General features: G+C 72.6%; 50 protein-coding genes (1 of these 50 only partly in view). 17 read left to right on the plus strand and 33 right to left on the minus strand.

Going from position 1 to position 56,052, the window contains the following annotated elements:
- Nucleotides 1-90: 90 nt before the first annotated feature.
- The 4 genes from ACWD1U_RS32050 to ACWD1U_RS32065 all read right to left on the minus strand — a co-directional run bounded on the left by ACWD1U_RS32050 (nucleotide 91) and on the right by ACWD1U_RS32065 (nucleotide 3,460).
- Nucleotides 91-324, minus strand: a complete 234-nt coding sequence (locus ACWD1U_RS32050) for a phosphopantetheine-binding protein (RefSeq protein ID WP_451112868.1) — start codon at nucleotides 322-324, stop codon at nucleotides 91-93.
- A gap of 46 nt (nucleotides 325-370) precedes the next feature.
- Complete coding sequence (locus ACWD1U_RS32055) at nucleotides 371-1,957, minus strand: amino acid adenylation domain-containing protein (RefSeq protein ID WP_451112869.1); 1,587 nt, start codon at nucleotides 1,955-1,957, stop codon at nucleotides 371-373.
- 262 nt (nucleotides 1,958-2,219) lie between these two features.
- Complete coding sequence (locus tag ACWD1U_RS32060; protein ID WP_451112870.1) at nucleotides 2,220-2,915, minus strand: LmbU family transcriptional regulator; 696 nt, start codon at nucleotides 2,913-2,915, stop codon at nucleotides 2,220-2,222.
- A 329-nt stretch (nucleotides 2,916-3,244) separates the two neighbouring features.
- Nucleotides 3,245-3,460, minus strand: a complete 216-nt coding sequence (locus tag ACWD1U_RS32065) for an MbtH family protein (RefSeq protein ID WP_381672870.1) — start codon at nucleotides 3,458-3,460, stop codon at nucleotides 3,245-3,247.
- 477 nt (nucleotides 3,461-3,937) lie between these two features.
- Here ACWD1U_RS32065 and ACWD1U_RS32070 point away from each other — a divergent pair, with 477 nt between their 5' ends.
- The 7 genes from ACWD1U_RS32070 to ACWD1U_RS32100 all read left to right on the plus strand — a co-directional run bounded on the left by ACWD1U_RS32070 (nucleotide 3,938) and on the right by ACWD1U_RS32100 (nucleotide 11,129).
- Nucleotides 3,938-4,684, plus strand: a complete 747-nt coding sequence (locus ACWD1U_RS32070) for a thioesterase II family protein (protein ID WP_451112871.1) — start codon at nucleotides 3,938-3,940, stop codon at nucleotides 4,682-4,684.
- A gap of 85 nt (nucleotides 4,685-4,769) precedes the next feature.
- A complete protein-coding gene (locus ACWD1U_RS32075) occupies nucleotides 4,770-5,957 on the plus strand; it encodes a serine hydrolase domain-containing protein (protein ID WP_451112872.1) in 1,188 nt (395 codons plus the stop codon).
- Between the two features lie 51 nt (nucleotides 5,958-6,008).
- Complete coding sequence (gene argC, locus ACWD1U_RS32080) at nucleotides 6,009-7,037, plus strand: N-acetyl-gamma-glutamyl-phosphate reductase (RefSeq protein ID WP_451112873.1); 1,029 nt, start codon at nucleotides 6,009-6,011, stop codon at nucleotides 7,035-7,037.
- On the plus strand, nucleotides 7,034-8,185 hold the full coding sequence (argJ, locus tag ACWD1U_RS32085) for a bifunctional glutamate N-acetyltransferase/amino-acid acetyltransferase ArgJ (RefSeq protein WP_451112874.1): 1,152 nt from the start codon (nucleotides 7,034-7,036) through the stop codon (nucleotides 8,183-8,185). The genes argC and argJ overlap by 4 nt, the downstream gene beginning before the upstream one ends.
- Nucleotides 8,182-9,159, plus strand: a complete 978-nt coding sequence (gene argB, locus ACWD1U_RS32090; protein WP_451112875.1) for an acetylglutamate kinase — start codon at nucleotides 8,182-8,184, stop codon at nucleotides 9,157-9,159. Before argJ ends, argB begins: the two co-directional genes overlap by 4 nt.
- Nucleotides 9,156-10,415: an acetylornithine transaminase gene (locus ACWD1U_RS32095; RefSeq protein WP_451112876.1), complete on the plus strand. Its 1,260-nt coding sequence runs from the start codon at nucleotides 9,156-9,158 to the stop codon at nucleotides 10,413-10,415. Before argB ends, ACWD1U_RS32095 begins: the two co-directional genes overlap by 4 nt.
- A 51-nt stretch (nucleotides 10,416-10,466) precedes the next feature.
- The gene (locus ACWD1U_RS32100; protein ID WP_451112877.1) at nucleotides 10,467-11,129 is read left to right on the plus strand and encodes an LmbU family transcriptional regulator; all 663 of its coding nucleotides are present in this window, start codon (nucleotides 10,467-10,469) and stop codon (nucleotides 11,127-11,129) included.
- A gap of 57 nt (nucleotides 11,130-11,186) precedes the next feature.
- Here the strand turns inward: ACWD1U_RS32100 and ACWD1U_RS32105 are convergent, their stop codons facing one another.
- The gene (locus ACWD1U_RS32105; RefSeq protein WP_451112878.1) at nucleotides 11,187-11,831 is read right to left on the minus strand and encodes an FMN-binding negative transcriptional regulator; all 645 of its coding nucleotides are present in this window, start codon (nucleotides 11,829-11,831) and stop codon (nucleotides 11,187-11,189) included.
- A 301-nt stretch (nucleotides 11,832-12,132) separates the two neighbouring features.
- Here ACWD1U_RS32105 and ACWD1U_RS32110 point away from each other — a divergent pair, with 301 nt between their 5' ends.
- Nucleotides 12,133-13,488, plus strand: a complete 1,356-nt coding sequence (locus ACWD1U_RS32110) for a lysine N(6)-hydroxylase/L-ornithine N(5)-oxygenase family protein (RefSeq protein WP_451112879.1) — start codon at nucleotides 12,133-12,135, stop codon at nucleotides 13,486-13,488.
- Nucleotides 13,489-13,575: 87 nt separating this feature from the next.
- Here ACWD1U_RS32110 and ACWD1U_RS32115 read toward each other — a convergent pair whose 3' ends face one another.
- Nucleotides 13,576-13,971: a hypothetical protein gene (locus ACWD1U_RS32115; RefSeq protein WP_451112880.1), complete on the minus strand. Its 396-nt coding sequence runs from the start codon at nucleotides 13,969-13,971 to the stop codon at nucleotides 13,576-13,578.
- Nucleotides 13,972-14,019: 48 nt separating this feature from the next.
- Complete coding sequence (locus ACWD1U_RS32120) at nucleotides 14,020-14,481, minus strand: nuclear transport factor 2 family protein (protein WP_451112881.1); 462 nt, start codon at nucleotides 14,479-14,481, stop codon at nucleotides 14,020-14,022.
- 343 nt (nucleotides 14,482-14,824) lie between these two features.
- Between ACWD1U_RS32120 and ACWD1U_RS32125 the strand changes: the two genes are divergently transcribed.
- Nucleotides 14,825-17,617 (plus strand): AMP-binding protein, encoded by a 2,793-nt coding sequence (locus ACWD1U_RS32125; RefSeq protein WP_451112882.1) that lies wholly within the window; start codon nucleotides 14,825-14,827, stop codon nucleotides 17,615-17,617.
- 522 nt (nucleotides 17,618-18,139) lie between these two features.
- Here ACWD1U_RS32125 and ACWD1U_RS32130 read toward each other — a convergent pair.
- Together ACWD1U_RS32130 and ACWD1U_RS32135 are read right to left on the minus strand one after the other, a co-directional pair.
- Nucleotides 18,140-19,375, minus strand: coding sequence for a helix-turn-helix domain-containing protein (locus ACWD1U_RS32130; RefSeq protein WP_451112883.1), 1,236 nt, complete (start codon nucleotides 19,373-19,375; stop codon nucleotides 18,140-18,142).
- 221 nt (nucleotides 19,376-19,596) lie between these two features.
- Complete coding sequence (locus ACWD1U_RS32135; protein WP_451112957.1) at nucleotides 19,597-20,901, minus strand: aminotransferase class V-fold PLP-dependent enzyme; 1,305 nt, start codon at nucleotides 20,899-20,901, stop codon at nucleotides 19,597-19,599.
- Between the two features lie 402 nt (nucleotides 20,902-21,303).
- On the opposite strand from ACWD1U_RS32135, the gene ACWD1U_RS32140 reads away from it, so the two are divergent.
- Together ACWD1U_RS32140 and ACWD1U_RS32145 are read left to right on the plus strand one after the other, a co-directional pair.
- On the plus strand, nucleotides 21,304-21,654 hold the full coding sequence (locus tag ACWD1U_RS32140; protein WP_451112884.1) for a hypothetical protein: 351 nt from the start codon (nucleotides 21,304-21,306) through the stop codon (nucleotides 21,652-21,654).
- A 334-nt stretch (nucleotides 21,655-21,988) separates the two neighbouring features.
- The gene (locus tag ACWD1U_RS32145) at nucleotides 21,989-22,210 is read left to right on the plus strand and encodes a hypothetical protein (protein WP_451112885.1); all 222 of its coding nucleotides are present in this window, start codon (nucleotides 21,989-21,991) and stop codon (nucleotides 22,208-22,210) included.
- Nucleotides 22,211-22,450: 240 nt separating this feature from the next.
- Here ACWD1U_RS32145 and ACWD1U_RS32150 read toward each other — a convergent pair whose 3' ends face one another.
- From ACWD1U_RS32150 to ACWD1U_RS32210, 13 genes are all read right to left on the minus strand, one after another.
- Nucleotides 22,451-23,182 (minus strand): acyltransferase domain-containing protein, encoded by a 732-nt coding sequence (locus ACWD1U_RS32150; RefSeq protein WP_451112886.1) that lies wholly within the window; start codon nucleotides 23,180-23,182, stop codon nucleotides 22,451-22,453.
- Between the two features lie 67 nt (nucleotides 23,183-23,249).
- The gene (locus ACWD1U_RS32155) at nucleotides 23,250-24,071 is read right to left on the minus strand and encodes an AfsR/SARP family transcriptional regulator (RefSeq protein ID WP_451112887.1); all 822 of its coding nucleotides are present in this window, start codon (nucleotides 24,069-24,071) and stop codon (nucleotides 23,250-23,252) included.
- Between the two features lie 244 nt (nucleotides 24,072-24,315).
- Entirely contained in the window at nucleotides 24,316-25,155 is an 840-nt protein-coding gene (locus ACWD1U_RS32160) for a 4'-phosphopantetheinyl transferase family protein (RefSeq protein WP_451112888.1), read from the minus strand.
- Nucleotides 25,152-27,077, minus strand: a complete 1,926-nt coding sequence (locus tag ACWD1U_RS32165) for a beta-ketoacyl synthase N-terminal-like domain-containing protein (protein ID WP_451112958.1) — start codon at nucleotides 27,075-27,077, stop codon at nucleotides 25,152-25,154. Before ACWD1U_RS32165 ends, ACWD1U_RS32160 begins: the two co-directional genes overlap by 4 nt.
- Nucleotides 27,078-27,099: 22 nt before the next feature.
- Nucleotides 27,100-27,858 (minus strand): acyl carrier protein, encoded by a 759-nt coding sequence (locus ACWD1U_RS32170; protein ID WP_451112889.1) that lies wholly within the window; start codon nucleotides 27,856-27,858, stop codon nucleotides 27,100-27,102.
- A 54-nt stretch (nucleotides 27,859-27,912) separates the two neighbouring features.
- Nucleotides 27,913-28,770: an AfsR/SARP family transcriptional regulator gene (locus ACWD1U_RS32175; RefSeq protein WP_451112890.1), complete on the minus strand. Its 858-nt coding sequence runs from the start codon at nucleotides 28,768-28,770 to the stop codon at nucleotides 27,913-27,915.
- Nucleotides 28,771-29,056: 286 nt separating this feature from the next.
- Nucleotides 29,057-29,278, minus strand: coding sequence for an acyl-CoA carboxylase epsilon subunit (locus ACWD1U_RS32180; protein ID WP_451112891.1), 222 nt, complete (start codon nucleotides 29,276-29,278; stop codon nucleotides 29,057-29,059).
- Nucleotides 29,279-29,382: 104 nt separating this feature from the next.
- Nucleotides 29,383-31,443, minus strand: coding sequence for a condensation domain-containing protein (locus ACWD1U_RS32185; RefSeq protein WP_451112892.1), 2,061 nt, complete (start codon nucleotides 31,441-31,443; stop codon nucleotides 29,383-29,385).
- Between the two features lie 165 nt (nucleotides 31,444-31,608).
- Entirely contained in the window at nucleotides 31,609-32,466 is an 858-nt protein-coding gene (locus ACWD1U_RS32190; protein ID WP_451112893.1) for a 4'-phosphopantetheinyl transferase family protein, read from the minus strand.
- Complete coding sequence (locus ACWD1U_RS32195; RefSeq protein WP_451112894.1) at nucleotides 32,463-33,926, minus strand: hypothetical protein; 1,464 nt, start codon at nucleotides 33,924-33,926, stop codon at nucleotides 32,463-32,465. Before ACWD1U_RS32195 ends, ACWD1U_RS32190 begins: the two co-directional genes overlap by 4 nt.
- Nucleotides 33,927-33,946: 20 nt before the next feature.
- Nucleotides 33,947-34,912, minus strand: coding sequence for an SRPBCC family protein (locus ACWD1U_RS32200; protein ID WP_451112895.1), 966 nt, complete (start codon nucleotides 34,910-34,912; stop codon nucleotides 33,947-33,949).
- An 87-nt stretch (nucleotides 34,913-34,999) separates the two neighbouring features.
- Nucleotides 35,000-35,836, minus strand: a complete 837-nt coding sequence (locus ACWD1U_RS32205) for an AfsR/SARP family transcriptional regulator (RefSeq protein ID WP_451112896.1) — start codon at nucleotides 35,834-35,836, stop codon at nucleotides 35,000-35,002.
- 223 nt (nucleotides 35,837-36,059) lie between these two features.
- Nucleotides 36,060-36,689 (minus strand): ScbR family autoregulator-binding transcription factor, encoded by a 630-nt coding sequence (locus ACWD1U_RS32210; protein WP_451112959.1) that lies wholly within the window; start codon nucleotides 36,687-36,689, stop codon nucleotides 36,060-36,062.
- Between the two features lie 661 nt (nucleotides 36,690-37,350).
- On the opposite strand from ACWD1U_RS32210, the gene ACWD1U_RS32215 reads away from it, so the two are divergent.
- Together ACWD1U_RS32215 and ACWD1U_RS32220 are read left to right on the plus strand one after the other, a co-directional pair.
- Complete coding sequence (locus ACWD1U_RS32215) at nucleotides 37,351-38,268, plus strand: ScbA/BarX family gamma-butyrolactone biosynthesis protein (protein ID WP_451112897.1); 918 nt, start codon at nucleotides 37,351-37,353, stop codon at nucleotides 38,266-38,268.
- A gap of 254 nt (nucleotides 38,269-38,522) precedes the next feature.
- Nucleotides 38,523-39,164 (plus strand): ScbR family autoregulator-binding transcription factor, encoded by a 642-nt coding sequence (locus ACWD1U_RS32220; RefSeq protein WP_451112898.1) that lies wholly within the window; start codon nucleotides 38,523-38,525, stop codon nucleotides 39,162-39,164.
- A 239-nt stretch (nucleotides 39,165-39,403) separates the two neighbouring features.
- Here the strand turns inward: ACWD1U_RS32220 and ACWD1U_RS32225 are convergent, their stop codons facing one another.
- From ACWD1U_RS32225 to ACWD1U_RS32250, 6 genes are all read right to left on the minus strand, one after another.
- A complete protein-coding gene (locus ACWD1U_RS32225) occupies nucleotides 39,404-39,805 on the minus strand; it encodes a DUF6009 family protein (protein WP_451112899.1) in 402 nt (133 codons plus the stop codon).
- Complete coding sequence (locus ACWD1U_RS32230; protein WP_451112900.1) at nucleotides 39,802-41,328, minus strand: DNA primase family protein; 1,527 nt, start codon at nucleotides 41,326-41,328, stop codon at nucleotides 39,802-39,804. The genes ACWD1U_RS32225 and ACWD1U_RS32230 overlap by 4 nt, the downstream gene beginning before the upstream one ends.
- Nucleotides 41,325-42,437, minus strand: coding sequence for a bifunctional DNA primase/polymerase (locus tag ACWD1U_RS32235; protein ID WP_451112901.1), 1,113 nt, complete (start codon nucleotides 42,435-42,437; stop codon nucleotides 41,325-41,327). Before ACWD1U_RS32235 ends, ACWD1U_RS32230 begins: the two co-directional genes overlap by 4 nt.
- 812 nt (nucleotides 42,438-43,249) lie before the next feature.
- Entirely contained in the window at nucleotides 43,250-43,633 is a 384-nt protein-coding gene (locus ACWD1U_RS32240; RefSeq protein ID WP_451112902.1) for a DUF6009 family protein, read from the minus strand.
- A 187-nt stretch (nucleotides 43,634-43,820) separates the two neighbouring features.
- Nucleotides 43,821-45,350 (minus strand): DNA primase family protein, encoded by a 1,530-nt coding sequence (locus ACWD1U_RS32245; RefSeq protein ID WP_451112903.1) that lies wholly within the window; start codon nucleotides 45,348-45,350, stop codon nucleotides 43,821-43,823.
- A complete protein-coding gene (locus ACWD1U_RS32250) occupies nucleotides 45,347-46,498 on the minus strand; it encodes a bifunctional DNA primase/polymerase (protein ID WP_451112904.1) in 1,152 nt (383 codons plus the stop codon). The genes ACWD1U_RS32245 and ACWD1U_RS32250 overlap by 4 nt, the downstream gene beginning before the upstream one ends.
- A gap of 782 nt (nucleotides 46,499-47,280) precedes the next feature.
- Between ACWD1U_RS32250 and ACWD1U_RS32255 the strand changes: the two genes are divergently transcribed.
- Both ACWD1U_RS32255 and ACWD1U_RS32260 read left to right on the plus strand, forming a co-directional pair.
- Entirely contained in the window at nucleotides 47,281-47,538 is a 258-nt protein-coding gene (locus ACWD1U_RS32255) for a hypothetical protein (protein WP_451112905.1), read from the plus strand.
- On the plus strand, nucleotides 47,535-47,900 hold the full coding sequence (locus tag ACWD1U_RS32260; protein WP_451112906.1) for a fic family toxin-antitoxin system, toxin component: 366 nt from the start codon (nucleotides 47,535-47,537) through the stop codon (nucleotides 47,898-47,900). Before ACWD1U_RS32255 ends, ACWD1U_RS32260 begins: the two co-directional genes overlap by 4 nt.
- Before the next feature lie 462 nt (nucleotides 47,901-48,362).
- Here ACWD1U_RS32260 and ACWD1U_RS32265 read toward each other — a convergent pair whose 3' ends face one another.
- The 3 genes from ACWD1U_RS32265 to ACWD1U_RS32275 all read right to left on the minus strand — a co-directional run bounded on the left by ACWD1U_RS32265 (nucleotide 48,363) and on the right by ACWD1U_RS32275 (nucleotide 50,750).
- A complete protein-coding gene (locus ACWD1U_RS32265; RefSeq protein ID WP_451112907.1) occupies nucleotides 48,363-48,833 on the minus strand; it encodes a hypothetical protein in 471 nt (156 codons plus the stop codon).
- A 492-nt stretch (nucleotides 48,834-49,325) separates the two neighbouring features.
- Nucleotides 49,326-50,087 carry a hypothetical protein gene (locus ACWD1U_RS32270; RefSeq protein WP_451112908.1) on the minus strand — a complete coding sequence of 254 codons (762 nt, stop codon included), beginning with the start codon at nucleotides 50,085-50,087 and terminating at the stop codon, nucleotides 49,326-49,328.
- A 348-nt stretch (nucleotides 50,088-50,435) separates the two neighbouring features.
- Nucleotides 50,436-50,750: a hypothetical protein gene (locus tag ACWD1U_RS32275; RefSeq protein WP_451112961.1), complete on the minus strand. Its 315-nt coding sequence runs from the start codon at nucleotides 50,748-50,750 to the stop codon at nucleotides 50,436-50,438.
- 137 nt (nucleotides 50,751-50,887) lie between these two features.
- On the opposite strand from ACWD1U_RS32275, the gene ACWD1U_RS32280 reads away from it, so the two are divergent.
- Both ACWD1U_RS32280 and ACWD1U_RS32285 read left to right on the plus strand, forming a co-directional pair.
- The gene (locus ACWD1U_RS32280) at nucleotides 50,888-51,115 is read left to right on the plus strand and encodes a hypothetical protein (RefSeq protein WP_451112909.1); all 228 of its coding nucleotides are present in this window, start codon (nucleotides 50,888-50,890) and stop codon (nucleotides 51,113-51,115) included.
- A gap of 40 nt (nucleotides 51,116-51,155) precedes the next feature.
- Entirely contained in the window at nucleotides 51,156-51,851 is a 696-nt protein-coding gene (locus ACWD1U_RS32285; RefSeq protein WP_451112910.1) for an ester cyclase, read from the plus strand.
- A 163-nt stretch (nucleotides 51,852-52,014) separates the two neighbouring features.
- Here ACWD1U_RS32285 and ACWD1U_RS32290 read toward each other — a convergent pair whose 3' ends face one another.
- Both ACWD1U_RS32290 and ACWD1U_RS32295 read right to left on the minus strand, forming a co-directional pair.
- Entirely contained in the window at nucleotides 52,015-53,412 is a 1,398-nt protein-coding gene (locus ACWD1U_RS32290; protein WP_451112911.1) for an FAD-binding oxidoreductase, read from the minus strand.
- Between the two features lie 9 nt (nucleotides 53,413-53,421).
- Nucleotides 53,422-56,052 carry the 3' portion of an ATP-binding protein gene (locus ACWD1U_RS32295; RefSeq protein ID WP_451112912.1) on the minus strand. 474 nt of this gene lie beyond the right edge of the window, so only the last 2,631 of its 3,105 coding nucleotides appear in the window; its start codon lies beyond the right edge, outside the window — the gene reads right to left on this strand; the stop codon is at nucleotides 53,422-53,424.

The following is a 56,052-nucleotide window of genomic DNA, read 5'->3' on the forward strand; positions in this document are numbered from 1 at the left end:
GCGTCCGCCAGCTGCCAGCTGCCGAGGCCCAGGGCGGCGATCAGGAGTGCGGACACGGCCCACTTGAGGGCCTTGCCCGTGCGCCCGACGCTACGGGGCCACCGGGTCCAACGACTCGATGTACGCGGAGATCGACGCCACCGTCGGGTTGAGGAACATCTGGTCCATCGGGACCTCGACGCCCAACTCCTCGATGAACGCGCCCTGAATTCTGAACATGATCACGGACTGGCCGCCCAGGGTGAAGAAATCGTCGTCGGCCGATATGTCGTCGACTTTCAGCTCCCGGCACCAAATGGCGCGCACGCTGTCGGCAATCATCATTGTCCTCTCTGGTTCGCCGACAGATTCTTGTCGGCTGTCGCGTCGGCTATCGCGTCGTGCCGCTCAGCGCGTACTGCCTTTTGAGCGAGTCGACCAGCGCCGCGCGGTCGACCTTCCCGTGCGGGCTCAGCGGAAGCCGCAGGACGTTCACGATCCTGGCCGGGACCATGTTGCGCGGCAGGGCTTGCAGGAGACGGATGCGCACGTCGTCCTCGGTGAGCTCGTCCCGGGTCGGAACGATGAACGCGGTCAGCTCGGCCTCGCCGGCGTCGTTGGGCGCGACGACCACGGCCGCCTCCCGGATGCCGGCCAGCCGGCCGAGCGCGCGCTCGATGTCGGCGGGGTCGATGCGCATGCCCCGCACCTTCACCTGCGCGTCCATCCGGCCGGCGACGACGAGGTTGCCGGCCTCGTCGACCCGGCCGCGGTCGCCCGTGCGGTACACCCTCAGCGGCGCGCCGTCGACCTCGATCGTCGCGAACTTCGCGTTCTCGGGGCCCGCTCCGCCCAGGTAGCCCGCGCCGACGCTCGCCCCGGAGATGCAGACCTCGCCGTACTCGCCCGCGCCGACGCCGCGCAGCTCCTCGTCGAGGAGGTGGATGTCGGTGTTGTAGGCCGGCCTGCCGACCGGGGCGATGTCGTGTCCGCCGCGCCAGTACCCGGCGAGGTCGTAGGAGGTCGCGACGTCCGTGCACTCGGCGACGCCGTACTGGTGCAGGAGGGTGCAGGTGTTGCCCTCGCGCCGCGCCCAGTTCGCGAGCCGCTGCGTCTTCAGCGGCTCGCCGCCGAAGAGCACGTAGTCGAGCCGGGTGAGCGCGTCGCCGCCCCGCGCGGTCTCCCAGTCCACCAGCAGGTACAGGGTGCTGGAGGCGCAGTGCACGACGCGTATCTCGTGCTGGGTGAGGATGCGGTAGGCCATCATGGCGTCGAAGTTCCGGGACGCCATGAAGTACTGGGTGGCGCCGCAGAACAGCGGGGTCATCAGGGCACGCTGGGACAGGTCGAATCCGAAGGCACTGACGACCAGGTTGTGCGAGCCGCTGTGCAGGCCGTACTCGAGCTTCAGCCAGTTCATCAGGTTGAACCAGCCCTCGTGCCGCACCGCGGTCAGCTTCGGCGTTCCGGTCGAACCGGACGTGAAGACCGCGTAGCACACGTCGTCGCCGGTGACGTGGACGTCGGGGGCAGTCGCCGGGAGCTGCGCGAGGTGGTCGGTGAGCTGCTCCAGGTCGACGACGTCGACGCCCGCCGAGTCGACCATCCCCCGCGTCTCGGGGGAGGCCACGATCAGGGCGAGGGAGGGCACCTGGCCCAGCAGCAGCTGGAGCCGGGCCGCCGGATAGGCCGGGTCGAACGGCACGTACGCCGCACCGGCCTTCAGCGTGCCGAGGATGGCGACGAGCATGTCCGCCGAGTAGTCGAGACAGACGCCGACCTTCGCTCCCCGGCCGTGTCCGCGCGCGGCGAGGAAGTGCGCGAACCGGTTCGCCCGCGCGTCCAGCTCGGCGTACGTCATCTGCCGGCCGGCCCGGACGACGGCCACGGCGTCGGGGGTGGCCGCCGCGTTGGCCTCGAACTGCCTGTGGACGACGGGCGCCGGGGGCAGGGCGACCCGCTTTCCCTGAAGGATCATCAACTGGCTCCGATGTGAGAGAGGTCCGGTCGGACGAGTCGCCGGGGCGCCACGGGATCAGGGGCCGGCCGGCACGAACGACGCGACGGGCCCGTTAAGGAGTTTTTGCACTATGAGCGTCCGATCAGGTCGCGTGGTCCGGTGCCGTGCATCGCAAGGCGCCTAAGTGCCCTGGCAGCGGAGCTGCCTGGGCGTTTCGGCAACACGGCGAGGCGCGGTGCCAGGCCGCCGCGCGACCCGGGCGGGCACAGTGCAAGGGCCCCTAAGCGGTGCCGCTGTCGGCGGTGTGGCGGTCGGCGGTCGCGAGCACGTGGGTCACCCATTCGCCGACGGGCAGACCGTGCGCGGCGGCCGCATTCGAGTAGTGCTCCAGTTGGTCGGCGGAGAGCTCGATGGTGAGCGTGGTGAGCTTCTGCCGGCCCTTGTCGGCGGCCTCCGGCTCGGCCGGACGGGACACCGCCCGCTCCTCGCCGTCGCCGCCCGCGGGGATCTCGGCGGTGTCGCCGCTCTGCGCGGCCAGGCTGGCGCGGAGCTCCCTGCGCAGCTCGTTGCGCGACCACTTCAGCTGTTCGGCCTTGCGCAGCCAGTAGTCCTGCTCCGGCGGCGACAGCCGGGCCACCTCCGCGTGGTGGGCGAAGCTGAGGCCGTCCCGCCTGCGGTCGTGCTCGAACCGCCGGGCCACCCACGCGTAGTTGCGCAGGGTCTGGTAGTCGAGGCCGGTGCGCTCGATGGCCTCCTTGTACCGCCGCCAGCCGTAGGTGGCCTCACCGAAGAGCAACCAGTCGGCGAGCCACCACGCCGAGGAGTTCACGAGGTCGCGCAGGTTGGCCCCGATCTGCTCCCAGGACCGCTCGGGCAGGTTCTGCGGGAAGACCATCCCCGACTTCTGCACCTTGGCCTGCGTGCCCACGAAGGACAGGACCACGTCGCGCTGCGCCGGCTCACCGCTGGTGTCCACCGGCCTCGCCTTGTACCTGCTCGCCGTTCTCACAGCCCCCGTCACAACCTTCATCTCCCAACTCAGAGCGTCTTCCTGGGTTCCGGCCGGTCACTCGGCCGGACACCCGGGCGGCATGTACTGCGTGAGCGCCGGCGGGACATGGGTGTGCGGGCCCGCGAAGCCGGTCGCGGGCGTCGCGGGCCGCGGCGCCTTCCACCAGGTTCTCTCGGTTCGTACGCCCGTACCGCGCCGTCCCGGTCGGGTCCGCTCGCCCGGCGGGCAGCCGCGGGACCGGGACGGCGCGGGCGGGATCCGCCGCATCGACTCGACGTGAGTCCGTGCGTCGTTCAGCCCGCCGCCATGGCCTCTCGCAGGCTCTTGGGGCGCAGGTCCGTCCAGTTCCGCTCGACGTACTCCAGGCACTCGGCCCTGGCCGCCTCGCCGAAGACCACCCGCCAGCCCGCGGGCACCTCGGCGAACGCCGGCCACAGGGAGTGCTGCTCCTCGTCGTTGACCACGACGTGGAAGCGGCCGTCCTCGTCATCGAAGGGGTTCGTGCTCAACTGGCACCGTCCTTAACCGTCACGGGGTGTCTCGGGATGGGAGAACGCCGGGCCCGCCGGCCCGGCCTCGGGCCGGGGCCGCCGGCTCTCGACGTACACACGGGAGATCGGCCGCCCGCGTTCCTGGGACCGGGCGCGGTCGTCGTACGGGCTTGGCTGCCCCACGTTGCCGGTGGCCGACTCGCCGACCACTGTAGCCACGGCCCCGCTCAGATCCGGTCGAGTTCCGCTCGAGACGCCGGGCGGTGATCGGCGGGCCTCCGGCCGGGGGCCCGCCCGCCGCTCCGGGGGCGTCCGGCGGCCTCCGAACGCGTAGTCGTACGGGTACGGGGAGTACCGTTCCCACGTCGTCGGCGCGCCGCCCGAGGATCGCTAGAGGGTTCCCACACCGGCGCCTGAGTCCCCCTGGTGCCCGCTCCGTTTCGGCCACGGCCGTTCTATGGTGCGAACGTGCGCAGCCCGATCCGAGGGGGAGCGATGGACAGCACACCACCTGCCTTGCGCCTGTTCGTCCTGCACCACGCGGGGGGCTCGCACGTGCTGTACCGCCGGTGGCCGGCCGGGCTGCCGGACACGTGGGACGTGCGACTGCTCGACGCCCCGGGTCACGGCTTCCTCCTCGACCAGCCGCGGATCGCGGACGCCGGCCGCCTGGCCGACTTCCTGCTGCGCCACATCGAGCCCGAACTCACTTGCCCCTATGCCCTGTTCGGGCACAGCATGGGCGCCCTCCTGGCGTACGAGATCACCCGGCGGGCCGTCGACCGGGGCCTGCCCCGGCCGGTGTGGGTCGGTGTCTCGGCCCGCACCGCACCGCAGCTCGCGGTGCCGGGGAGGCGGTACCACTCGCTGCCCGAGGCCGAGCTGCGGGAACGTCTGAAGGCGCTCGGCGGCACGCCCGACAGCGTCTTCGACGACCCCGGGCTGTGGACCCTGTTCGAGCCGGTCATCCGCAACGACCTGCGTCTGGTGGAGACCTGGCGTCCCGCCCCCCGTACCGGTCCGCTGCCCGTGGCGCTGTCCGCCTACGCGGGCGCCGATGACCGCCACGCCTCACCGCCGCGGATGGCGGGCTGGGAAGAGCACAGCGAGCGCTTCCTGGGCCTGCGGGTCTTCGACGGCGGTCACTTCTACTTCCAGGACGATCCCCGGCCGCTGCTGCGGCGGATCGAACGGGACGCGACCACGGCACTCGACGCGGTGACCGCGACGCGCTCCTCCTGAACCCTCCGTGCCTCCCGGCACACGAGTACGGCACGAGTACGGCATCCGCCACCTACGGACGAGTCTTCTGGAACGGGGAACGACGATGCGGACAACGACACGGAAGAGACCCAGCGCGGGCTTGGTCGCGCTGGCGGTGGCCGCCCTCACGGCCACCGTCCTCACGCATCCCGCTCGGGCGGCGCAGGACACCCCCGCCGCGGCGGCCGGCCACCGAACGACGCAGCGTGCGATGGACGCGGCCGTCGCCGCAGGTGTCCCCGGCGTCACCGCCGAAGCGCGGGACGCGGACGGGGTCTGGAGGTCGGCGTCGGGTGTGGGCGACCTGACGACGGGCGCCCCGCGCGGCGAGAACGACCGGTTCCGTGTCGGCAGCATCACCAACACGTTCGTGGCGGTCGTCCTGCTCCAGATGGAGGCGGAGAAGAAGCTCAGCCTGGACGACACCGTGGAGCGTCATCTGCCCGGTCTGGTGACCGGCAACGGCAACGACGGCAGCCGGATCACCGTACGCCAGCTCCTCAACCACACCAGCGGTCTGACCAACTACTTCGACGACTCGCAGTACCTCGATACGTACGTGCTGGGCGACGGTTTCCTCCAGCACCGCTACGACACGCTGCCGCCCGGGGCCCGGCTGCGGGTGGCGTTCTCCCACGCGCCGCAGTTCGAGCCGGGCGCCAGGCACTCGTTCTCCCACACCAACGACATCCTGGCCGCGCTGATCGTCGAGAAGGCGGGCGGCAGGTCGTACGAGGAAGAGGTGCGCGAGCGCATCGTCGTGCCCCTGAAGCTGGAGGCGACGTCCCACCCCGGCACGGACTTCGGCCTGCCCCGGCCGAGCGGCCGCGAGCACGCCAGGCTCTTCCTCGCACAGCCGGACCGGATCGACGACGTCACCGAGGTCAACGGGTCACAGTTCTGGGGCGACAGCGACATCATCTCCAGTACGAGGGACCTGAACCGGTTCTACGCGGCGCTGCTGAAGGGCAAGCTGCTGCCGCCGCAGCAGTTGGCGAAGATGAAGTCGACCGTGGCCAACCCCGACGCCCCCGGCTCGTCCTACGGGCTCGGCATCGAACGGCTCACGATGGGCTGCGGCACCACCCTCTGGTACCACGACGGGGGAACGATGGGGTCGATCTCCCTGGTCGCCATGACCGAGGACGGTCGCCACCAGCTCGCGTTCAACTACAACGGGACCTGGGCAGCGGAGACCATCCTGCCCATTCTGGACGCCGAGTTCTGCGAGGCACCCGCCCGCTCACGCTGAGGCAGCGGGCCGCGAGGACCGACCAACGCGTCCGTCGACGGGGAGAAACTCATGACAGTGCGAGCGGCCGTGGCAGGAGCGAGCGGCTACGCGGGGGGCGAACTCCTGCGTCTGCTCCTGGCCCACCCCGAAGTAGAGATCGGTGCCCTGACCGGGCACTCCAGCGCGGGACAGCGGCTGGGCGCCCTGCAACCGCACCTGGCCCCGCTGGCCGGGCGGGAGGTGCTGCCCACCACCGCCGACGCCCTCGCGGGGCACGACGTCGTCTTCCTCGCCCTGCCGCACGGGCAGTCCGCCGCGGTGGCGGAGCAACTGGGCGAGGAGACGCTCGTCGTCGACTGCGGCGCGGACTTCCGCCTCGCGGACGCGGCCGACTGGGAGGCGTTCTACGGCTCGCCGCACGCGGGCACCTGGCCCTACGGCCTGCCCGAACTGCCCAGCGCCCGCGCCGCCTTGGCGGGCTCCCGGCGCATCGCGGTGCCGGGCTGCTACCCGACCGCGGCCCTGCTGGCCCTCTTCCCCGCGTACGCGGCCGGGCTGGCGGAACCCGAGGCGGTCGTCGTCGCGGCGTCCGGCACGTCCGGCGCCGGCAAAGCGGCCCGGGCGGACCTGCTCGGCAGCGAGGTCATGGGCTCCATGCGGCCCTACGGCGTGGGCGGCGGCCACCGGCACACGCCCGAGATGAAGCAGCACCTCGGCGCCGCGGCGGGCCACCCGGTGGCCGTCTCCTTCACCCCCACCCTGGCCCCCATGCCCCGCGGCATCCTCGCCACCTGCTCGGCCGCCGCGCGGCCCGGGGCCGGCGCGGACGACGTACGGGCCGCGTACGAGAAGGCGTACGGCGACGAGCCGTTCGTGCGGCTGCTGCCCGTGGGGCAGTGGCCCGCCACCGGGGCCGTGTACGGGTCGAACGCCGCGCAGGTCCAGGTGGTCCTCGACCCGGCGGCCGGCCGGATCGTCGCGATCAGCGCCATCGACAACCTCACCAAGGGCACCGCGGGCGGCGCCGTCCAGAGCATGAACGTCGCTCTCGGCCTGCCCGAGTCACTGGGGCTTTCCACGATCGGAGTCGCACCGTGAGCGTCACCGCAGCACGAGGCTTCAAAGCGGCGGGCATCGCCGCGGGAATCAAGCAGAACGGCAGCCGGGACCTGGCGCTCGTCGTGAACGACGGGCCGAGCAGTGCCGCGGCGGGCGTCTTCACCGCCAACCGGGTGCAGGCCGCCCCCGTCCAGTGGTCCCGGCGGATCCTCGCGTACGGCTCGGTCCGCGCGGTCGTGCTCAACTCCGGCGGCGCCAACGCCTGCACCGGACCGCAGGGCCTCGCGGACACCCGCGCCACCGCCGAGCGGGCCGCCGGCCGGCTCGGCCTGGACGCCGGGCAGGTGGCGGTCTGCTCCACCGGGCTCATCGGGGTGCCGCTGCCCATGGACCGGCTGCTGGCCGGCGTCGAGGACGCCGTCGGCCGGCTGTCCGTGGACGGCGGGGAGGACGCGGCGCGCGCCGTCATGACCACGGACACGGTGCACAAGACGGCCTCCGTGACGAAGGACGGCTGGACGGTCGGCGGTATGGCCAAGGGCGCCGGGATGCTCGCCCCGGGCCTGGCCACCATGCTCGTCGTCCTCACCACCGACGCCGACGCCGACGCCCTGGCGCTGGACCGCGCCCTGCGCGCCGCCACCCGGGTCACCTTCGACCGGGTCGACTCCGACGGTTGCATGTCCACCAACGACACCGTGCTGCTGCTCGCCTCCGGCGCGTCGGGCGTGTCCCCGGAGTACGGGGAGTTCGCCGAGGCCGTCCGCGCGGTCTGCGCCGACCTGGCCCGGCAGCTCGTCGGGGACGCCGAGGGTGCCTCCAAGGTGATCCGCGTCGAGGTCGTGGGCGCCGCGAGCGAGGACGACGCCGTCGAGGTGGGCCGCTCCGTCGCCCGCAACAACCTCCTCAAGTGCGCCGTCCACGGCGAGGACCCCAACTGGGGCCGTGTGCTGTCCGCCGTCGGCACCACCTCAGCCGCGTTCGCACCCGACCGGCTGAGCGTCGCCATCAACGACGTGTGGGTGTGCAAGGACGGCTCGGTGGGCGAGGACCGCGCGCTGGTGGACATGACCGGGCGCGAGGTCCGGATCACCGTGGACCTCGCCGAGGGCGCGGACCACGCCGTCGTCTGGACCAACGACCTGACCGCCGACTACGTCCACGAGAACAGCGAGTACTCCTCATGAGCACTTCACCGTCTCCTCGGCCACTCCCCCGTCCCTCCGGCCGCGACCGCTCCGGCGAGCACGCGGACCTGCCCAAGGCCCGTGCCCTCATCGAGGCGCTGCCGTGGGTGGCGCGCCACCACGGCAAGACGGTCGTCATCAAGTTCGGCGGCAACGCCATGGTCGACGACGACCTCAAGGCGGCCTTCGCCATGGACATCCTCTATCTGCGGCACGCGGGTCTGAACCCCGTCGTGGTGCACGGCGGCGGCCCGCAGATCAGCGCGCAGCTCGGGCGCCTGGGCCTGGAGTCCCGGTTCGAGAGCGGCCTCAGGGTCACCACGGACGAGACCATGGAGGTCGTCCGCATGGTCCTGGCCGGGCAGGTGCAGCGCGAGCTGGTCGGGCTGCTCAACGCGCACGGCCCGCACGCGGTGGGCCTCACGGGTGAGGACGCCCGCCTGATGACCGCCGTCAGGCGCTACGCGGACAAGGACGGCACGCCCGTCGACATCGGCCGCGTCGGCGAGATCGCCCACGTCGACGCCGGGATCGTGCAGGGCCTGCTCGACAACGGGCGCATCCCCGTCGTCTCCCCCATCGCCCGGCCCGAGGACGACAAGGACGCCGCCGAGGGCGGTGTGTTCAACGTCAACGCCGACACCGCGGCCGCTGCCCTCGCCGTCGCGCTCGGCGCCGAGACGCTGCTGATCCTGACCGACGTCGAGGGCCTGTACCGGAACTGGCCGCACAGCGACGAGGTGATCCCCCGCCTGACCGCCGGCGAACTGGCCGCACTGCTGCCCCGGTTGGCCTCCGGGATGATCCCCAAGATGGAGAGCTGCCTGCACGCCGTGAACAACGGCGTGCGCTCCGCCCGTGTCATCGACGGCCGGGTCAGGCACTCCATCCTGCTGCAGATGTTCACCGACGACGGGGCGGGCACGGTGGTCGTGCCGGACGACGACGCCGGCGTCCGGGGGGCGACGGCATGAGCGGCGGCGGGGACATCTCCGGCGCGGGCGGGAGCGTCGCGGACCTCGCCGGTGCCGGTGCGGGCAACGCGGCGCTGGCCCGGCGCTGGCAGGGCGTCATGATGGACAACTTCGGCACCCCCCGGCTTCCCCTGGTCCGGGGCCGGGGCGCCCGGGTCTGGGACGCGGAGGGCACCGAGTACCTCGACTTCGTCGGCGGCATCGCGGTCAACTCGCTCGGCCACGGGCACCCCGCGGTCGTCCGGGCCGTCTCCGAGCAGGTCGCCTCGCTCGGCCACGTCTCGAACCTGTTCATGGCCGAACCGACCGTGCGGCTCGCCGAACGCCTGCTGGGGCTCGCCGGGCGCCCGGACGGCCGGGTCTACTTCTCCAACTCCGGGGCCGAGGCCAACGAGGCGGCGTTCAAGATCGGCCGCCTCACCGGCCGTACGCACATGGTGTCGGCGTCCGGCGGCTTCCACGGCCGCACCATGGGCGCCCTGACCCTCACCGGCCAACCCGCCAAGCAGCGCCCCTTCCAGCCGCTGCCGGGCGACGTCACCCATGTGCCGTACGGGGACGCCGAGGCCCTGCGTGAGGCCGTCACCCCGGACACCGCGCTGCTGGTGCTGGAGCCCGTGCAGGGGGAGAACGGCGTGGTCGTCCCCCCGCCCGGCTATCTGCGGGCCGCTCGCGAGATCACCGCGGCGACCGGTACCCTCCTCGTCCTGGACGAGATCCAGACCGGCATCGGGCGCACGGGCCGCTGGTTCGCGGCCGAGGCCGAGGGTGTCGAGGCGGACGTCGTCACCCTCGCCAAGGGCCTGGGCGGGGGCCTGCCCATCGGTGCGACGCTCGCCTTCGGACCCGCCGCACAGCTCCTCACGCCCGGCGCGCACGGCTCCACCTTCGGCGGGAACCCCGTGGTGTGCGCGGCGGCCCTCGCCGTACTGGACACCATCGAGCGGGCGGGCCTTCTGGACCACGTGGCCCGGACGGGGCAGCGGCTGCGGCACGGCCTGGAGAACCCGCGCCACCCGCTGGTGCGCGAAGTGCGCGGCACCGGGCTGCTGCTGGGCGTCGTGCTCGACGGGGACGCGGCGGCGCGCGTGCAGCGGGCGGCCGAGGACCGGGGGCTCCTGGTGAACGCGGTGATGCCGGACGTCGTCCGGCTCGCCCCGCCGCTGATCGTGTCGGACCGTGAGGTGGACGCGTTCCTCGGCCGCTTCCGCAAGGCCCTGGACGAGGCCCTCGGCGAGGTGCCGGCGGCGGCCTGAGCCGAGAGCGGGCGAGAGGGCCCACCGATGAAGCGCACTTCCCCTGGAGGCATGATGACGCGTCAGGCCGGACGGACCGCCGGGTCGCCCGGCGGCCCGGCGAACACTCACACCCAGCCCCATGGGGGCCAGGTGCTGACGACGAGAGTGGGCCTGCGGATGCCGGCCCGGATGGCGTACGACGAGTGGGAGCGGGCCGGACAGCAGCTCGCCGGCGTCCTCGACTCGTCCTCCTGGTGGCTGGGCGACTGGCTCGTCTACGGCAAGGACCACTACACCGACCGCTACCAGCGCGGGATCCGCGCCGCCGGCCTCTCGTACCAGACCCTGCGCAACTACGCGTGGGTCGCGCGGCGCTTCGGTCTCGCCCGGCGCCGCCCCGCCCTGAGCTTCCAGCACCACGCCGAGCTGGCCTCCATGCCGGCCGGGGAACAGGACCTCTGGCTCGACCGCGCCGAGGAGGGGCGGTGGAGCACCAAGCAGTTGCGCGTCGCCCTGCGCGCCGCCCGCCAGGACGAGCGCCGGCCGCGCACCCTCACCGAGCCGAGCGGCCGCCTGGAGGTCCCCGGCCACCGTCTGCGACGGTGGCACGAGGCGGCGGAGCAGCTGGGCGTCGACTTCGAGCAGTGGGTGACGACCACGCTGGACAGCGCGGCGGCGAGCGCCCTGGAGGACGCACGGGACCCCGTCCGGCCGGTGGCCGTCAGCGCGTGAACCGTCGGTGCCGGGGGCCTCGGTGCCGAGACTCCCGGCACCGGGGCCCCGGGCAGGTCACGGCAGCCGGCTCATCAGCCCGGCGGTCTCGCGCTTGTGCCGGCACGCGCTCTGCCCGAACGACTCCCGTACCCTCTCGCGTACCTCGGCCGGCTGCTCCTGGCTGAGCTTGAACATGCCCTCGGCCCCGGTCACCGTGAACCGGAAGGCGCCCACTGCGGGCAGGATCTTGCGGAAGTAGTCGACCGACTCGGTCATGTCCCAGCCGTCGCCGAAGTCCCCCTCGTAGGCACGCACGGTGGCCTGCACCACGTCGAGCGTCTCCTCCGTGGAGTCGATCTTCTCCACCACGCCCCGGGCGTGCACCGCGGTGAAGTTCCAGGTGGGGGCGGCCGGAGTCGTCTCGTACGCCGTGGGGGACACGTAGGAGTGCGGCCCGGTGAACGTCAGCAGCAGGAGGCCGCCCGTCTCCAGGGCCGACCAGTGCGGGTTGGCCCGGTTCATGTGCCCGAGCAGCGTGGCCCCCGGCAGCTCGCCGGGCCGGTCGCCGGACCTCTCGGGGTCGAATATGACCGGCAGATGCGTGGCGAAAGGACCGTCCTCGGGGCTTCCATTGGACACGGCGAGCGCCAATGGATTACCACGGACCAGATCCACCATCCACGAATTGTCCGGTTCGCGATAGAAGCTGGGCACGAACATCCGGGTTCACCCTCTCGGCAATTGACTCAAGGCATGGCTCAGGCTCAGAGTGTGACTGATCGCATTACTCCGGACACTTACGCCGTCGGCCCCGTCAAGCGGAGTTGTCGAGAATCTTCGCCGACCATACCGGTGTCCTGTCGGCAGGACAACGTTTTCGAATATCGCGCACCTCGAGAAGTTCTCGAATGGTCTTCATGTCGTCTTCAAGTTGCCTTTGAGATGCTCCTCGGAGCTACAGCACAGAACGGTCTCTCGGGCCACCGGTCGAGTTTTCCAGACGTAAGCGGGAGAATTTTCCATGGGCATAACGGGTAGGCGCCACCAAGAGATCTACGACGTGATCGGTATCGGGTTCGGCCCGTCCAACATGTCGCTCGCGATCGCCTTGGAGGAGCACGAGGCGAGCGCTCCGCAGCATCCGCTCAGGTATCACTTCTTCGAGCGGCAGCCCACCTTCGGCTGGCACCGGAACATGCTGCTGCCGTCGACGACCATGCAGATCTCATTCCTGAAGGACCTGGCGACCTTCAGGAACCCGATGTCCCGGTTCAGCTTCATCTCCTTCCTGCACTCCTCGAACCGGCTGGTGCAGTTCGTGAACAACCAGGACTTCTTCCCGACCCGGCAGGAGTTCCACCAGTACCTGGAGTGGGCGGCCGCCGGCCTGAGCGACCGGGTCACCTACGGCACCGAGGTCACCTCGATCCGGCCCGGCACCGGGGGCGGGGCCCTCACGCCCGATCTCCTGGAGATCGAGGTGCGCGGCGCCGACGGCACCACCAGCGTGGTCACCGCCCGCAACGTGGTCATCTCCACGGGACTGGTGCCGCGCCTGCCGGAGGGCGTGACGGCCGACGAACGGGTGTGGCACAGCTCGCAGTTCCTGAGCAAGTTCAACGCGCGTGACCCGCAGGAACTGAAAAGCGTGGCGGTGGTCGGCGCCGGCCAGAGCGCGGCCGAGATCACCCGGTTCTTCTACGACTCGCTGCCGCACGCCCAGGTCTCCGCGGTCATCCCGTCGTACGGCTACTCCGTCGCCGACGACACCCCCTTCGCCAACCAGGTGTTCGACCCCGGCGCGGTCGACGAGTACTACTACGGCACCGACCGGGCCCGGGACGCGTTCTGGCGCTACCACCGCAACACCAACTACTCGGTGGTCGACACCGACGTCATCCGGGCGCTGTACCAGCGGTCGTACGACGAGCAGGTGCGCGGCACCCAGCGGCTGCACTTCCGCAACCTCACCCGGGTCGTGGAGGTCGAGAGCACCGGCGAGGGCACGCGGATGGTGCTGCGTTCGCTGCTCGACGACCGCACGGAGGGCCTGGCCGTGGACGCGCTGGTGTTCGCCACCGGCTACGACGGGGTGGACCCGGCCCGGCTGCTCGGCGACGACTTCGACGCGCACTTCGAGCGCGACGCGGCGGGCCGGCACCGGGTGGAGCGCGACTACCGCCTCGTCTCCTCGTCGGGGCTGACGTGCGGCGTCTACCTCCAGGGCGGCACCGAGCACACGCACGGCCTGACGTCGGCCCTGCTGTCGAACATGGCGGTACGCAGCGGCGAGATCGCCGACTCGATCGTGCTGGGGCGCACCGAGCGGGAGCTGGGCCGTACCCACTCCGTGGAGGAGGCGTCCTCGGCCGCCTGAGGCGCACGTCGTGAGCGGGCCCCGGTGCTGCGGTCGCAGCACCGGGGCCCGCTCCGCGTGGGTGGCGCGTCGTCCCGGGCGCCCGTGTCAGGCCGCCTCTCCGAGACCGCGGTCGTCCCGCCGCGCCCGCTTCTCCCGGTCCCGCCGCACCAACGGCTCCTGCTGCCGCCGCTCCCGCTGTTCCCTCAGCTTGCGCTCGTGCTGCTCCTGCTGGACGGCGTACACGGCGACGAAGGCGGCGAGTCCTCGCGCGGTGCCGTCCGGCCCGAGGGCTGTGACCGGCACGCTCCGTCCGAACTCCCGCGACAGCGTGCGGTGCGCCGACAGCGCGGCGGCCACCAGCTCGCCCTGGAAGCGGTGGGGACGGTGGGCGCCGTCCGTGTCCCCGTGGGTCGTCGCGAGCGCCTCGGCCCAGGCCCGGGAGGCGGTCGTCTCGTCGTCGCCGCGCGCGTGCGGTACCGGGATCGGACGTGGCTCCGGCATGGCTGCCTCCTGTGCGTCTGGTGCGTCCGGCTGCTCTCGGTCGAGGGTTCAGGCCAGGTCGTCGCGGGTCACCCGGCGGTGCGCGGTGCGCCACTCGCCTCCGGCGCGGACCAGGACGTCCTCCATGACGCACACGCGCAGCCCTTTGGGGCTTCCTCCGCCCGGCGTGACGTACACCAGGGCCGAGCAGCGGGTGTGCAGCGATCCGTCCGGCTGGGGCTGGACGTCGAGCATGCCGACCCAGTGGTCGAGGCGGCCGCCGGCCCGCCGCTGCCGTTCCGCGCCGGCCCGTACGTAGCGGGCGAGCCCGTCGAGGGCGCGCACCGGCTCGGGGAGGGTGGGAAGTTCGAGGACGGCGTCCTCGGTGAAGGTGAGCGCCCAGCGCTCGGCGTCGTGCGCGTCCAGGATCCGCATCTGGTGCTCGTAGAACTCCTGCACCTCCGCGTACAGGGCGGCGAACGTCCGGCTCTGGAGCGTGCGTTCGACGGTGCCCACCAGCTCGACGGTCATGATCTCAGCCTCCGCTTCCGTCCGTGTCCCTGGAGGGGCGCCGGGGGTGTCCCGGCGTCCCTCCAAGGAAGCCGAACTCGGTGCGGGCAGTTTCTGAGGTTCGGATCGAGCATCCTTCAAATACTCCTCAAGGCTCCCTCCGAGGCCGGACGCCGCGCGGGCCCCGGCAAACGGAGGCGCCCCCTCCCTGCACCGGTCCCGCCCGCCCAACCTGCGGTTCCACTGCCCTTCGACCGCTGCGAGACCTCTCCTCGAGACGTCGTTGCCAACCTTCAGGCAACGTTTTGCCAAGCCGGGCCAGCCGGGTCCAGCCGGAAGGCGCTGTCCTAAGGAGCGGGTGCTGATGTTCAACTCCGGCCTCAACGAGCAGCAGGACGCCCCCGCCACCGCGCCGGGCGACAGCCCGGCCGGCCGGCCCAGCAGTTACGACGCCCTGCCGATCCCGCCGGCGCACCTGCGGGAGTGGCGGGACGCCACCCTCGGCCGGATCCGAGAGCTGCCGCGCCGCCGGGTCCTGGAGATCGGTGCCGGCACCGGGACGCTGCTGCCCCGCCTCGCCCGCGACGAGGAGGTCCGGGAGTACTGGGCCACCGCCTTCTCCCCCGCCGCCGTCGCCGCGCTCACCGCGCGGGTGGAGGCCGACCCGGTCCTGCGGGAGAAGGTCCGGCTCGACTGCCGCGGTGCCGAGGACACCCACGGGCTGCCCGCCGGGCACTTCGACACGATCGTCGTCGACTCGGTGATCCAGTACTTCCCGGACCTCGACCACCTGCGCACCGTCGTCGAGCGCCTGCTGCCGCTGCTGGCGCCGGGCGGCTCGCTGTTCCTCGGCGACCTGCGCAACCTGGACCTCGCCCACTGCTTCCGGACCGGGACCGCGCTGGCCCGGCCGGGTGCTGCCCGGGGCGACCGGGAGGCGCTGCGCCGCCGCATCGACCGCGAGGTCGCCCTGGAGACCGAGTTGCTGCTCTCGCCCGCCCTGTTCGACGCCCTCGCCCGGGATCTGTCCGCGGTGCGCGCGGTCGACGTACGCGTCAAACGCGGCGTCCAGCACAACGAACTGACCCGCTACCGCTACGACGCGGTCCTCTCCACCGCCGAACCCGCCGCCGACCTCACCACCGCGCCCCGCGCCCGCTGGGGCGAGGAGATCACCACCGCCGCCGGGCTCGTCGGCCACCTGCGCGCCCGGCGACCCGCCGTGCTGCGCCTGACCGCCGTGCCCAACCGCCGGGTGCACGACGAGTACGCGGCCATGCAGTCCCTCTTCGACCCCTTGGAGAGCATCGACCTGGCTCCGCAGGACGCGCCCGCCCCCGCACCGGAGGCACTGTGCGGGGCTGCCGAGCGCCTCGGGTACCGCGCCGTTCCCACCTGGGGCGAGCGCCCCGACCTCCTGGACATCGTCCTGCTCGACCCCGAGCGGATTCCCGCGGGCCCGCTCACCGGCGTGTACGCGGCACCCGTCGTCGAGGCGGCGGGCTGCGCCAACACCCCGGCGGCAGCGGGCCGCACCGCCGGCCCGGACGCCGGCCCCCACACCCGTCTGCCGGCACCGCTGCCGGAGGGTGCGGTCCCGTCCGCGCGGACGGGACCGGACGCCCTCCCGCCGAGCACGGCCGGCCCGGGCACCCGCGCGACCCGGCCCGCGCCGCCCACGCCCACCGTCACCGCCGAGCGCCCGGCTACGGGAAGCCTGCCGGGCACGGAAATCCGGGCAGGCACCGGGACCCGGGCGGACGCAAAAATCCAGGCAGGCGCCGGGACCCGGGCGGACGCAAAAATCCAGGCAGGCGCCGGGACCCGGGCGGACGCAGGAATCCAGGCGGACGCAGGAATCTGGGCGGACGCCGGAATCTGGGCGGACGCGGACGCGCCGCCCGTCGAGGGGGACGTGGCCTCGCTGTTCGCCGCGCAGGTGGCGCGGGCGCCCGAGGCGCTCGCCCTGCCCGGCCTCGACTACGCCGAACTCGACGCCCGCTCCGACCTGCTGGCCCACGCGCTCCTGGCGCACCGGGCCGGTCCCGGCACCTGTGTGCTCACCGCCCTGTCCTCGCCGGCCGGGTTCGCGGTGGCCGCGCTGGCCGTGGTGAAGACGGGAGCCGCGCTGCTGCCCGTCGATCCGACACTGGTCCTCGCCGAGGCGCCGCACCCGGCGGTGCTGCTGCTCGACGAGACCGCGGACCTGCTGCTGCCCGCCGTGCCCGGGGCAGCCCGGCTGGTCCGCGAGGAAGCCGCCGGCCCGCTGCCGCCGGCCGGACACTGGCCGGTGACGGACGCCGACCGGCTCCGGCCGCCGTGCCCCGGCGATCCGCTGCTGCTGGTGCCCGGCGAGGACGGCACGGTCGTGGTGGGCGGCGAGGCCGTCGCCGCGGCGGCCGGGGCCGCACCGGCGGACACGGCCTGGCTGGTGCGCGGCTACCCGGACGGGGACGCGGCGATCGGGCTGCTGAGCGCCCTGGTGTGCGGTGCGCGCGTCCATGTCCCGGACGGCTCGCTCACCCGGGACGTGCCGCACGAGGTGCTGGGCTGGCTGCGCCGCCGCGGAGCCCGGATGGTGCTGGGCGGCGAAGACGACGTGCTGTGCGCGCTGCTGGCGCTCGCCCGGGCCGAGGGAGCCGGGCTGAGCGTGAGCGGCGGCTGGGCCGAGGGCAGGCTGGTCGTCGAGCAGGTGCCCGGCTCCCCGCCCCGGCCCGCCCCCGGCTACCGGGCCTACCTCCTCGACCCCCTGCTGCGTCCGGTGGGCCCGGGAGAGACCGGGTCCCTGTACATCGCGGGAGCGGGCGTGGCCCAGGGGTACACCGGGGAGCCCGGGGCCGACGGCGAACGGTTCCTGCCCGACCCGTTCGGCGGCACGGGCGGCGTCACCGCCCGTATGTGGCGCACCGGCCGGGCCGCCCGCCTCGACGCGGACGGCAGTCTGCGGGTGCTGGACGGTCCGGCCCGCGACGACCCGTTCGCCGACGAGCACGCCACCTTCGTCGTCCTCGCCGACGCGACCGGTCACCGCGCCCTGTGGCCGGCGACGGCCGCCGTCCCCGAGGGCTGGTACGAGACCCACGGCGAGGACGCCTACGACCCGTGCCTCGACCATCTCCACGCCCCGCTGGACGACCACTTCGACGACCTGTTCTAGCCGCACGCCGAGGTCGAACCCGCCTCCCCGTCCATCGCCCCCCGCCCGCACAGACCGACGACGCGTCACCTCCCGGAGGGACCCCATGAACATCACCGGCAACCGCCCCCGGTCCTCGGCCCCTTCCTCGGCCGCGGCCCGGACGACCCCGCCACGGCCCGCGCGCCGCCCGTGGCCCGCCCGGCCCCGTACCGGCCGGAGGGCGACCCGCGGCACCTGGACGGGACGCCGGCCCCCGCGCACGAACCGCCGCCGGCCATGCGCCACCACCGCGCTCCCGCACGACGTGAGGAGGGCACCCGCATCACACCGGCCCCCGGCGACCCCGTCGACCGGACGGCGCCCGGCACGCGACACCCGCGCATCGACGATCGGCGCGCCCCGACCCGCGTCAGGCCCACGACTGTCCGCCGGGCCCGCGCAACCACCGGTCCGGGCCGCCGAGGGCGGGTTCGATGCCGGCCCCGGTGACTCCTCCGGCGACGGACCGCACCCCGAGCAGGACCCGCCGGCAACCGGGCGTCAGGCCCCGGACGCGGCCGTGCCCCGCTCCCCGCCGGCCTCGACGAGGGACTCGGCGAGGATGCGCCAGATGTCCGCGGCGAGGTCGATGTTGGCGTCGGCCTGGGCCTGTTCGGCCAGGGCGCGCAGGCCCTGGACGCCGCCGGCGTCGCCGGAGCGGATGCGCAGCTGGTGGCGCAGGATGTCCAGCCGCATCCGGTCCCGGTAGGTCATCATGGGCTGCGCCTGGGCGAGTTCACCGAGCAGGACGCGGGCGTCGTCGTAGCGGGCGGTGAGGAAGGCGAGGTCGGCCTTGAGCGCGGTCAGCTCCTGGCGCAGGCCGGGCGTCCCGACGAAGACGAGCGCCGACTCGGCCGCCGTGGCGCACCGCTCGGCGGCCTCGGGGTCCGGGGGCCGCTTCTGCAGGTGCAGCCGGCCCGTCGCGATCCTGAGCCTGAGCCACAGCACGAGGTCCTCACCGCTGTCGAACTTCTCCAGCGCCTCCTCCAAACGGGCCTGCGCGGCGGCATGGTCGCCCTGCCGGACCAGTACCGCCGCCGCGGTCCACATCGCCTCGGCCCACAGCGCGTCCGACCGGCCCGCGACCAGCTCGACCAGCTCGTCCGCGTGGGCCCGGGCGTCGGGCATCCGGCCCGCCTCCGCCTCCACGGAGACCAGGGCGAGCAGCACCGCGGCACGGTCGTCCGCCTCCAGGTCGTCCTCCTGGGCGAGACGGTGGGCGGTCGTCGCGGCGTCGCGGGCGTCGGTGATCTCGCCGAGCGAGCGCAGGCAACGGGCGTACCGGGTCAGCCCACGCACCCGCAGTGCGGTCAGGCCGACCTGGTCGCCGAGCCGTACCAGCTCCTCCAGGTACCCGCGTTCGCCGGTGTGGTCGCCCTGGACCCGACGCTGCCGGGCCAGGTGCCACAGGGCCTGCCAGCGCAGCACCGGCGTCTCGTGCCCCTCTGCGGCGAGGGCCTCGCGGAGGGTTTCCATCGCCGCGTCGGAGCCGGTGGAGGCGGCCAGGGTGAGCGCGTGGGCGAGTGAACCGCCCGCGGGTTCCTCGAAGTCCGCCGCGGCCAGGCCGAGCCGTCCGGCGAGGTAGGCGACGGCCCGTTCGGTGGGCTGGCGAGCCCCTGACTCCAGCCGGGAGAGGTATCCGGTGGACATGCCGTCACCCGCCAGCGCGGTCTGGGACAGCCCGCGGGCCTGGCGCAGTTTCCGGAGTCGACGGCCGAAAGCCGGCTGCTGCAGCATGTGACCAATCCCTGAGGGCAGGCGGGTGGGGGGTGGCCACGAGGCAGAAGGGGAGCCGTCCGAAGCCGCAACGAGCGTAGGGCGCCGGGCAACAGCCGGGCAATGTTTTGCCAGGCGCCCTGACATGGTCTCGTGCGGACCTCACGTGTTTCTCGTGCGTTCCTCGAGCGGGCGGTCCGGCGCACGGCCGGCCGTCGGCCCGGCCTCTCACCCGCGAGGCTTCAGGCCGTGCCGTCCGGCGCGGGGCCGGACACCAGCGCCAGGTGACGTCGCCCGGTAGTACCCCGCCGCGGACGCGGGACGCGCACCGCCGGAGCCGCGCCCTCCTCGGCGGCGGACACGGCGCGCGGGGCCGCCGCCACCGGGGCCGGCACCGCCCCGGCGCCCGCCGCCACCGCCACCGGGGCGGGCACCGCCGCCCGGACGGCCGACGGCACGGTGTGGTGCCTCCGCCCGGCCAGGACCTCCCGCAGCGCCTCAGCGAACCGGGCGACGTCCTCCGTGGAGTTGTCGTGGTGGACGGAGACGCGCACGGCGGCGGTGACTCCGCGCCCGGGCAGGTACAGCGGGGTCTCCTGCGCGACCGTCTTGCCCACGGTGACTCCGCGGGCGGCGAGCTCCCGGCGCAACGGCCCGGCGGGCACGTCGGCGTGCCGGAAGGTGACGATGCCGGACTGGACCCGCCCGGGGGTGATCAGCTCGGCGCCGGGCGTCTCCTCCACGGCGGCACGCAGTACGGCGGCGAGGTCCCCGGTGGGAACGGCCGCCCCCCGCCCGGCCAGGGCGGCGTTCAGCGCGACGACGCGCGCGCCCTCCGGCGGAGCCAGGGGTGCCGTGCCGTACGGGGCCAGTGCCTGCCGCAACTCGGGTGCCGCGTAGGCGAACCCGACCGACTCCGGGCCGCGCAGGAACCGCCAGCCGTCCCCGGTGAGCAGCTGGCAGCCGATGCGTCCCGCGTCCACGGGGAGCTGGCCGACGGCGTACGAGGCGTCGACGGCGTAGAGGCACCGGTACGGGGCGAGGACGCGGCCGATGTCCTCCACCGGGGTGACGATGCCGCAGCTCGCCGGGACGTGTGCCACCGACACCAGGGCGACGTCGTCGTCGATGTGCGCCGCCATCCACTCCAGGTCCACGTCGCCGTCCGGGCGCAGCGGTACGACCTCCAGCCGGCAACGGGCGCGGTCGCGCAGGGCGGTCAGGACGGTCAGGTTGGCGACGCCCTCGTAGGGGGTCGTCCAGATCCGGTCGCCGGGACCGAGCGGGAGGCGCGACACCAGGGTGGCGAACGCGTCCGCCGCGCCGGTGGACACGACGGTGTCGCCGGCCGGCGCACCCAGCAAGGCCGACAGGCGCGCGTCGAGTTCGCGGCGCACGACGTGATGGACGTGCTCGTCCACCTCGTGCGGGCCGTGACGGTCCTCCTGCCTTGTCCACTCGGTGAGTTCCGCGCGGGCGGCGACCGGCATCCGGCCCAGGCCGGCGGTGTCCAGGTGGACCCTTCGGTCCCGGTCACCGTGAGGCATCGCGTTCACTTCCGACCTCCCCCGATCAGTAGGCAACTTTTTGTCTCTTGCTTGGCAATAAGTTGCCAGCATTCAGGACAGGTTGGCAATGCCGACTCCAGCGGCGCTCTAGTTCCGGGGACCGCCCGCCGGGTTCGGCAAAGGCGTTCCTCGGTGCGACCCCCAGAGATTTCCTAGCGTTGCCAAGTCATTCCTCATCCTGCCAAGACTTCGCGTTCTCACTGGTCAGGGGCCATCCCTGTTGGCAAAAAGGAGGTCTTTCCCTGCACCGAGAAGTACCTATGACACCCCGCTCGAGCGTGCATCAACCGATTTCCGAGCGATTCCCGAGACTTCCTTGCCAATCTTCTTGGCAAGAGGTTGCCAAGCACCGAACAAGAAATTGACACCGAGGAGCCAGCCATGAAGCGCATCGCCGCCGCCGCCACCGTCGCCGCCGCCATCGCCGCCACCGTGCTCTCCACGGCCGGCATCGCCACCGCGAGCGACATCGGCTGGCCCGTCGCCCCGAAGACCACCGCCACCGCCACCGCCACCACCGACGAGGGCGACATCGGCTGGCCCGTCGCCCCCCGGACGACCACCGCCACGGACGACATCGGCTGGCCCGTCCCCCCGAAGACCACCGCCACCGCCACCGCCACCACCGACGAGGGCGACATCGGCTGGCCCGTCGCCCCCCGAACCGCCGCCGCCACGGACGACATCGGCTGGCCCGTCGCCCCCGGGACCACCTCCGACGACATCGCCTGAGTCTTCGCCGGCCCACCGGGCAACCGGACCCCGCCACCGATACGCCCCCGTCGGCCGCCGGCCGTCACGGGGGCTTCGGCCGTTCCGGGAGCGGCCGCATCCGCGTCGGCACGGCTCTCACGTGTTCCTCGAGCGGCTCTTTAGCGGATCCGGTCAGGATTTCCAGCGCCATACGTCGGAAGCGCCTGCGCGCTGTCCTGTCCCCGCCCGGGAGTCGTCCATGAAGCGTCCGGTTCCTGCACGGCGTGCTGCCCCCAGGAGCGGATGCGTACCTCGGGGGCCGAACCGGGACGTGCCGTCCGACGACGACATCGGATGGCCCAAGAGGTGACGCATGACCACGACATTCAAGTCCCGCCCCCATGAGGACCTGCTCGGGATCGCCGGGGAGGACGGGCTGCGCCGTCGCGCGGCCTCTCCGGTGGCCTGGGCGGGAAGCACCGCCGCTCCCTCGCTCGCCGAGTCGTCACTGGCCGTCTGGTCGGCCCTGGTGACCCTCTCTCGCGTGCGTCTGCGCAGATGCGCGACCGCGGTACGCCGGCGACTCGACGGCTGACCGCCGTCCGCCCCACCCGCCCTGCTCGCCCCGCCGCGTCAGCCCGAGTCGGCCCGAGCCAACCGGACCCAGCCGAGCCAGCCGGACTCAGCCCGAGCCAGCCGGACGCAGCCGAGTCAGTCCAGTGAGCCCAGTCAGTCCAGGTCAGGCAAACCGGCCGAGTCAGCCGCAGGAAGGCCGTGCAGCCGCGCAGCCGCAATGCCGTAAGAAGGCCGCGTCCCCGTGCGCCGTCCCCCGCCCTCAGGCCGCTTCCAGCACCCGCCGGAGCACGGCGTGCACGTCGGCGCGGTGGCGGGCCCACCACAGCGCCTCCCAGTCGATGCGCGGACCGGAGAGCTGCAGATGCGCCATGGCAACCAGCAGCGCCGGCACCTCGCCGGCCGCGACGGCCGTCTCCGCGTCCTCCCTCAGGCCCGGCCCGCACGCCAGCACCCGCCGGAAGCCGGCCGCGCGCAGCGCCGACAGGCCCTCCGCGTCGCCGCGTCCAGGGGTGGGGACATGAGGCGGATGACGGTCAAAACGACCATGACGGTCCGTCAGGATGTGCCGGACCGCCTTCTCCAGGCGCAGGTCCCCCACGACGTGCGCCGCGGCCACCGCGCCGGAGCCGGCCCCCGCCACCGCGCCGATGCGCATCCCCCAGTCCTGCCACGTCCGGTACAGCGCCACCTGGTAGGCGAACAGCGCGGCCCGGCCGAAGTCCGTGCGGTCGAGCAGCCCGGCGTCGGCGCCGCGCTCGGGCGCGAAGACCGCCGCCGCCAAGGGCAGGGGCAGGCGCACGTCGAGCATCCGGCACCCGGTGTCGAACTGCGCGCGGAAGACGGGGAACGCCCCGTACAGGGCCCGCACCATGGCGGGCCGCACCGGCCGTCCGGCGACGAACAGCACCGCCGTCTCGCCCTCCCCCGCCACCAGCACCGGCGTACGTGCTGCTGCGACGGCCGGCCCGGGCCGGCTGCGGCCTCGGGTCATCGGTCCGCCTCCTCCCGTGCGCCGGCCGCCGGGCGCCCCGGCTTGCGCACCTGGCCCACGGGTGCGCTCAGGCGGCGAACAGGTCGAAGGTGGAGGTGTTGCGCGGTCCCGCCAGGACGTCGAGCTGGGGGTCGACGGACAGCATGGCCTGGTGCATGCGCTGCAACTGGGGAGAGGGCTCGACACCGAGTTCGTCGATGAGCCGCATCCGCAGCCGGCGGTAGACCTCCAGCGCGGACGCCTGCCTGCCCGACCGGTACAGGGCCACCATGGCCTGCGAGTGCAGCCCCTCGTGCTGGGGGTGACGTGCCGTCAGGTCGGCCAGCTCGGCGATGAGTTCGGTGTGCCGGCCCAGCCGGAGATCGGCGTCTATGCGCCGCTCGACGGTGACCAGGCGGCTTTCCTGCAACCGCACGACCTCGATGTCGAGCACCGGCCCGGCCTTCACGTCCACCAGGGGGGCGCCGCTCCACAGGTCCAGGGCCGCACGGAAGCGGGCGGCGGAGACCTCGTTGTCACCGGCCCCGAAGGCGGTCCGTCCCTCGCGCACCAGTTTCTCGTACTGGTGGACGTCGACGCAGTCGCCGTCGATCTGCAGCAGGTAACCGCCGTGCCGGGTGACGAGCACGTCCTTGGCGCCCGCCGGTGAGCCGGGTCCCATCGCCGTGCCGAGTTTTCTGCGCAGTTGCAGGATGTACGTCTGCAGGGTCGTCAGCGCGCTCGCCGGGGGCGTGGTGCCCCACAGCTCCTCCATGAGGGTGGGCACGGGCATGACCCGTCCCGGGTACAGCGCCAGAAGCGCCAGCACCTGCCGCGGCTTCCCGGCCGTCGGAACGATCGAACCCCCGTTGACCTCGGCACTCAACGGACCCAGGATTTGAATCTTCACGGTGTCCTCCGCTCGTCGAGCTCGTCGAGTCCTCTGTCCAGTTCCTTTCGATGGCCAGAAAACTGCGTCACGAGCACGCTAGCCGCGTCCGTGCCCCCCGGCGCTTTTCTGCAGTCGCCCTCAAGCGGAGCTCCACGTTCGGTGTGGCGCCGGGTCCTGGAACAGCCCGTCCGGGGGCACCTGTCTCCGTTCACCGGGCACCTGTCCCGTCTCCCGGGCGCCTGTCCGTCCGGGTCCGCGCGTGTCACACGGCCGGGCCGACCGGTTCGGGCAGCGGGATGTCCTGCGGGGCCGCGCGGGCCCACGGGAAGCCGTGGTGGAACTGGAGCACGGCCGACTGCCCGTCCCCGGCCGGTACGGCGACCGCGACCAGGACACCGGGCACCGGCTCCAGCTCCACGAAGCGCCACCGCGCGAACCGGTCCTGCTCCGGCGGCCGGAAAGCGGTCACGCCCCGGTCGTCGTCCAGGGTGAAGGCGAACTCGTCGAAGGGCAGGCCGAGTCCGAGGCCGAGCGCCTTGGAGTACGCCTCCTTCAGCGTCCACAGCCGCAGCACCCGCCGGTCGCGGGCGTGGCCCGGCGGCACCCGCGCCACCCATTCCTGCTCCTCGGGCGCGAAGGTGCCCGTGATGGTGTCGATGCCCCGCGCGTCCCGGTCGAGGCCCTCGACGTCCACGCCGATGCGGTGCTTGCGGACGATGCCGAGGAGGTTGTAGCCGCCGGCGTGCGAGAGGTTGAAGTCCAGGTGGGTTCCGCCGCGCGGCAGTCCGCCCGCCACCGGCCGCAGGAAGGGGCGTCCGCGCCGCGAGCGCCACATGACCAGCTCGCCCTCGGCCAGTCCGGCCTCCAGCGCCAGCGCCCGCCGGACGAGGATGTGCGCGACGAGGTACTGCCGCCGGTCACGTTCGAACAGGAACTTGCCCGCCGTCTGCCGTTCCTGCTCGTCCAGCCAGTGCGCGGCGAGCAGGTCCCTGAGGGCCGGCGTCAGGTCGTCGTTGGCACACAGCCACAACTTGACGGGCGCGGCCTGCTCCGAGGGCGGGAGGTCCTCGGGAATGCGCGTCTCGGGTTCTATGAGGGTCATGACGGCGTCGGCTCGTCCGTCCTCGGGCGCCCGGCCTCCCGCAGCGGCCGACGCAGCATCGCGCTCGTGGGCAGCGCCAGCACCGGCGCCGCACCGGCCGGGTCGGAGGCCGTCACGTCCACCCCGGCCAGCCACAGCCGCGCCAGCGCCTCGAGCCGGCGCCCCCGCCACAGCGCCGCCAGGTACGCGCGGGTCTCGGGAAGGTCCCCGGACAACACACCGGGCTCCTGGGCGCCGCGCAGATCGGCGTACCGCGCGTCCCCGCCGGGACCGCCGGTTCCGGCACCGTGCCGGCCGTCGGCGAACGCCCGGAGCGCGGCGACCAGTTCCCCGGTGTCCCGTACGACGACGGCGAGGCGGCAGTCCATCACGGCCCGGCCCAGCCTGAGTTCACGCGCGAGTGCGGCGAGCTCCTGCCCGCCGTCCGGTACGGCGCCCTGGACACCGTCCGCCGGGAGCGCCCGGTCGGCGAACCGCCGGGCCGTGGCGACGAGGTGCTCCGGTGTCGGCGCGGACAGCAGCACCAGCTCCTCGGACGCCCCGGCCGGTCCGGTCGGCCCTGCCGGAATCGATCCCGGCCTGCGCCGCGGCGGCTCTTCGAGGAGCGCATGGGCGGCCGCGGTGCCGGCCGTCGCGCGTACGGCGATGGCGGCGCGGCGCGGCAGTTCGCGCCCCGACTCGTCGTACGGCCGTACCCACGCCACGGCCGAGGAGTCGCCGGGGGCGGGCAGCAGCGTGCCGTGGCGCAGTTGCAGCACGGCACGCACGAGGGCCGCCAGTCCGGTCGCCGCGCCGGTGTCGCCGGTCGTGGCCGCCGCGGTGGCCCCGGTCTCCCGCAGCGCGACACCGGCCGCCGTGACGCCCGCCGCGGCCAGTGTCCGGCGGGCCAGCCGGTCGTCGGCGGCGTCCGGCGCGCGTCGTCCGGGATGGGCGACGGCCGTGGCCCGCACGACCGCGTGGACGGTGTCGCCGGCGGCCTGTGCGGCGGCGAGCGGTCGCAGCAGTACGGCCCCCACGCCTTCGCCGCCTCCCGCGTGCCGGCGGGCGGGATCGCGCCGCAGGTCGACGGCGCCGACCAGGGCGGCGCCGCACTCCCCGGCACGCAGCGCGGACAGCGCCTGGTGCAGGGCGACGAGGAAGGACGCCTCGCCGCCGCCGACACAGTGGCCGGGCCCGCGCAGGTCCAGCAGGGTGGACAGGCGAGCGGGCAGGCCGGCGCAGCAGCCGGCCGGCGGCACGGGACGCGACCCGGCGGCGGCTGAGGCGTGGCCGGCGGGGGCAGGGGCGGCGGGGGCGTGGCCGACGGGTCCATGGGCGACGTAGACACCGACGCTGCGCGGTTCGCCGTCCACCGCGGTGAGCGTGTCGAGACGGGCGCCGGTGCAGCCGGCCGTCTCCAGTGTCTGCCAGAGCGCTTCGAGCAGGATCCGCTCCTGCGGATCCATCAACGCGGCGTCCTGCGGCGTGAGTCCGAAGAAGACGGCGTCGAACGCGTCGACACCTGCGAGGAAACGCCCCGTCCGCCGCCCCTCACCACCGTCCGGGGGCCCCTCGCCGGCGACCGCGCCCTCCACACCGGCGACCGGGGTCTCGTCACCGGCGCCCGAGGTCTGCCGCCCGGCCTCGCGTCCGCCGAGCACCGCCGTGTGCCAGAAGGCGTCGAGGCCGTCCGCGTCCGGGAAGCGTCCGTGTATGGCCGTGATGGCGTACCCGTCCGCCGGGGCGGGAAGTCCGCCGCCCGCCGGCGCGGTCGTCAGGGCACGCGCCGGCGAGGGCTGGGACACGGCGGCACGCGGTTCGGCCACCGCCGTCGTGAGGTGCGCGTCCCCCACCGGGGGGGCCGCACCGGTCAAGAGGGCCGCCGCCTGCTCACGGCCCAGGTCACCGTTCTTGAAGCGGGTCAGGATGTCCCTGTGGTCCATGGTCTCCACGTGCTGTCCTCGTTCAGGCGGGCCGCGGCGTCAGCAGGGTGACCGCTTCGTCGACCGTGAGCATGTCGTCGCGCACCGCGTCGAGCAGCGCGTTCACCTCGTCCTTGGTGAGGTCGCTCCGTGCCGCGTCCGGCGCGGCGCCCGGCCCGGCGAGGCTCCCGGCCCCCGGCGCGCCCGGCGCCGCACCGGCGATGTACTCCGCCATGGCCGCGAGACTGGGGTGGTCGTAGAGCGTGACGGGCCGCTCGGTGAGCCCGTACGCCCGGTTGACCGCGGCCACGAACTCGGCGGCCAGGATCGAGTCGAGTCCGAGCAGCGGGAAGTTGGTCTCCGGATCGAGTTCGGCGGGGTCGCAGCGGACGGCCGCCGCCAGGTGGCTGCGCAGCTCCTCCAGGACGGCGTCCGCGCCGGACCCGGCGGACACACCGGACCCGCCGGACACGCCGACGCGGGTCTCCGGGGCAGCCGGCGCACGGCCCTGCGGCGCGGCCTGGACGCCGGCCGCGGCGAGGTGGCGGGCGAGGTCGGCCGGACCGGGGTGTTCGTAGAGCGCGGCCGCGGTGATGGCGGTGCCGAAGCGGGCGTTGAGGGCCGCCACGAACTCTGCGGCGAAGATGGAGTCCACGCCCAGCACCTGGAAGGGCTGTCGCGGATCGATCCGGCCGGGTTCGACGTCCAGCGTGTCCGCCAGCACGGCCGTCAGCCCGGCGAGGATGTCGGCCGCGGGGCCGTCGGGGTCCGGAAGCGGAGCGGTCTGCGGCTGGCTGGTCAAGGCGGGCGCCTCCTGTTCGGTGCCGGTCTCCCGGGAAGGGACGGGTGGTGCGGGTCAGCCGGCCGGGGCCAGGCTGTGCTCCGGCGGGGACTGCGGGGAGGGCCCCGGCACCACGGGCAGGGGCATGCCGTCCTGGGTGGCGGCCAGGATCGAGTGCTGCAGACGGCGCAGCCGCGGGGAGGGTTCGATCCCGAGGTCGCGCACGAGGCTGGTGCGCAGCCGCTGGTAGACGCCGAGCGCCTCGCCGCGCCGGCCCGCGCGGTGCAGCGCCACCATGAACTGGGCGTGCAGGTTCTCGTGCGTGGGGTGACGACTGGTCAGCACCGTGAGTTCGGCGACCAGTTCGCGGTGCCGGCCGAGCCTGAGGCCGGCCTCGACGCGCTGTTCGAAGGCGCACAGGCGGCTCTCGTCGAGCCGCGCGGCCTCCATGGTCAGCTGCGGTCCCTTCGGTACGTCCGCGAAGGCCGTGCCGTTCCACAGCTTCAGCGCGCTGCCCAGCAGGCGGGAGGCGCCGGTGAAGTCGCCCGCGTCCATGGCCCGGTAGCCCTGGCCGGCCAGCTGGTCGAACTCCCGCACGTCGCTGGTGCCGCCGTTGCAGGCCAGCAGGTATCCCCCGGGCAGGGTGATCAGTACGTCCTTGGCGGTACGGGGCTGCTCGCCCTCCCGGGCGGGGTCCTTCGCCAGGGCCGCGGCGATGAGTTCGCGCAGTTGCAGGACGTAGGTCTGCAGGGTGGTGCGGGCGCTGCGCGGCGGCCGGTCCGACCACAGCTCCTCGACGAGCGAGTCGACCGGGACGATCCGGTCGGCGTGCAGGGCCAGCAGGGCCAGGACCTGGCGGGGCTTCGGCGCGGTAGGGGCGACGGACACGCCGTTCTCCCTCACATCCAGTGCGCCCAGTACGTCGATGTCCACGCCGTCTCCCTCGTTCGCGTGCGCTGCGGGCCCTCTGATTAAAAAACAGCGCATACGGTCTGTCAATAACAAACCGCATGAGCCGTTTTTAATGTCCCCCGCAAGGGATACCCGTCGACGCCACGCTCCTTCAACTACGTTTGCACCAACGCACTGTGGCCTCCAGATGGCCACTCGGCCACCCATGGACGCCCTTTCAAGCCGCTCTTGAGGGGACGACCGAAACCAACCATCGCGCAAGCGTGGCGCATCAGAAAAAAACTGTGCGGTCTGTTACGGGGCTCCGTCACCGCGGGCGAGGAGGCGCCCGTACGGCGTCCGGGCCCCGCCACCAGCCGGAGTCGTTCGACGGTCCTCCGGCCTCCTCGTCCGCACGCGTCCCGCCCGCCCGCAGCGCGAGCAGCACGGCCATGAGCGCGGCGAGTTCCTCCTCGCCGGGCTGTCCTCGCTCGATGCGCAGGGCGGACTCCTGCTGCTCCCCGAGGGTTCCGCGGTCCGAATCGCCCATGCCCCTCCTCCGGCGTCCCGGTCACCGTCGGGCATCGCGCTCGACGCCCGCTCTCACTCCGCTCGAGCGGCGGCGCGGCGGCGCGCGTCCGTCACCGCACCGGGTCACACAGAGCGCGCGCGGACGGACCGCAGGGCCCGCAGAAGCGCGCGGGCGCTCTCGGCGGCGTCGCCGGTCCCCGTCATGATCACGGTCGTCGGCCCGTCGGTCCGGTACGGAGCGTCGCGGGCGATCTCGTAGGCGGCCCGGCCCGCGGGCCCGCACCCGCACAGCACCAGCCGGCGTCCGGGACCCGGCAGTTCCCGCGGGCCGAGTTCCCGCAGACCGGGGGGCGGCGGCAGGCCGCCCGCGTCGTCGAGGACCAGGGACACGATCCGCTCCGGACCGTCGTACTCGCTGAGCAGCAGGTCGTAGGCACCGGGCGGCACTCCCGGGACCATGACCAGGCCGATGACGTCCGCCCCCGGCTCCCCGGCGCGCAGCACCGCGAGGGCGAAACCGCGCGGCCCGGGCTCCTGCCGCGCCGCCAGCGGCACCTCGCCCGCCCGCAACAGGTCGAGGACCTGGGCCACGGTGACCCGCTCGTCGTGGTGGTCCGGCAGCAGGCGCAGCAGGTGCATGCACTGCGACAGCGTCCCGGAGGCGTCGGCGTCGGACAGACCGGCCCGGTCGTGGGTGGCGGTCAGCGTCAGCCCGCCCCGGCTGTCGTGCCGCGCGACGAGGGTCACCGGCAGACTCGTGTCGCTGCTGACGCTCTGCGGTACCTCCACCCGGATGCCCTGCGCGCTCAGTTCCGACCGCAGCGCCTTGGGCAGCTCGGGCGGGGTGTCGAAGCGAACGAGCGTGTCGGTGAGGCGGTCACCGGGGTCCCGGCCGCTCCACTCACGGATCAGGTCACCGGACACCCAGGGGTAGGCGCTCAGGTCGAGCGCGGCGTCGCGCACCTGCCGCAGCAGGTCCACCAGAGGGGCGGCGGGGTCGACCGTGACGGTCACCGGCAGCGGGTTCCCGAGCAGCCCGGGGATGTCGGCCGCGCCCCGCAGCATGAGATCGCGCCCGGAGAGGTGCATGCCGAAGCTGACCGGGGCCGGGCCCGGCACTCCCGCCGCCCGGTACAGCAGCAGCGCCCAGACCGCGTGCAGGGCGCTGCTCTCGCCGGCGCCCCAGGCCGCGGCCCAGGAGCGCAGGCGCGCGGTCTGGTCGGGGCGCAGACGGCGCTGGATGCGTCCGGGGCCGGAGTTGCGGGTGCGTCCACCCGGCCGGCCGGGGCTCACCGCGGCGTGCGCGGGCGGGGCGGCCGTGGCCCAGAACCGCCGTGCGACGTCGGTGTCCTGATCCCGGAGCCACTCCACGTGGTCGCGGATGTCGGGCCGCCGTTCACCGCCCGGTACGACGCCGTCGGCGAGGTAGGCCCGGTAGAACTCCCGTACCAGGAGCTGGGCGCCGCGCTCGTCCAGCAGGGCGTGGGGGTAGCTCAGCAGGATGCGGGTCGGTGCCGTCCGGCCGGTCGCGTCGTGCTGCGGCGGGCCGTCGAGCAGGGTGACGCGCAGCAGTCCGGGGCGGTGCAGGGCGAATTCCCTCGCCCGGTCGCGCCGCAGGAGGTCGTTCCAGGCCACGGTGGTGTGGCGGTGGTGGACGACCTCGACGGCCGCCCGTTCGTGCAGGACGAGCCGGGGGGTGCCGGTCCAGTCGAAGGAGGCGCGCAGGACGACCTCGCGGTCGGTGACGGACTGCCAGGCCGCGGTGAACCGGCCGATGTCCAGCGGGCCGGTCCAGGACCAGTGGAGCTGCTCGATGTGGCGGCCGGCCGCGCCGGGCCGGTTCACGGCGGCGAGCAGCAGCTCGCGCTGGTGCCCCCTCACCGGGACGGTGCCCAGGCACGGGGGCTGCAGCAGGTCGGCCAGCAGCTCCGCGGTGAACGGCACCGGTTCCGGGCCCGCCGCCTCGCCGGCCGGGCTCAGCCGCACCAGGTACCGGCCCGCCTCCTCCTCCAAGGCGACGGAGTACGTGCGGTGCCGGGTGGCGAGCCTGGCCGCGACCGCCTCGGCCTGGGCGGTGCCGAGCGGCCCGCACAGTTCGAAGACCAGCGCGGAGCCGGGTGCCGCGCCGCCCGGCTCGTGGACCACGGCGAGGACGGTCCCGGCCTGCGCGTCATGGCTGCTCATCCGCTCTCCCGGATGCCTGGAACCACCGTCGCGGCGTGGCGGACCGGCTCCCCGGTCTCCCTCTCGGCTCGGCGGACCGGCTCCCCCGCCTTCCTCTCGCATCGTTCCCGCACCCCGCCCCCTGCCCCGTGCCTCGCAGTCCGCAGCGGCCGCCCGCCGTCCCGCTCACCGCCCCCGTTCATCGCCGACCGGGGCTCCAAGCCCCCAAGACCGTACTGTCTGCGCAGGTGAGGGCCCCGTCCGTGCGAGTGCGCCTGGATCGTCGCGCAAGCGGTCCTCGACCTGGCCCGTGACCTGGCAGGCCTCGCTGACCAGATAGCGGTCCCGGACCAGGCTGGTGGTGAAGGACCAGGCGCGGGCGGCGGGCGAGTCGTCGGCGAGCACCGCGTGCCCGTCGCCGTCCCAGCGGAAGCCGACGGTGCCGAAGCCGCGTCGCATCCCCTGCCCGAGCGTCTTGGTGTACGCCTCCTTCAGCGTCCACAGCCGCAGGAACCGCGCCGCCCTCCGGTCGTCGGGCAGCGCGGCGAGCACTTCGGCCTCCCGGGGGGTGCACACCTGCCCGTGCAGCGCCTCGAAGGACACCCGCCGGGTGATCGACTCGGTGTCCACGCCCACCGGTCCGCGGCTGCTCACGGCGACGACGATCAGCTCCTCGGTGTGGGCCAGGCTCAGCCACAGCTCGCCCCCGAAGCCACGCAGCGTGGGCTGCCCGCCGGGCAGGTAGGCGATGTCCAGGGCGGCCGGGGCGGTGTAGAGGACCGCCGCGGCCGTGTGCTTCATGACCACGCGCGACACGGCGAAGGCGAGGCGCCCGGCCGCAACGGGGTTCTGCCGGTAGCGCGGCCGGTCCCGGCCGAGCAGGCCGCGCAGCTCCGGGTCGAGCAGGGCGGAGGTCAGCCACTCGCCCCAGGTCGTGTGGACGACGGCCCGCCCCACGGACTCGAACCGGTCGCACACCTCGTCCCACGGACCTTCGGGCCCGGCCACGTGCAGCGGCGCCCCGGAGGGCTCTGCGCCGGTCATGTCCCGCCCCCACCCCGCCGCCGGCCTGCTTCTGTCCCTGCCCCCGCCCCGGTCCTCGTCCCCGCCCCCGCCCACAGCAACTCCGTGCCGTACACGTCGCAGTCGACGCCCTGCCGGGTCCGCTCGGCGAGCTCCACCCACACGACACCGGCCGGGTCGACGGTGGGCCCGGGCAGCGGGGCGCCGAGCCGCCGGGTGACGCGGGCGAGCGCGAGCAGCGCCCAGTGGGGGCCGCCGAGGAAGCCCTCGGCCTCCTGGCCGACCCCCAGCACGGCCGCGGCCAGCAACAGCAGGGCCTGACGGTCCGCCAGGGCTCGGGCCACCGGGTCGGCCGCGCCGGTGGGCCCGGACGCCGGGTACGGCAGGCGCAGCGTCCGCTGCTCGGTCGCCAGCCGGCGGGCGACGCGGGTGAGCGCGGCGACGGCCGGATCGTCGTCGGTGCGCTCGGCCAGGCGGGCGGCGGCGACGGGCAGGGCCCCGGCGACGTCGGCGGTGGACACCGCGCCCACGCGCCTGCCGGTACGTGCCGCGACCGTCCGCCCGAGCTGGAACAGCTCGCGCGGCACGGCGTGTTCACCGCCCTCCCCGGGTTCCTCCTCGGCTCGGAAGGTGCCGGTGGCGCCGGCCGGGTCGGCGAGCGAGGGCAGCGCGCGGACGAGCCGTGCCCGGCAGGCGGCCGCGGCCGCCGGGTCCGCCCCGGCCGCCACACGGTCCGCCGCCAGCTTGGCGAGAGCCCGGCGTTCGGCGGTGTCCGGCCCGAAGCCGCTGCCGTTCAGGACGAGTTCGAGGTCGTCCAGGACCTGGCCGACCAGTTGGGGCACGATGTAGCCGGTCGCGGCGGTCAGGGCCGGCGTCCCGCCCGCGGTCGGGTCCAAGGCTCGCAGCGCCACCGCGGTCAGGCTCTCGCAGGCCAGCAGGTCGGCGAAGTCCGCGGCCAGCACGGGCTGCCACTGCCGTATGCCCGGTTCGTGCGCGGCGAGGGAGTCCACGAGCCGTGCGGTCGTGTGCAGCGCGCCCCCCGCCGCCGCGATCAGCGCCGCCGGACCGAGCAGCGCGCCCAGTTCACCACCCGGCCCGCCCGTCTCCCCACCGGCCACGGCGCCGGACAGCGGACGGACGGCCCAGGCGTGAGCGAGGCCCAGGTCGCGGCGGAAGAGCGGGCGCAGCACGCGGACGATCCCGTCGGCGCCGATGCGGCGCACGTCGGCCGGCCCGGGGAGCACGGCGCCGAGCGCGCCCGAGGCGGCCGGGTCCCGCTGCCCGGCGGCCGGCGCCGTACGGCCGTGGGGACCGGCGGGGTCGAGGGGGTCGCCGAGCAGCACCTCCAGCCACCGCGCGCGCAGCACGACGTCGACGGACAACGGCCCGTCGCCGAGGGACGGCACATCGGCGTGCGGCGGCGTCGCGGCGGGCCCCGCGGCCTCCTCCGGTGCGAGTGGACCCGGTCGGGTGAGCGTCATCGCCTGCTTCCTCCTCGTCCTCATGGCAACCGGCGTACCGGGCTCTCGGCATGCCACCTGGCCAGGCGCAGCGTCTCCCGGCTCTCCCGCCCCAGCCGCTCGCGCACCTGCCGGCGGGCGTCCACCGGCAGGGCTCCCGCCCCGAGGGCGGACTCGACCGACTCCTCGCGGAGCAGCACCCGGTGCGCGCACACCACCGTCAGCCCCGACTCGTCCGGTACGAGGCTCCACTCACCGCTGTGCGCGGCGATCGGCCCGGGCGGGGCCGTCTCCTTGAAGACGATGCGCCCGGCGTGCGGGAAACACAGCCGTACGGTCTCGGAGCCGCCCGCCCCGCCGGAGCCTGCCGTGGGTCCGGCCTCGGTCGCGCACGTGTGGAGCACCACGATCTGCGTGCCCGGCCGGTCCTCCCGCACGCTGCTGTCGTCGACGTGGGGGATCAGCACGGGCCAGTCCTCCACGCGGTACAGGAAGTCGTAGACGAGTTCGGCGGGGCCGTCGACGCGCAACCGCTCCTCGAAGGCCAGCAGCAGTTCGTCCAGCCTGTCCCACCGCTCGGCCGCCTCCCGCAGCCGGGCCAGCCGCTCGGCCACGTCAGCGTCGAGGCCGTCCGGCCCCGCGGCCGTGTACGGGTACGGCGTCTCCTGACGCAAGGTCACCAGCGACCGTTCGGCGCCGTCGGGTTCGACACTCCAGGAGCCGGCGACCGTGTCACCGGGCCAGTCGGGGTCCTCCTGCTCGAAGCCGACGGAGCGCGCCTGCGGTCGCAGCGTGCGCCGCAGACGCGAGGAGCGGACACGGCCGTCCTCGAACTCCCAGGCCAACAGCGTTTCCCCGGCACCGTCGAAGTCCATCCGCTCGACGTGGACGTACGAGGGCAAGAGCACCGGCCAGCGCGGGGCGTCGGCGAGCATGCCGTAGACGACGTGTGCGGGTGCGGCCACGGAGACGGTGCGCCGGGCGGAGTGCACTCGCTGGGACGGCATGAGCGACCCCTCTCGTCACAGTGCGCCGCCAGGCTGTCCCGCGCGCCTCGAGCGGCGCTCGAGCCACGGCCGGGCCGGCCGTCCCGCTCAGCCGACCGGGGTGAGGCGGCCGGCCGGGGACGTGGCGGCGGGCGCCGGTGCGCCGGCCGGACCGGACATCAGGATGGAACGCTGGAGCTTGGCCAGTGCAGCCGACGGCTCCAGGCCCAGGTTGCGCACCAGCCTGGCGCGCAGCTGCTGGTAGGCGTTCAGCGCCTCACCCCGGCGCCCGGAGCGGTGCAGGGCCAGCATGTACTGGCCGCACAGGCTCTCGTGGGTGGGGTACCTGCTGACCAGCACGGTCAGTTCGGCGAGCAGCTCGCGGTGCCGGCCGAGCCTGAGGTCGGCCTCGATCCGCTGGTCGAGGGCGCACAGCCGGCTCTCCTCGAGCCGCCTGATCTCGGTCTCCAGATGGATGCCCGCGTGCACGTCGGCGAGTGCGGGCCCGGTCCACAGCTCGAGCGCCTCACACAGCCGGGCGGCCGCCCCGGGGTAGTCCTCCGCGTCCATGGCGCGGTAGCCGAGCCCGGCCAGCCGCTCGAAGTCCCGCAGGTCGCTGCTGCCTTGCCCGCCCTTGAGCAGGTAGCCGCCGGGGACGGTCAGCAGGACGTCCTTGGCACAGCGCTGCCCTTCCTCGCCGCCCTCGCCCTGCCGGAGCGCGCAGGCGATGTGCTCGCGCAGCTGGAGAATGTAGGTCTGCAGGGTGGGCCGCGCGCTGCGGGGCGGCGCGGCGCCCCAGAGCTCCTCGGTCAGCGTGCCGACCGTCACGACCTGATCGGCGTGAAGAGCCAGCAGGGCGAGCACCTGACGCGGTTTTGGGGCGGTCGGCGTGATCGAGACGCCCCTCTCCCGCACAGCTAATGAGCCGAGTATGCCGATGTCCACGCCGTCTCCCCGTCTGCTGCAGGCTCTGTGAAGCGCCGTGCCAGAAGCTCCGAGTAAAAAACAGCACGTGCGGTATGTCAACGCTGTGCGACGCACTCCGGTACCGCTCGAGCGACTCTCCAGCCAGCGCCGGGTTCCAGGCCACACGGCGACCACGAGGAGCGGCCCGCCCGTCCGTCCCGCACCGCCGTCTGCTCGTCTGGCCAGCACGTCTGACCTGCGCCTAGGGAAGCACCTCCCCCATGCCGGGGCTCGCACCGTCCGGGGTCGGTTCGGGCGACACGGCCATGCGCGGCAGGACGAAGTCCCAGAACCGTGCCGCACGCTCGGCCGAGAGCCAGTCCTCGTCCCACCCGGCCAGCGCCTCGAAACCGACCGTGGCGGCCACAATCACCGCCGCCGCGTCCTCGGGCGAGACGTCCTGTGCCAGTTCCCCCGCGTCCCGCGCCCGCACGACGAGTTCGCGAACCGAGGCACGCCACCACCGGAACAGCTCCGCGCCGCCCTTGCGGGAGGGGTCACCGCTCAGCCGGAACCCCGCCCTGACCAAGGGGTCGGAGGCCATCGCGTGCATCAGACCGCTGGTGACGTCCACCACCGACTGCAGCGCGGGGCCGGCCGCGGACCGATGGCGTTCCGCCAGCTTCTGCGCGGAGTCCACGGCAGCGCGCTCCACCTCCCTGGCCAGGGCGTCCTTGCTGGCGAAGTGGAAATGGAGGGCCCCCGAACTCATGCCGGCCCGTTTGCAGATCAAGGGCAGGGAGGCTCTGACGTACCCTTCGTCGGCGAACACCTGGGCCGCCGCGACGATGAGGGCCTGGCGTGTGCGCGCCGCCCGTCCCTGCATGACCATCACGCTTCACCTCCCGGGCCGGCACCGGTCCGCTCCCGTCGCGAGCGCTGCCGTCGCGCACCGCGCATCCCAGAACACCGACCGGGCGCCGAGCCCCTCTCAGAAAACAGCATGATAGGTCGGGTTTCGCGGCCCGGAGGTACCCCCGTTCACGCGATCAAGCCTTCCTGGAGCCGCCTTCAAGCCCGCCCGCGCGCTCCCGCACCCGCGCAGGCGCCGCACGTCGGCCCGCTCCGCCCCGTTTCTCGCCCTTGCCGAAGCAACTCCCCCTCAGCCAGGGCCGGTTGCGCAAGGCTGGAGAACCACTCGAGGGCTCCTCGAAACCACCGCTTCACGGCCCGAGCCACCCGGCCGGGAGATCCTCCACGGCGTTGCGGACCGGCCCCGCGTCACGTGCGCGCGGAGCAGAGCGCCAGGTCAGATCGTTTCGTCGGCCTCCAGAGCGAGCCATCGGCGAAACGGTGGGAGCCGCTCCGGAAAACCCGTAGCCGGAGTGCTTCATACCGCTAGAAACTAAACCGGCTGGTATGTATCTTCTCGGCCTGAGGACCCACACAAAAACTCCGCAAACCGCGGCCCAGGGGGAGCAGGCATGTCTGCGAACACACTTCGCGTCGAACGTGCAACGCGCGGCACACAGCAGGTGGAGACCGACCGCCGGGTGGCAACGAGATCCGCCGCACTGCGTTATCCGTCCCTGACCACCACCGTTCCCAAGGAGTTCGTTCACCGAGCCAGCGTCGCCGAGGTCATGCTCACCGACTGGGAGTACAGGGACGACCACCAGTTCGCCGTGACGGCCCAGTGGCCCCGCAGTCACACCTTCTTCACCGGCGTGAACGGCTGCCACGACCCGCTGATCGCGGCGGAGACGCTGCGCCAGGCGGGCACCCTGCTGGCGCACGCGGAGTACGGGGTTCCGCTGGGCCACCACTTCCTGATGTGGGACCTGTCGCTCACGGCGTGGCCGGAACACCTCCTCGTCGGCGGCGCGCCGGCCTCCCTCGACATCGAGATCGTCTGCAGCGACATCAAGATGCGCCGGGAGAGCCTGGCCGGGTTCCGCTACCAGACGGTGATGCGCCGCGCCGGGCACATCGTCGCGACCGGCGGCGCGTCCTTCACCTGCATGGCCCCCAAGGTCTACCAGCGGCTGCGCGCCGACCGGCTGAACGGCGCCGGGCCCCAGCTCCCCCTCACCGCTCCGATGGCGCCCCAGAGCGTCGGCCGGGTCTCGCCCATGGACGTCGTGCTGTCACCTGTCGGGCAGGAGGGCCGCTGGCAGCTGCGGGTGGACACCCGGCACCCCGTGCTCTTCGAGCACCCGGTGGATCACATACCGGGCATGATGCTGCTCGAGGCCGCCCGGCAGGCCACGGTGGCGACCGTGGGGGAATGCGCCACGCCGCTGTCCGTCACCGCGGAGTTCAGCCGCTATGCCGAGTTGGACACACCCTGCGTGATCGAGGCCCGCCGCCTGCCCCGCACGGAACACGAGGAGTGCGTGCAGGTGACCGGTCACCAGGACGGCGAGCTCGTCTTCCGGTCCACCGTGACCGTGGCGGCACCCACCGTCTGACCCTGCCGCGACACCCTCGTGCCGTGGGCCGGCTGGAAGGCTCCCAGACGCCTTCCAGCCGGCCCACGCGCCTGCCCGGGTCCGGACCGTCGCCGCTCCGGTGCCCCTCGTCCCAGTCGACGGCCATTCCGACCAAGAGGTCTCTACTGCCTGCGTGACGGCATATCGGTGGAGGGAACATGGCTGTAAAATACAGACTGGATGGTTTGCAAACTGGGGGGATCCCCGGGCACTTCGATCGACTGGAGGACACCATGGCTGAGCAGGAGCGGGCCATCCGTACACGCAGGACGATCCTGTTGGCCGCGGCCAAGGTCTTCCAGGAGCACGGATACCAGGCGACGAGGATCTCCCAGATCCTCGCGGAAGCCGCCGTCACCAAGGGGGCGTTGTACTTCCACTTCCCCTCGAAGGAGGAGCTGGCTCGGGAGGTCCTCCTTTCCCAGAACCAGGACTTCTTCGTTCCCGACCGCGCGACCAAGGTCCAGGAAGTCGTGGACATGGTGTTGCTGCACTGCTACCGCCTGCAGACCGATCCCATGGTCCAGGCCGCGGTACGGCTCGCCATGGACCAGTTGGCCGACGGTCTCGACCGCAGCGAGTCGTTCCTGCGCTGGGACAACATGATCCGGGAGCGGCTGGAGAAGGCCCAGGCGCAGGGCGAGTTGCTCCCCCACATCGTTCCGGCCGAGACCGCGGGCATCCTCGTGGGAAGCTACACGGGCGTCCAGTCCATGTCCCAGGCGCTCAGCAACCACCAGGACCTCCACACACGGGTCACCGCACTCCTGCGTCACCTGCTGCCCAGCGTCGCGGTCCCCTCGGTGCTGGCCTCGGTGGACATGAGCGAGAACCACATGCTGAAGCTGCACGCCGAGGCGACCGCCAGGGCCTGAGCGACGAAGCACGAGGCCGGCGGTCATGGTCGGACAGCCCTAGGCCGGCGACCGGTCCCGCCCGGCGAGATGGTCCGCGTACCAGCCTGCGGCCTAGGCGAAACGCACGTCGAAACCCGGTCCCGGATCCTCGTCGACACGGGTCCACAGACGATCGCTCCGGTACCAGGGAGTGTCCTGCGTCTTCCCTCAGCCGACGGCCAGACCCCGCGACCCGCCCGGGCACAGTGCAAGGACCCCTAAAGCGGCAGCGTGTCTCCCAGCTCCCGTGCCGTCGCCGACGGCGGACCGCCCTCGGACCGCTCGGTCTTGCGCCCCTTGCCGCCGGGCGCCAGCGTGCGCGGATCCACGGCCTCGGCGGGCGCGCCGGTGGCGTACAGGCCCTGGGGGTCGGAGTCCCGGTCGTGCGGCAGCAGCCAGAAGACACGGCGTCGGAAGGTGCCCGACGAGCGGGAGGGCTTGGCCTCGGGGCCCAGCAGCGCGTAACCGACCATGCGGCCGTCCCGGTGGTACGGGGGCTTGCCCCGGCGGTTCGGCAGCCGGTCCAGGCTCTGGCGCACGTAGTCGAGACCACTGATGTCCTCGAGCCAGACGAGGTCGACCTCGTACTCGATCTCGTCCTCTTCGATGAGGGCGCTCATGCTGTCTCCTCGTCGGCGACCAGTCCGATGCCCGGGTAGTACTTGCGCTGGTTGGACAGGATCATCTCCTTGGGAGAGGCCAGTCCCACCACTTCTCGGACCCGTGCGGCGAAGGCACGCGACGAGACGGCCGGGGACCCCTCATTCTGGCACCACTCCCTGTAGGCCGCGTAGAGCCTGGCTTGTTCGACCCGGAGGCCGCCCTCCACGCGGCAGGACTCGCCGAGGAAACGCCCCGTGTGGTCCTCGGTCTCCGCATAGGCGTTGGTGGCGATCCGGACGCGTTCGGGCCCGGTCAGGTCCCTCTCGCCGCTCAGGTACCGACGGGCGCCCAGGATCAGCCAGTTGAGGATTCCGGGGCCCTCCTCGGTGACGAGGACGTCCGCCAGGTTGTCGATCTTGCGGTCGTGGGGGACGACGCGCTCGAACGGGATCATCCGCATGCGGCGCCAGAACGCGAAGCCGCCGGTGCCCACCTCGGGCCGGTGATTGCCCAGCAGCCACAGCTTGTGAGTGGGCTCGAAGCTGAAGAAGTCCTGGCGCATCCGGCGGGCCTTGATGCGGTCGCCGCCCGTCAGCAGCTTGACCCGGGCCTCGTCGAAGCGGTCCCCGGGCTTGACCTCGCTGCACACGACGACCCGGCGGCCGTGGAGCTCCGCGAGGTCGGTGGGGTGCCCCTCGTAGGGGCGGGCCATCAGGAACCCGGGCGGCGCGGCGTCGGCGTAGTCACCGAGCAGCTTCATCAGCACGTCCAGCAGCACCGACTTGCCGTTCCTGCCGGAGCCGAAGAGGAACGGCATGACCTGCCCACCCACGTCCCCGGTCACCGAGTACCCGAGCAGCAGGTGAAGGAAGTCGATCATCTCCGCGCCCTCCTGGTCCACACCGAAGGTGTCGGTGAGGAACCGGTGCCAGCGCGGCGTGGGCATCGGTTCGGGGGCGGCCGTGGTGGAGCGCGAGTGGAAGTCCTTGTTGGGGTCCGGGGTCCTGACCAGTCCCGTACGCAGGTCCACGACCCCGTCGGGGGTGCACAGCGCGTACGGATCGGCGTCCAGCAGGGCCGCGTTGAGGACCATGCCGGGTGCCGTCCGGGCCTGTGTGAGCATCGCGTTCAGGCCGCTGGTGCTCAGGGCCCGCCGACGGTGCTGCTGGAGCGCCGCGGAGGTGAACAGCCCGCGCGGATCGGTCGTCGCGAGTGATTCCGCCAGGTCGCCCGCGGCCCACAGCACGGTGTCGTCCTCGTCGACCTGCCAGCGGGTGTTGTCCCACCGGAACCAGCCGAGGCCCGGTACGTGCCGGTAGTCGTTGGCGTAGAGCCTGACGAACAGCTTGGCGTTGCCGCGGTCGCTGAGCGTGTCCGGCAGCAGGCCGGCAGCGGTCGCCTCTCCCCCGGCCACGTCCCCGCCCACGGCTGCCGGCCCGTGGGCGACCTTCCACGCGGCGGGCTCTGCCACGGACTGGGCGAGAATCTGCCGGGCCACGCCCTGCGCGTCGAAGAGACCCTCCTGACGGTCGGACGTCATGTGCGGCCTCCCGGGAGGAGCGGGCGCCGCCGCCCCGCGTCCAGACCACCGCGGATGACGGCGCCGTAGCGCCTCTCCTGCCCGGGCCGGGCCTGCTCGGCCACCTGCCGCAACAGCTCCTCGGCCGCGGCATGTCCGAGACGGCCCGCGGCGACCAGGCCACCGGCCGTGTACGCGGCCCGGTTCAGTTTCTCGGAGAACGCGGCTCCTTCGGGCACGGCGGCACAGGCGGCGACCTCGGCCAGCACTCCGCCGAGGACCCGGTCCGCCGTTTCGCGGCCGCCGCCGGCGGCGAGCACCGCCTGCCGGGCACGCGGCGGCACCGGCCGGGACGCGGATCCGGTCGCCGGCGGCAGGTGCCCGGTGCGTTCCAGCTCGCGGGCGAGCCAGGCGGGCAGCGGCGCGACCTCGCGGACGCTTCCGACGGGCGTGTACGGACCGGCCTCGGTCACGGTCCCCGGGGCGACGATGTATCCGCCGTGCGCCCGTAAGTCGACCTGCCAGGCCAGTGCACGGCCGCCGCCGGATCCCGTGGAGCACTGCCACCGGTGCCCGTGCTGGGCCCGGTACCAGACGTGCAGGCCCCCGGAGGGGGTGCGCACGCGCAGGGTCGTGTCGTCGTCGGCCGGGCTGACGGCGCCCCGCAGAGCGGCCAGGACGCCGATCGTGTGGAACCCGGTGGCGAGTCCGGTCAGGTCGACGCCGTCGGGGATGCCTATGCCGGGCAGCAGCCGCTCCCGGTCGGGCGGCAGCGCCTCATGGGCGTCGATGTCGACGACGACCAGTCCGGCCGGACCGCAGGCCACCCCGACACCGAGGCCCGGGTGGGTGCCCCACCACTGCTCGATCCTGGCGGACTCCAGCGTGGCGGCACGGAATCCGTGACACCAGCGACCCGCGGCGCGGCAGCCGCACTCCCGGTGGCTGTGCCCGGGCACCCGGCAGGCAGCGCAGTTGCCCGCCGGTGTCTTACGGCCCGGGGCCAGGGGATGGACAGGCCATCCCTGGCCCGCGCACCACCGGGCGGTCGCCAGTGACCGAAGAGCCCCCTGCGGACGAACCCCAAAAGGCCTTGAGTCGCTGCTTAAGAACCGCAGCTCAGAAGCCATGCGCATCCCCCAACAGCGACCCAAGCGACTGAACGACTCAAACAGACTAGCGAAACGAACATGGCTCAAGGAGATGTCTCTATGAAAGAACTGAAACCAACGTGCCGATCTGGATACCACGGACCGGAGACCGGCCCAGCGACCGGACGTACTTCGGTCGCTACCGCAGCCCTCGGACAAAGCAGCAGTTCAGGGCCTTGCGAAGACAGGAGCAGCGACTGAAGCGACTCAAGGTCCTCATATATGACGCACACGGGCGCATGTCGTGAGACTCCCACTCCCTCATATACCCGTACCTTGCGTCGCTTCGGTCGCTGATGCCTTCTGCGTGAGCCTGTGACCTGCGTTTTCACCGGAACGCCCGGGAGCGACCGACCTCTTGTCCCGTCGCTGTCCTTCAGTAGCCGCCCGCGGGCCGGGCACTCCACCACGGCCCCGCGCCCCGGCCACCGCAGCGACTGAGCGACCGAAGCGACTCAAGGATCCCTTGAGCGGATGCCGAGCAGACCGCCCGCCGCCCGCACTTGCGACGAACCACTCCCCCGGATCGCGCCCGTCCGGGATCATGGGCCATGCTCCCGGACGCCTGGCACCTCACAGAAGACATCGACGACTCCCCCGACCGGGCCGGGCCCCTCCTCATCAGCGTGTACTGGGCCGGAGCCTTGGCCCATGCCTGCCGGCTGGCGTGATCCCCCCGACAGCGGGGTTGGGCTCTTCACCGCACCGTCGGGCGCCTCAGTCGGTGCGGTCGATCACCACGGCCGCCGCTGGGCGCTCGCCGTGCACGCCACGAGTCGGGCACAGTGAGGTCAGGCGCGCGTTCCAGCTATGGCACCGGGTCCGCTCTGGGAGCGGGGGGTTTTCTCGCCGACCTTCTTCACGTCGATGGTGCGGGGGTCGACGGCTTCTCCGGGGGCGCCTTCTTGGTAGAGGCCTTCGGGTTGGGCGTCGCGGTCGTGCGGGAGGAGGAAGAAGACGCGGCGGCGGTAGAGGCCGCTGTCAGGGTCGGCTTCGGCGTGGTCGTCGAGTTCGGCGTAGCCGACCATGCGGCCGTCGCGGGCGTAGCGGGGTTTGTTACGGCGGCGGGGGGTCTTGTCGAGGGCCTGGCGCACGTAGTCGAGGCTTTCGGGATCTTCCAGCCACACGACGTGTGCTTCGTGGGTGAGATCGCCCTCGGTCAGTAGCGAGCTCATAGCTGGTTGCCCTCCTTGGTGTGCCGGGCCGGACGGCGGTCCGCCTCGTAGTGTGGTGTGCCGCCTGTTGTTGAGCCTGCCCTGGCGGCTTCATGGTAGGCCGGGCCGGTGAGGGCGGGTAGGGGCATCTGGGTGCCCTGGTGGGCGCGGTTGTGGCGCGGTTCGCTGCGGTGGTGCGGGGGTTGGTTCATGAGGGGGTGTCCAGCAGGGCGAGGCCGGGGTAGTACTTGCGGCCGTTCGATTTGATCATGTCGGCGGGTGAGGTGAGGCCGACTTCCTGCCGGACGCGGGTGGCGAAGGCGCGGGCGCCGGCGGGGCGGATGCCTTCGCCGCTGCTGCACCAGGAGGCGTAGGTGGTGTAGAGGAGGCCTTGTTCGACGCGTAGGTCGGGCTGGGCTTCGAGGTCGCGGGTGCAGCATTCGGTGAGGAAGCGGCCGATGTGGTCTTCGGTGTTGGCGTAGGCGGTGGTGGCGATGCGGACGCGGTCGGGGCCTTCGAGGTTGTCGCGGGTGGTGAGGTAGCGGCGGGCACCTTCGATGAGCCACTGCAGGATGCCGGGGCCTTCGTCGCGGACGAGTTCGAAGGCCAGGTTGTCGATCTTGCGGTGGTCGGGGACGGTGCGTTCGAAGGGCAGCAGGCGGATGCGGCGCCAGAACGCGTAGCCGCCGGTGGACACTTCGGGGCGGTGGTTGCCGAGCAGCCACAGGTGGTGGGTGGGGCTGAAGGAGAAGTAGTCCTGCCGCATGCGGCGGGCTTTGATTTTGTCTCCGCCGGTCAGTAGCCGGACGCGCGCTTCGTCGAACTTGTCGTTGGGCTTGAGTTCGCTGCAGACGATGAGGCGGCGGCCGTGGAGTTCGGTGAGTTCGGTGGAGTGCTCGGAGAACGCGCCGCGATCCATGAGGAATCCGGGCGGGGCGGCGTCGGCGTAGTCGCCCAGGATTTGGATCATGGTGTCCAGCAGGACGGACTTGCCGTTCTTGCCATGTCCGTGGAGGAAGGGCAGGACCTGCGCGCCGACGTCGCCCGTGATGGAGTAGCCGAGCAGCAGGTGTAGAAAGTTGATCATTTCCTGCCCTTCGGCGTCGTCGCCGAAGGTGTCGCGCAGGAAGCGGTGCCAGCGCGGGGTGGGGGTCTGCTGGGGGGCGACGCTGGCGGCGCGGGAGTGGAAGTCGCGGGTGGGGTCCGGTTTGCGCAGCAGGCCGGTGTTCAGGTCGACGACGCCGGCGGGCGTGCACAAGGCGTAGGGGTCTCCGTCGAGGGTGTCGGGGTCGACGGAGAGATCCGGGGAGGCCTTGGCCTGAGTGAGGAGCGCCTTCATCCCGGTGGTGGACAGGGTGCGCTTTTTGTGGTGATGGAGCTCGCGGTCGCTGAACACGCCTCGGGGGTCGCTGTCCGGCATGTCCTCGGCCATCTCGCCTGCGGCCCAAAGGGCGGCTTTCTCGCCACCGGTCCGCTTCCAGCGGTAGCCGTCCCAGGAGAACCAGCCCAGGCCCTCGACATGGCGGAACTGGTTCCGGTAGAGCATGACGAACAGTTTGGCGTTGCCGCGGTCGGTGAGCGTGCCGGGCAAGGGGGCCGGCTGCGCCCAGAAGGGAGCGGGCGGGGACGTATTGGCCTGGGCGGGCAGAGCTGCGGGCGGAGGGGCGGCCTGTTCGAGGTCCAGCATCTGCTGAGCGGCGGCGCCGGCGTCGAAGCGCGGGCTCTCGGCGCTGCTCATGAGCGTCCTTCGAGGTGGAGCGGGCGGGCGGACCCGGCGGCGAGGGCGTCGTCGACGATGCGTTCGTTGCGGGCACTCTGCCAGGGGCGCGCGGTCTCGGCAGCCTTGAGCAGCAGGGTCCGCGCCGTGTGCTCGTCGAGATGCCCGGCTGCCGTGAGTCCTCCGGCGGTGTATGCGGCCTTGTTGAGCTTCTCGGTGAAGGCCGCGCCTTCACGCGTGGCCGCGCACTCGGCGACCTCCAGGAGCAAAGGGTCCAGAACACGTCGCCCGCCGGCAGCGGTTCGGGGACGGCGGGCGCGGGGGACCTCCCGCTCGGGGCGGACTGGGGGGCGCTGGATCACGTGGCCGGTCCTCAAGAGTTCTTCGCCGAGCCATCCGGGCAGGGGCGCAGGCAGTCGGGTCGGCCCATCGGGCAGGTAAGTCCCCTGGGTGGTGCGGGTGGTGGGGGCGACGATGTAGCCGCCGTCAGCCCGTACGTCGACCTGCCATGCCAGGGCGACCTTGGAGCTGGATCCGGTCGAGCAGCGGAAGCGCATGGCTGGGTTGGGGTTTCGGTACCAGACATGCAGACCACCGGAGGGAGTACGCACGCGCAGCGTGCTGTCGTCGTCGGCGGGACTGGGTTGCCGGCGCAGTGCCGCCAGGAGCGCGAGGGTGTCGAAGCCGGACGCCAGACCGTCCAGGTCGACAGAGTCGTGGATGGCGATGCCGGGCAGGAGGCGGTTGCGGTCGGGGACCGGCGCGGAGTGCGCGTCGATATCGATGACGATCAGGTCGGCTCCCCCGCAAGCCACACCGACGCCCCAGGACGGCGTGCGGGACCACCAGGCGTCGATGCGCGCGGTGTTGGTCGTCGCGGCGTGGAACCCGTGGCACGGTCGGCCTGCGGGAAGGCAGGGGCAGTCGGCCGGCTGGTGGTGCTGGTCCTTGCAGGCTGCGCAGTTTCCCGCGGGCGTCTTGCGGCCCGGCGCAAGGGGATGGACAGGCCAGCCCTGCTCAGCGCACCACCGGGCAACGGCATGCGGTGTGGCAGGCCTCGCAGGGCCTGCAGGCACTCTCGTCGCGCTGGGGCCGGGCACGCGTCGTCCTTCTTCGAGTTTCTCGTTTCCTTCAGTCCCTGACAGGCCCAGCAGGTGCACCGACCGCATGCTGTGGTGAGGGTCCCAAGGGACTGTAGGGACTGTGTTTCGGAAGAGAGTCTAGGACCCGGGGGCGGCGGCGGGCGGCAGTTCCCCCGCGTGGCGGCCTATCAGCTTTCAGGGTGCCTACGGTCCCTTGAGTCACTCCAGGGCACACCCCATGGGAGCAATGTCCGAGTTGAGAGTGACTGGAGGGGCCCTGATTCGCATGACCGGCAGGCGCATGCTCGGCGGGCGCATGCTCGGCGGGCGGGGGCGTGAGCTAGGCCGGACTTGTCACCGAGCAGGCTTCCGCCCGCTGCAGCGCTTTGGTCCCTCACCTCAGTCCCTGAACGTTTGCGCAGGTCGGAGGCGCAATGGACCACCCGCAAGGGACTGTAGGGACTGGAATCCTCAATTATCGGCCAGCTACAAGCCATACGGGACAGATGCGCCCGCGCGTACCTGTACACCAGGATGGCTCATAATTGCGAAACAGAGTCCCTTGAGTCCCTTAGCTGAGCCTCGCGCCCGCTTGACCTGCACTTTTGTCCAGGGACTGAGGAGCAGGGACCGAAGAGGACACAGTCACTAATCGCCAAGGCCGCTCGGTGGGTCGCTGTTCACGTAGGTGTTGGCCGACAGGCGGCCGGCCGCGCCCCCGCCGGCCATGACCCACCGAGGACCCCAGGCCGGCCTTCCAGCGAGCTCCTGCCTCCGCGCTGCACCCCCGGTGTCGATCTATGGGGTGCGTCGAGGATCACTCCGAATTCACGACCGCTGGTGTGATACCACCCTGCTACCATGCAGGGATGACCTCCACCAAGAAGCAGACCCAGGTCCGCCTTGAAGAGGACGTGCTCGCGGCGGGCAAGGCCGCCGCAGCCGCCCGTCGGCTGGACTTCAACAAGTACGTCGAGCGACTCATCATCGAGGACACCACCGGCGCCCGCGCCGCCGGCATGGCAGCCGCCCAGCGGCTCATCGATGAGCACGGCGCATTCCTCAACGACCTGGAGCAGCAGCTCGACGCCCCGTACGCCGATCCGCAGCCCGGCGCCGCCGCGTGATCCTGCACGTCGACGAATCCTGGATCCTCGAAGTGGCGGAACGGGCCGGGCACCGCGATCCTGCCGCCGACGACTACGGCGTGCCCATCGCTGCCGTCGCCCGCCACCGCGGCGAACTCCTCGACACACCCGTCTACGACGGGGCATACGCCCGCGCCGCCGCCCTCGTACACAGCCTGGGCCGCTGCCGCTGGCTGGAACGCTCCAACCTCACCGTCGCATGCGCCGTCGCCGTCATGTATCTCGAGGCCAGCAACATTCCGGTCAGCCCCACCCGCGAACAACTCACCGCACTCGCCCACGAGCTGAACAGCCCGCGCTGCACTGCCACCCGGATCGCCTCCTACCTACGCACCTGGTGATTCCAGACCGGGCGGTGATCCCTGCCCGCGACCGCGTCACGCGCTTTGCCGAAAGCATCGCTGCGCGTTCGAAGCAGGCCCTCGCAGGCCGCGAGAAAGGCGGACGCCCCCGTCCGCGAGGCATGAGCAGGTCAGAGACGGCGGGCCAGTAGGACGCCGAATCGAGGGCGGCAGGGACTTGAAGCTTCGGCGGGACAGCGCTTCTACCGTTCCCCGCCGTGACGGTTTTCTGTCGGCCGACTCGTTCGCCGCCGTGGAGGAGGCTGCCCCGCACCGGGAACAGCTCCGCGGATCGCTCACCCACCCCACACGACAACGTCGGCCTTCAAAGCCTCAACCAGGTGTTGAAGGCCGACATCACGCCGCAGCAGGCCCGAATCGATCAACAGCGTCCCAGCGGTGAGGGGTACGGACCCTCGGGAAACCGGCAGGCGGGCCAGGAGGCGAGGGCGCCTGGGGTTCTCAGCAGTTGCGGATTGAGTACACCGGGTTCCAGTTGATAGACGTCTGGCCGGTCGGTGCCGTGTCCGTCCTCAGCGTGCTGCCGTTCTGGTCGTAGAAGCGGGCGACCGTTCCGGACGTCTGGTTGTTCCAGAAGTAGCCGTCGCCGTTCCAGTAGTACACGTAATAGCGGTTGCAGTTGTACATCCGGAACAGTTCCCACTTGCCGACCGTGGGATCCCAGACGAGGTCGCACAGGTTGCCGACGGCGCAGGTGTAGGTCTGCCCCGGGGAGACGTGCCCGGCGGAGGCGTTGGGCGAGGTGGAGGGCGAGGTGGCGGCGGCCGCGTTGGCCACGTATGCCTCGGCGGGGGCGGCGGGGGCGGTGCGGACGGGCGCCTGCGGGCCGGGGGCGGCCTGGGCTGCGGGTGCGGTAAAGGCGAAGGCGCCGCATGCGGCGAGGGTGGCGGCGAGTCTGCGAAAACCAGTCATGCATATCTCCCTGATGGATGTGCACATGTCGGATCGCCGTCCCACAGCATTGCGGCCGTACCGCACGGCGCACAGACTTTTTCCAGCCGCAGCACGGCCCGGGCCCCGCGCGCGTCTGGCACCCCCCGGCCGGGCTCGGCCCGCGACCGCGCCCTCACCCGGCGCCGCCGCGCGGCCCTGGCCGCGGTCGCGGGCGCGGGCGCCCTGCTTCGACTTACTGAGCCATTCCCCCTGGTGGTGCAGGTCAGTGGCATGGTGAAGGTCGGCAGCCGGGCCAGGCGAGGCTTGCGGTACGACAGACAATCGCCCCAGAGCAACTGTCGCGGATGCGGCCGGACGCCTCGCCTGGGCGTCGGCCTCGGCGACCACTGGACGTCGCCCCGCACGGGGAACCGGCCGGTACCGCACCTGGCGGGCAGCGGAGAAAACCGGAAAGGCCCGCCCGGCGTCGCGTCCTCACGTGGCGGGTGGCATGGCCCCTGGGGTGGCCGGTCAGACGAGGGTGCTCTCCTCCACGTTCTCCATGCGGGCGTAGAGCACGACTTCGTTGATCTGGAGGTTGTTGATCAGACGCAAGCAGGCGGTGATGCCGTTGCCCACCAACTCCTCGGCGACCTCGCCGTATTCGACTTGCAGGATCGTGTTGGGGGCCCGCTCGTCGTTCGCCGCGCCCCCGGGGTCGCGCCACGTGCCCGCGGCGCCGATCTCCGTAGCGGCGCGCAACACGAAGGCGATGGCGTGTGCCTTGTGCCGCGGCAGGGTCAGGGTCAGCAGTTCTCGCTCCACCCGGTCCAGGCGCACACCCGCCTCCTCGTCACCGAACAGCAGCGCATGGAGAAGGTCCTTCGCCTCGGTGAGCAGTCGTTCGCCCTCGGTGGAGCGATGTTCGGGGCCGAGCAGAGCACCTCCCTTCGCCGGCGGGGCGAGCAGCAGCCCGCGCTCGATCAGGGTGTCACGGTCGACAGCCCGGTAGTCGTCGAGGAACCGGCGCAGCCGGGCCAGATCGAGCGCCAGAGCGCGAACGCGCTCCGCCCTCCGCTCCCGCTCCTCACCATGCTCCTCAGCCGGTGCGACGTCGGGGCGGCCACCTCGCTGGACAGGCAGGCCAGGTGCCAGGGCGAGATCCAGCAGTTGTTCCACGAGCCATTCACGCGGCCGGTCGGCAAGAGCCTCGCGCAGCCGCCGACGCAACTCACCCGTCATGTCCTGGCGGACCTCACGAACCAGTGCACCGATCTCCGTCATGTCGTCCATGGGCAGGCAACCTAGACACCACCGTGGCCGGCTGGCCTGGTTTCGGGCTGCCGGTCAGGCCAAGGAGTGAAAAGCCATGGGTACGGCTCCCACGCACGCCCCGGGCTCGGATACAACCTGACCGCAGTGGGTGCAGTGGTTCTGGCCCTGAACAGACTCTGACAGCTCCGTACGCGTCATCAGACTGTCGTGAGTCGGCGGCCGCAGACGGCGCCGGCGAAGGCGTACCGGGCGTGGCGGCGCATCGCGCGCAGCGACAACCCGGAGGCCTACGTCCGGCGGATGCTGGTCACCTGCGTGCGCGGTGGCCAAGCGTGTCCGTGTGCGCAGACTGACCGATCAGGAGGGCTACCGCAGGTCCACCGACCGTCGACGTGCGCCTCGGACGAGAATGACCGCGCTCGCCATGCCCAGGACGACGAACCCGAGTGCCCCCGCCACGCCGGCTTCGAACGGCGGGCCGGAGATCGGCACGACCAGGGTCTCGTCGGAAGCCGTTGTCACCTCACAACCCCGCCCGGTGATCGTGGCGCCGTCGTAGTCCGGATGCAGCCGTCCCTCCAGGCACTGTTTTGCCTTGAGGCCGGCCGCCGCCGCCCAGACGGACAGACCGCCGCAGAGAAGCATCCCGACGAGCAGGACTCTGCCGATCGGCAGTCTCATGGCAAGAAGCTTTCCCATCCGGGGCACGACCGCAGCATACGGTCGCGGAGCCGCTTGGCCCCGGGTGAGGTCGGCGAAGCTGCTTCCTGCTCTCCACGGTGAAGCGCGCCGCGCGACATGAAGTGAACAGCAACCCGGTGAACCCAGCCGATCACAGCACCAGCCTCCCCGTGGTCCTGGTGATCGACATGAACCGCCCCGTCTTCGCGCGGCTGTTCCCCCACATGAGCGGAGCCGTGGACCGAGGAGGCGTGGCCGAACACCGCCGCGCCCTCCTCGCCGGACTCACCGGCGAGGTCCCGGTGACCGTGCACAACCCTGCCTGCCCGCATCTCGCCTGGCCGCTGACGCTCACCCGGACCTAGCCTGGAGATGTCCCGATTTCTCCGATCGTCGGGAGACGTCATGACGTTCATGCAGGTCATCGACTGCAAGACGAGCAGGGCCGATGAGTTGAACAGGTTGATGGACACATGGGTCGAAGCGACTCAGGGCAAGCGGACAGCCACCCACTCGATCGTGGGGCGGGATCGCGCCGACTCCACTCACGTGGTGGAGATCGTGGAGTTCCCCTCGTACGAGGAGGCGATGAAGAACTCGAACCTGCCGGAGACCGACCGGATCTTCCGGGAGATGGTGGCCCTGTGCGACGGGGAGCCGGCCTTCACCGACCTCGACGTCATGAGGGACGAGCAGCTGAACAAGATCATGGTCCGTAGCTTCTTCGAGGACGTGGTCAACGCGAGGAACGTCGATGCGGCGGACGCACTGTGCACCGACGACTACCGGGAGCATGACCCGTCCCTGTCGTCGTACGACCTGGGGCTCGCGCAGGCCAAGGCCGAGAACCGGGAGATCATCGCGGCGTTCGAACCGGTGGCCACCATCGAGAGCCTGGTGGCCGAGGGTGACATGGTCTGCGCACGGGTGTCCTTCAAGGGGCGTCACGTGGGCACGTACCAGGGCATGGAGGCCACCGGCCGCGAGTTCTCGGCAACCGGTCACGCGACCTTCCGGTGCGAGGGCGGCAAGATCGCGGAGAGCTGGTGGAACTCGGACGACCTCGGCCTGATGCGGCAGCTCGGTGCGGTCAACGCCTGACCGGCGGTCTTCCTCCGGAGTCACCGAAGGGAAACAGGCATCGTCGCGGCCCGGAGTCCTCGCCCGTGGCCACGACCGGCCGCAAGCCGGGCGCACCCCGTAGTGGCCGGCCCCGGGAGCCCCTGCGGTCACCGGGCGACGACTTCGTCTGCCAGTCGATCACTCAGCCGACGGCGGCGTGGCTGGGGCGGATGTTCTGGTTGAGGCGGAACAGGTTGGCCGGGTCGTAGGTGCTCTTGAGTGCCACGAGGCGGGCGTATTTGTCCTCGCCGTAGGCGTCACGGACGCGGTCGGCCTCCGGTGTGAAGTTGAGGTAGGAGGCTCCGGTGCTGAAGGGGCGCATGGCGGCCGCGAAGGCACGGCCCGCCGTGGTCATCGGGCTGTCGTCGTGGGAATCCGCCCACACGCAGATCGGGTGGAAGAGGTAGCGGGCATCGCGGTGGGAGAACGCGGTCGCCTCGTCGGGCACCGCCGCGACCCCCTGCCCGATGCGGAAGATGATCATCTCGCTGAGGGGTGCGCCGAGCAGGGTCAGGTCGACGCCATGCGCGAGGAACGTGTCGATCGCATCGTCGCCGAGCTCGCGCATGTACTCGCCGCGCCAGTAGCTGCGGAAACCTGGCGGCGCGAGCGGGTCCAGGGCCGACTGGAAGGCCGTGTACGGCATGGGCCGGATGTGATCCATGACGGGACGGAGATCCTTCAGCGGCTGCACCACGTCGGCGCCCCGGTCGGCGTCACCGACGTACATCGCCGCCATGCCCAGGACGGGCTTGCCCCACAGATCCTCGGGAACGAACGGCTCGGGCGGTGCGATGATCAGGACGCACGCGGACGAGAGCTCGTCCGGGGCGGCGTCGACGCGGTCCCGCCAGCCGCGAAGTACCTCGGGGGCACGCTCGACCGGGAACATCGCCAGCCCCGCGAGGACGGTCGGGCCGAGCGGGTGCAGCCGGAATTCGAACTCGGTGACGATGCCGAAGTTTCCGCCGCCGCCACGGATGCCCCAGAACAGGTCGGCGTGCTCGTCCTCGCCGGCGCGCACCACCCTGCCGTCGGCGAGCACGACCTCGGCCGAGACGAGGTTGTCGCAGGCCAGCCCGTACTTGCAGGACGTCCAGCCGTATCCGCCGCCGGTGGTGAAACCGCCGATCCCGGTGGTGGTGACGCGCCCGCCGGGCGTATGGAGGCCGTGTGCCTGGGTGGCGGCGTCGAGCTCGCCCCACAGGACGCCTCCGCCGGCCCGGGCGGTTCGCCCTTCTGTGTCGACCGTGATCGTCTTCAGACCGCTGAGGTCGATCAGCATCCCGCCGTCGCAGGTACTCAGCCCGGCGACGCTGTGGCCGCCGCAGCGGACCGCCACGACGAGCCCGTGATCCCGGGCGAAGTCGACGGCCGCCGCGACGTCCGCGGTGTTCGCGGGGCGGGCGATGACCGCCGGGCGCCGGTCGATCATGGCGTTGAAGACCTGGCGGGCCTCCTCGTAGCCCGGCTCGGCGGGCCGCAGCACCTGTCCGGAGAACCCCTGGCGCAGTGCGGTCGCCGGATCGGTGGTGGTCATGACTCCTCCTCACTCCTTCTCCGGTTGACCCAGGGCACGATCGTGGCCCGGAAAGCGTTCCGCGAGCGTTTCTCGGACCCGCTGCTCGAAGGCGCGTGCCCGCTGGCGCCGCGCTGCCGCCAGTGCCCGTTCGAGTTCCGCCAGTACCTCGTTGCCGGGAACGCCGAGCGCCGCCAGGAGCGTCGCGCGCAGGCGTCTGATCTCGGCCTCCCACAGCTGCGCACCGCGGCCCATGCCGAGGGCCTCGTCGGCGAGCGCGAGGCCGGCCGCTTGCTCGCCCGCCACCGCGTAGTCCGCGAGCAGCAGGCGCGTTGCCACGCCCGGCACGCCCGGTGCGGGCGCCCGGCCGCGCCCCACGACGTGCTCGCGTACGGCCCGCACCCGCGCCAGTCCGGCGGCCGTTCGCCCGTCGAGGACATCGAGGTGGCCGGCGAACATCTCCGCGACCAGCCGGATCTGCGCGGGAGCGTCGTCCACCGGCCCGGCGTGGAGTGTCCGCACGCACTGCCGTATCCGTTCGGTGTCGCCGCGGTCCATGGCGAGGATGGCGGACCACACCCAGACGGTCGCCCGGCTGTAAGGGTGGGCGGACTGGCCGGCGGCGTCGAGGGCGCTCCGGACGAGGTCCAGCTGGTGGTCCGCGTCGTCGGGGTGGCCCAGGAGCCAGAGCGTGTGGGCCAGGCGCAGCCGGACGACAAGTTCCGGATCCTGCCCGTAGCGCAGGACGTGGGCGTGGCGCAGGGCGGGCCGGAAATGACGCATTGCGGCTTCGAAATGGGTGCGGGCCGCGGTCAGGTGTCCGGGCCAGTAAGCGGCGATTCCCAGGATGTAGTGGCTCTCTACGGACAGGACCGGGTCGTCGTCCCGCTCGGAGCGGGCCTGCAGCTGTGAGCCGGAGGCGTGCGCCGACTCCCATTCGCCGCGGGTGAGGGCGGCCAGTGCGAGGGACCACACGAGCGGCGGCTCGGGATCGGTGCCGAGCTGCCGAGCCAGGCGCAGGGCGCGGGTGTGAACCGTCGCCATCCGCTGGGACCCGTAGCCCTGGCAGGCTACGAGTGGCGCGGGCAGCGCCGTGAGCAGGCGCAGTTGGAGCCGGGCGGTGTCCGGCCCGGCCGGCAGTCGGTCGGACAGCGTCAGGGCGCGTTCGAGCGACCGGACGGCGTCGGCATGGGCATGCAGCCACTGGGCGGTCTCCGCCGCCCGTGCGTACCAGCGGATCGCCTCGACCGTCGCGCCGGCGTTGTCGTAATGCAGTGCGAGAGCCGCCGGAGCGGCGTCCCCGCTCTGTTCGAGGGCGCGGGCGATCGCGAGGTGCGCCTGGCGTCGGCGGGGTGGGCTGAGCGAGGCGTAGGCGGCGTCGCGGATCCTGCCGTGGCTGAAGTCGTAGGCGTTGGGTCCATGCGCGCGGATGATCCCGCGATGCCAGAGCTCATCCAGGGCGCCCACGAACGTCTCCTCGGCGAACCCGCTCGCCGGCGCCAGGGCGTCGGCGGTGAAGGCGCGGCCGATCGCCGCGGCGACGCCCGCGAGGACAGCGGCAGGCCGCGACAACCGTGCCAGGCGGCCCGCGATCACCGCCTGCACCTTCGACGCGGTCTGCGGCGCGTCGGTCTTGAGCGTCTCGACGACGCACAGCGGGTTGCCCTCGCTGTCGTCGTAGAGCCGCTGAATTCGGCTTTCGTCGAGCCGCGCTCCGGTGATGCGTTCCGCGAGCAGCGCGGTCTGCGCCCGGTCGAGCCGGTCCAGTTCGACTCTGGTGAAACGTCCCAGCGCCTGCAGGGCGGTCATCAGACCGACGAGCGGGTGGTCGTCGTCGAACTCCTCACCCCGGGCGGTGGCCACGACGAGCAGCCGCGCGGACGGCGCCGCACGCATGAGGTAGTGGATGACACGCAGCGACTGCGCATCCGCCCACTGGGCGTCGTCGAGGACCAGCATCAGGGGCGCGCCCGCGGCCAGCAGCGCGTGGCCGACCGCGTCGAACAGCCGCCGCCGCAGCTCCGCCTCGGGCAGCGGCACCGGCGGCGGCAGACGGGCGGCGAGCTCAGGCAGCAGCCGCGCGAGTTCGGCGAGGTGCGACCGGTCCAGCCGGGACAGGCGCGTGGCGACCGGCGGGGAGCGCAGCCACGCGGTGGCCACCCCGTACGCCACCGGCCCCTCCGCGGGATAGGCGCGTGCCGCCACCGTCACCATGCCCGCTCGCGCACACATCTCGTCGACCAGCCGCGTCTTGCCGACGCCCGCCTCTCCGCTGACGAGCACCAACTGGGCGCGCCCGGACACCGCGGCACTCCACACGGCGGCCAATCGGGCCATCTCGGCGTCGCGCCCGACAAACGGTGACGTGCCGGACGCCTTCCCGCGGGCAGCGGACGGTGTCCCAGGGGCGGTGGCGTCGCCGACCGGCGTGGTGGTTACGAGCGCCTCGTAGAGGACGCGGGTCTCGGGCGACGGCTCGATCCCGAGCTCGCGTTCCAGCGCCGTCGCGCAGGCATGGTAGGCGCGTACGGCCCGGGCACGATCCCCCGACGCCCGGCACAGCCGCATCAGCAGCCGGTGACTCTCCTCGCGCAGCGGATCGTGCGCCACCAGCCGCTCGGCACAGCGGATTGCCTCCGGCCAGCGCCTGTCGCGCCCATA

This window comes from Streptomyces sp. NPDC002788 (genome assembly GCF_053592115.1).

Bases quoted from the DNA above. Each gene is read 5' to 3' on its own strand.
- ACWD1U_RS32210 (WP_451112959.1), bottom strand. From the start codon at position 36,689: ATGGTCATGCAGGGACGGGCGGCGCGCACACGCCAGGCCCTCATCGTC.
- ACWD1U_RS32130 (WP_451112883.1), bottom strand. From the start codon at position 19,375: ATGCTGCAGCAGCCGGCTTTCGGCCGTCGACTCCGGAAACTGCGCCAG.
- ACWD1U_RS32225 (WP_451112899.1), bottom strand. From the start codon at position 39,805: ATGAGCGCCCTCATCGAAGAGGACGAGATCGAGTACGAGGTCGACCTC.
- ACWD1U_RS32110 (WP_451112879.1), top strand. From the start codon at position 12,133: ATGGGCATAACGGGTAGGCGCCACCAAGAGATCTACGACGTGATCGGT.
- ACWD1U_RS32270 (WP_451112908.1), bottom strand. From the start codon at position 50,087: ATGGACGACATGACGGAGATCGGTGCACTGGTTCGTGAGGTCCGCCAG.
- ACWD1U_RS32185 (WP_451112892.1), bottom strand. From the start codon at position 31,443: ATGAGCAGCCATGACGCGCAGGCCGGGACCGTCCTCGCCGTGGTCCAC.
- argB (WP_451112875.1), top strand. From the start codon at position 8,182: ATGAGCACTTCACCGTCTCCTCGGCCACTCCCCCGTCCCTCCGGCCGC.
- argC (WP_451112873.1), top strand. From the start codon at position 6,009: ATGACAGTGCGAGCGGCCGTGGCAGGAGCGAGCGGCTACGCGGGGGGC.
- ACWD1U_RS32255 (WP_451112905.1), top strand. From the start codon at position 47,281: ATGACCTCCACCAAGAAGCAGACCCAGGTCCGCCTTGAAGAGGACGTG.
- ACWD1U_RS32140 (WP_451112884.1), top strand. From the start codon at position 21,304: ATGAAGCGCATCGCCGCCGCCGCCACCGTCGCCGCCGCCATCGCCGCC.
- ACWD1U_RS32120 (WP_451112881.1), bottom strand. From the start codon at position 14,481: ATGACCGTCGAGCTGGTGGGCACCGTCGAACGCACGCTCCAGAGCCGG.
- ACWD1U_RS32240 (WP_451112902.1), bottom strand. From the start codon at position 43,633: ATGAGCTCGCTACTGACCGAGGGCGATCTCACCCACGAAGCACACGTC.
- ACWD1U_RS32245 (WP_451112903.1), bottom strand. From the start codon at position 45,350: ATGAGCAGCGCCGAGAGCCCGCGCTTCGACGCCGGCGCCGCCGCTCAG.
- ACWD1U_RS32075 (WP_451112872.1), top strand. From the start codon at position 4,770: ATGCGGACAACGACACGGAAGAGACCCAGCGCGGGCTTGGTCGCGCTG.
- ACWD1U_RS32105 (WP_451112878.1), bottom strand. From the start codon at position 11,831: ATGTTCGTGCCCAGCTTCTATCGCGAACCGGACAATTCGTGGATGGTG.
- ACWD1U_RS32160 (WP_451112888.1), bottom strand. From the start codon at position 25,155: ATGACCCTCATAGAACCCGAGACGCGCATTCCCGAGGACCTCCCGCCC.
- ACWD1U_RS32200 (WP_451112895.1), bottom strand. From the start codon at position 34,912: ATGCCGTCCCAGCGAGTGCACTCCGCCCGGCGCACCGTCTCCGTGGCC.
- ACWD1U_RS32265 (WP_451112907.1), bottom strand. From the start codon at position 48,833: ATGACTGGTTTTCGCAGACTCGCCGCCACCCTCGCCGCATGCGGCGCC.
- ACWD1U_RS32100 (WP_451112877.1), top strand. From the start codon at position 10,467: ATGATGACGCGTCAGGCCGGACGGACCGCCGGGTCGCCCGGCGGCCCG.
- ACWD1U_RS32235 (WP_451112901.1), bottom strand. From the start codon at position 42,437: ATGGCTTCTGAGCTGCGGTTCTTAAGCAGCGACTCAAGGCCTTTTGGG.
- ACWD1U_RS32190 (WP_451112893.1), bottom strand. From the start codon at position 32,466: ATGACCGGCGCAGAGCCCTCCGGGGCGCCGCTGCACGTGGCCGGGCCC.
- ACWD1U_RS32145 (WP_451112885.1), top strand. From the start codon at position 21,989: ATGACCACGACATTCAAGTCCCGCCCCCATGAGGACCTGCTCGGGATC.
- ACWD1U_RS32180 (WP_451112891.1), bottom strand. From the start codon at position 29,278: ATGGGCGATTCGGACCGCGGAACCCTCGGGGAGCAGCAGGAGTCCGCC.
- ACWD1U_RS32165 (WP_451112958.1), bottom strand. From the start codon at position 27,077: ATGGACCACAGGGACATCCTGACCCGCTTCAAGAACGGTGACCTGGGC.
- ACWD1U_RS32290 (WP_451112911.1), bottom strand. From the start codon at position 53,412: ATGACCACCACCGATCCGGCGACCGCACTGCGCCAGGGGTTCTCCGGA.
- ACWD1U_RS32050 (WP_451112868.1), bottom strand. From the start codon at position 324: ATGATGATTGCCGACAGCGTGCGCGCCATTTGGTGCCGGGAGCTGAAA.
- ACWD1U_RS32230 (WP_451112900.1), bottom strand. From the start codon at position 41,328: ATGACGTCCGACCGTCAGGAGGGTCTCTTCGACGCGCAGGGCGTGGCC.
- ACWD1U_RS32250 (WP_451112904.1), bottom strand. From the start codon at position 46,498: ATGCGGTCGGTGCACCTGCTGGGCCTGTCAGGGACTGAAGGAAACGAG.
- ACWD1U_RS32220 (WP_451112898.1), top strand. From the start codon at position 38,523: ATGGCTGAGCAGGAGCGGGCCATCCGTACACGCAGGACGATCCTGTTG.
- ACWD1U_RS32115 (WP_451112880.1), bottom strand. From the start codon at position 13,971: ATGCCGGAGCCACGTCCGATCCCGGTACCGCACGCGCGCGGCGACGAC.
- ACWD1U_RS32275 (WP_451112961.1), bottom strand. From the start codon at position 50,750: ATGAGACTGCCGATCGGCAGAGTCCTGCTCGTCGGGATGCTTCTCTGC.
- ACWD1U_RS32150 (WP_451112886.1), bottom strand. From the start codon at position 23,182: ATGACCCGAGGCCGCAGCCGGCCCGGGCCGGCCGTCGCAGCAGCACGT.
- ACWD1U_RS32070 (WP_451112871.1), top strand. From the start codon at position 3,938: ATGGACAGCACACCACCTGCCTTGCGCCTGTTCGTCCTGCACCACGCG.
- ACWD1U_RS32195 (WP_451112894.1), bottom strand. From the start codon at position 33,926: ATGACGCTCACCCGACCGGGTCCACTCGCACCGGAGGAGGCCGCGGGG.
- ACWD1U_RS32135 (WP_451112957.1), bottom strand. From the start codon at position 20,901: ATGCCTCACGGTGACCGGGACCGAAGGGTCCACCTGGACACCGCCGGC.
- ACWD1U_RS32055 (WP_451112869.1), bottom strand. From the start codon at position 1,957: ATGATCCTTCAGGGAAAGCGGGTCGCCCTGCCCCCGGCGCCCGTCGTC.
- ACWD1U_RS32285 (WP_451112910.1), top strand. From the start codon at position 51,156: ATGACGTTCATGCAGGTCATCGACTGCAAGACGAGCAGGGCCGATGAG.
- ACWD1U_RS32125 (WP_451112882.1), top strand. From the start codon at position 14,825: ATGTTCAACTCCGGCCTCAACGAGCAGCAGGACGCCCCCGCCACCGCG.
- ACWD1U_RS32095 (WP_451112876.1), top strand. From the start codon at position 9,156: ATGAGCGGCGGCGGGGACATCTCCGGCGCGGGCGGGAGCGTCGCGGAC.